This window comes from Flavobacterium aquidurense (assembly GCF_031458035.1).
GTDB classification, from domain to species: Bacteria; Bacteroidota; Bacteroidia; order Flavobacteriales; family Flavobacteriaceae; genus Flavobacterium; species Flavobacterium aquidurense_C.
Genome location: NZ_JAVDXR010000007.1, coordinates 230,687 through 272,583, shown reverse-complemented (window position 1 = coordinate 272,583; position 41,897 = coordinate 230,687). Strand labels below are relative to the sequence as shown.

37 protein-coding genes (1 of these 37 cut by a window edge) are annotated in these 41,897 nt (G+C 33.5%); 28 read left to right on the top strand and 9 right to left on the bottom strand.

What is annotated here, in order from left to right; genetic code table 11:
• The 18 genes from J2X17_RS13400 to J2X17_RS13315 all read left to right on the top strand — a co-directional run.
• Nucleotides 1-2,655, top strand: a 2,655-nt coding sequence (locus tag J2X17_RS13400) for a T9SS type B sorting domain-containing protein (RefSeq protein WP_310298855.1), incomplete at its 5' end; no start/stop codon positions are given.
• A gap of 50 nt (nucleotides 2,656-2,705) precedes the next feature.
• Complete coding sequence (locus J2X17_RS13395; RefSeq protein WP_310298852.1) at nucleotides 2,706-3,611, top strand: PorP/SprF family type IX secretion system membrane protein; 906 nt, start codon at nucleotides 2,706-2,708, stop codon at nucleotides 3,609-3,611.
• 365 nt (nucleotides 3,612-3,976) lie between these two features.
• Nucleotides 3,977-4,402 (top strand): CBS domain-containing protein, encoded by a 426-nt coding sequence (locus tag J2X17_RS13390; protein WP_074659705.1) that lies wholly within the window; start codon nucleotides 3,977-3,979, stop codon nucleotides 4,400-4,402.
• 159 nt (nucleotides 4,403-4,561) lie between these two features.
• Nucleotides 4,562-6,853 carry an NADP-dependent malic enzyme gene (locus J2X17_RS13385; protein ID WP_310298864.1) on the top strand — a complete coding sequence of 764 codons (2,292 nt, stop codon included), beginning with the start codon at nucleotides 4,562-4,564 and terminating at the stop codon, nucleotides 6,851-6,853.
• A 66-nt stretch (nucleotides 6,854-6,919) separates the two neighbouring features.
• Entirely contained in the window at nucleotides 6,920-7,501 is a 582-nt protein-coding gene (gene ruvA / locus J2X17_RS13380; protein ID WP_053471666.1) for a Holliday junction branch migration protein RuvA, read from the top strand.
• Between the two features lie 23 nt (nucleotides 7,502-7,524).
• Nucleotides 7,525-14,733, top strand: a complete 7,209-nt coding sequence (gene sov / locus J2X17_RS13375; RefSeq protein WP_310298847.1) for a T9SS outer membrane translocon Sov/SprA — start codon at nucleotides 7,525-7,527, stop codon at nucleotides 14,731-14,733.
• A gap of 86 nt (nucleotides 14,734-14,819) precedes the next feature.
• Entirely contained in the window at nucleotides 14,820-15,200 is a 381-nt protein-coding gene (gene gcvH, locus J2X17_RS13370; RefSeq protein WP_310298843.1) for a glycine cleavage system protein GcvH, read from the top strand.
• Complete coding sequence (locus J2X17_RS13365; protein ID WP_310298840.1) at nucleotides 15,193-15,576, top strand: VanZ family protein; 384 nt, start codon at nucleotides 15,193-15,195, stop codon at nucleotides 15,574-15,576. Before gcvH ends, J2X17_RS13365 begins: the two co-directional genes overlap by 8 nt.
• 119 nt (nucleotides 15,577-15,695) lie before the next feature.
• Entirely contained in the window at nucleotides 15,696-16,439 is a 744-nt protein-coding gene (gene deoC, locus J2X17_RS13360) for a deoxyribose-phosphate aldolase (protein WP_310298838.1), read from the top strand.
• Nucleotides 16,440-18,581, top strand: a complete 2,142-nt coding sequence (locus J2X17_RS13355; protein WP_310298835.1) for an energy transducer TonB — start codon at nucleotides 16,440-16,442, stop codon at nucleotides 18,579-18,581.
• A gap of 155 nt (nucleotides 18,582-18,736) precedes the next feature.
• Nucleotides 18,737-19,639: a heme o synthase gene (gene cyoE, locus J2X17_RS13350; protein WP_310298832.1), complete on the top strand. Its 903-nt coding sequence runs from the start codon at nucleotides 18,737-18,739 to the stop codon at nucleotides 19,637-19,639.
• Nucleotides 19,640-19,641: 2 nt separating this feature from the next.
• Nucleotides 19,642-20,229: a cytochrome c oxidase subunit 3 gene (locus J2X17_RS13345; protein ID WP_310298829.1), complete on the top strand. Its 588-nt coding sequence runs from the start codon at nucleotides 19,642-19,644 to the stop codon at nucleotides 20,227-20,229.
• Nucleotides 20,230-20,271: 42 nt separating this feature from the next.
• Nucleotides 20,272-21,255 (top strand): cytochrome c oxidase subunit 3, encoded by a 984-nt coding sequence (locus J2X17_RS13340; protein ID WP_310298827.1) that lies wholly within the window; start codon nucleotides 20,272-20,274, stop codon nucleotides 21,253-21,255.
• Between the two features lie 18 nt (nucleotides 21,256-21,273).
• Nucleotides 21,274-21,630, top strand: coding sequence for a cytochrome C oxidase subunit IV family protein (locus J2X17_RS13335; RefSeq protein ID WP_310298824.1), 357 nt, complete (start codon nucleotides 21,274-21,276; stop codon nucleotides 21,628-21,630).
• A gap of 78 nt (nucleotides 21,631-21,708) precedes the next feature.
• The gene (locus J2X17_RS13330) at nucleotides 21,709-22,365 is read left to right on the top strand and encodes a hypothetical protein (protein WP_310298821.1); all 657 of its coding nucleotides are present in this window, start codon (nucleotides 21,709-21,711) and stop codon (nucleotides 22,363-22,365) included.
• Nucleotides 22,366-22,375: 10 nt separating this feature from the next.
• A complete protein-coding gene (locus J2X17_RS13325; protein WP_310298818.1) occupies nucleotides 22,376-23,065 on the top strand; it encodes an SCO family protein in 690 nt (229 codons plus the stop codon).
• Nucleotides 23,066-23,067: 2 nt separating this feature from the next.
• Nucleotides 23,068-23,652: a DUF420 domain-containing protein gene (locus J2X17_RS13320; RefSeq protein ID WP_310298815.1), complete on the top strand. Its 585-nt coding sequence runs from the start codon at nucleotides 23,068-23,070 to the stop codon at nucleotides 23,650-23,652.
• A gap of 85 nt (nucleotides 23,653-23,737) precedes the next feature.
• On the top strand, nucleotides 23,738-23,914 hold the full coding sequence (locus tag J2X17_RS13315; RefSeq protein ID WP_310298812.1) for a hypothetical protein: 177 nt from the start codon (nucleotides 23,738-23,740) through the stop codon (nucleotides 23,912-23,914).
• Between the two features lie 29 nt (nucleotides 23,915-23,943).
• Here J2X17_RS13315 and J2X17_RS13310 read toward each other — a convergent pair whose 3' ends face one another.
• The gene (locus tag J2X17_RS13310; protein ID WP_310298862.1) at nucleotides 23,944-25,350 is read right to left on the bottom strand and encodes a DUF4403 family protein; all 1,407 of its coding nucleotides are present in this window, start codon (nucleotides 25,348-25,350) and stop codon (nucleotides 23,944-23,946) included.
• Nucleotides 25,351-25,526: 176 nt separating this feature from the next.
• On the opposite strand from J2X17_RS13310, the gene J2X17_RS13305 reads away from it, so the two are divergent.
• The 7 genes from J2X17_RS13305 to tsaB all read left to right on the top strand — a co-directional run bounded on the left by J2X17_RS13305 (nucleotide 25,527) and on the right by tsaB (nucleotide 33,363).
• Nucleotides 25,527-26,228 carry an ABC transporter ATP-binding protein gene (locus tag J2X17_RS13305; protein WP_310298809.1) on the top strand — a complete coding sequence of 234 codons (702 nt, stop codon included), beginning with the start codon at nucleotides 25,527-25,529 and terminating at the stop codon, nucleotides 26,226-26,228.
• Nucleotides 26,221-27,465 (top strand): ABC transporter permease, encoded by a 1,245-nt coding sequence (locus J2X17_RS13300; RefSeq protein WP_310298807.1) that lies wholly within the window; start codon nucleotides 26,221-26,223, stop codon nucleotides 27,463-27,465. Before J2X17_RS13305 ends, J2X17_RS13300 begins: the two co-directional genes overlap by 8 nt.
• A gap of 2 nt (nucleotides 27,466-27,467) precedes the next feature.
• Entirely contained in the window at nucleotides 27,468-28,733 is a 1,266-nt protein-coding gene (locus J2X17_RS13295; protein ID WP_310298803.1) for an ABC transporter permease, read from the top strand.
• 37 nt (nucleotides 28,734-28,770) lie between these two features.
• Complete coding sequence (locus J2X17_RS13290) at nucleotides 28,771-29,886, top strand: efflux RND transporter periplasmic adaptor subunit (RefSeq protein WP_310298801.1); 1,116 nt, start codon at nucleotides 28,771-28,773, stop codon at nucleotides 29,884-29,886.
• A 78-nt stretch (nucleotides 29,887-29,964) separates the two neighbouring features.
• A complete protein-coding gene (locus J2X17_RS13285; RefSeq protein WP_310298799.1) occupies nucleotides 29,965-31,356 on the top strand; it encodes a TolC family protein in 1,392 nt (463 codons plus the stop codon).
• Between the two features lie 6 nt (nucleotides 31,357-31,362).
• Nucleotides 31,363-32,652, top strand: a complete 1,290-nt coding sequence (locus J2X17_RS13280) for an efflux RND transporter periplasmic adaptor subunit (RefSeq protein ID WP_310298796.1) — start codon at nucleotides 31,363-31,365, stop codon at nucleotides 32,650-32,652.
• Between the two features lie 36 nt (nucleotides 32,653-32,688).
• Nucleotides 32,689-33,363 carry a tRNA (adenosine(37)-N6)-threonylcarbamoyltransferase complex dimerization subunit type 1 TsaB gene (tsaB, locus tag J2X17_RS13275; protein ID WP_310298793.1) on the top strand — a complete coding sequence of 225 codons (675 nt, stop codon included), beginning with the start codon at nucleotides 32,689-32,691 and terminating at the stop codon, nucleotides 33,361-33,363.
• A 9-nt stretch (nucleotides 33,364-33,372) separates the two neighbouring features.
• On the opposite strand, the gene J2X17_RS13270 is transcribed toward tsaB, so the two are convergent.
• The 3 genes from J2X17_RS13270 to J2X17_RS13260 form a co-directional block, all read right to left on the bottom strand.
• A complete protein-coding gene (locus J2X17_RS13270) occupies nucleotides 33,373-34,182 on the bottom strand; it encodes a mechanosensitive ion channel family protein (protein ID WP_310298791.1) in 810 nt (269 codons plus the stop codon).
• Nucleotides 34,183-34,270: 88 nt separating this feature from the next.
• A complete protein-coding gene (locus J2X17_RS13265; protein ID WP_310298789.1) occupies nucleotides 34,271-34,690 on the bottom strand; it encodes a YtxH domain-containing protein in 420 nt (139 codons plus the stop codon).
• 157 nt (nucleotides 34,691-34,847) lie between these two features.
• Nucleotides 34,848-35,747 (bottom strand): NifU family protein, encoded by a 900-nt coding sequence (locus J2X17_RS13260; protein ID WP_310298787.1) that lies wholly within the window; start codon nucleotides 35,745-35,747, stop codon nucleotides 34,848-34,850.
• A 141-nt stretch (nucleotides 35,748-35,888) separates the two neighbouring features.
• Between J2X17_RS13260 and J2X17_RS13255 the strand changes: the two genes are divergently transcribed.
• Together J2X17_RS13255 and J2X17_RS13250 are read left to right on the top strand one after the other, a co-directional pair.
• On the top strand, nucleotides 35,889-36,878 hold the full coding sequence (locus J2X17_RS13255) for a PorP/SprF family type IX secretion system membrane protein (RefSeq protein WP_310298786.1): 990 nt from the start codon (nucleotides 35,889-35,891) through the stop codon (nucleotides 36,876-36,878).
• A gap of 6 nt (nucleotides 36,879-36,884) precedes the next feature.
• Nucleotides 36,885-37,403 (top strand): gamma carbonic anhydrase family protein, encoded by a 519-nt coding sequence (locus J2X17_RS13250; RefSeq protein WP_310298784.1) that lies wholly within the window; start codon nucleotides 36,885-36,887, stop codon nucleotides 37,401-37,403.
• A 91-nt stretch (nucleotides 37,404-37,494) separates the two neighbouring features.
• Here J2X17_RS13250 and J2X17_RS13245 read toward each other — a convergent pair whose 3' ends face one another.
• The 5 genes from J2X17_RS13245 to J2X17_RS13225 form a co-directional block, all read right to left on the bottom strand.
• A complete protein-coding gene (locus tag J2X17_RS13245) occupies nucleotides 37,495-38,211 on the bottom strand; it encodes a LytR/AlgR family response regulator transcription factor (protein ID WP_310298781.1) in 717 nt (238 codons plus the stop codon).
• 77 nt (nucleotides 38,212-38,288) lie between these two features.
• Nucleotides 38,289-39,404: a sensor histidine kinase gene (locus J2X17_RS13240; RefSeq protein ID WP_310298778.1), complete on the bottom strand. Its 1,116-nt coding sequence runs from the start codon at nucleotides 39,402-39,404 to the stop codon at nucleotides 38,289-38,291.
• Nucleotides 39,405-39,737: a DUF4907 domain-containing protein gene (locus J2X17_RS13235; RefSeq protein WP_310298776.1), complete on the bottom strand. Its 333-nt coding sequence runs from the start codon at nucleotides 39,735-39,737 to the stop codon at nucleotides 39,405-39,407.
• On the bottom strand, nucleotides 39,727-40,734 hold the full coding sequence (locus J2X17_RS13230; RefSeq protein WP_310298773.1) for a Kelch repeat-containing protein: 1,008 nt from the start codon (nucleotides 40,732-40,734) through the stop codon (nucleotides 39,727-39,729). The genes J2X17_RS13235 and J2X17_RS13230 overlap by 11 nt, the downstream gene beginning before the upstream one ends.
• Before the next feature lie 16 nt (nucleotides 40,735-40,750).
• The gene (locus tag J2X17_RS13225; RefSeq protein ID WP_310298770.1) at nucleotides 40,751-41,593 is read right to left on the bottom strand and encodes a DUF6268 family outer membrane beta-barrel protein; all 843 of its coding nucleotides are present in this window, start codon (nucleotides 41,591-41,593) and stop codon (nucleotides 40,751-40,753) included.
• Nucleotides 41,594-41,822: 229 nt separating this feature from the next.
• On the opposite strand from J2X17_RS13225, the gene J2X17_RS13220 reads away from it, so the two are divergent.
• Nucleotides 41,823-41,897: the 5' portion of a DUF4270 family protein gene (locus J2X17_RS13220; RefSeq protein WP_310298768.1), read on the top strand. The gene runs 1,254 nt beyond the window's last position; only the first 75 of its 1,329 coding nucleotides appear in the window; the start codon lies at nucleotides 41,823-41,825; the stop codon falls past the right edge of the window.

Genomic DNA, 41,897 nt, shown 5'->3' with positions numbered 1-41,897 from the left:
GTAATAGTTACCAATAATGCACCGTCAAGTTTTCCAATAGGAAACACAATTGTAACCTGGACTGCTACAGATGCAGCGGGAAATACACAAACCTGTACCCAAACCGTTAAAGTAGTAGGTCCAATTAAAGCTAATGATGATATTGTATTATCATTAAATGGATATACAGGCGGAACCGCTGTTTCAAACGTATTAAGTAATGATTTTTTAAATTGTAGTAATGTAATTACAGATGATGTAAATCTTACTTTGTCAAATACTTTACCATCGGTTTTAAATTTCAATACTACTACTGGATCAGTAACGGTTAATCCTCAAACTCCTGCAGGTACTTATTCATTTGATTATACAATCTGTGAAAAATCAAATCCTACTAATTGCAGTATAGCCTCAGTTACAATAACAGTTTTTGCTCCAATAATCGACGCCGTTACAGAAACGACATCTCCAATAAACGGAACGATCGGTGGAACAACACCTTCATTGGTATTAAATGATACCTTAAATGGAGCTGCGGTTGTCATCGGAACAAATCCAGGAGAAGTGATTCTTAGCCCGGTATCATTTCCGACAGGACTAATTCTTAATGCTGACGGAACCGTAAAAGTTGGAGCAGGAACTCCGGCAGGAATGTACAGTGTTGAATACAAAATTTGCGAGGTAAACAATCCAACAAATTGCGATGGAGTTATTTCAGCAGTTGTGGTAACAGGAGGTGTTTTACAAGCAAATAGTGACACCATTGGATCAGTAGTTGGAGTAAACCAGCCGACAATACTTATAAATGTTTTTGCGAACGATACAAATAACAATTTACCAGTTGTTTTAGCTGATATGAATCTTTCAGTATTGACAGCAGATCCAACAGGGTTTGTTACATTAAATCCAGATGGAACTGCAATTTTAGGAGCGAATACACCAGCGGGAACTTACGAATTAATATACCAAATTTGTGAAAAATTGAATCCGACAAATTGTAGTTCTGCTTCAATAAAGGTTACGGTAATTGCGCCAACGATGACGGTAACAGCAAATAGTTACTGCTCAAATGATGTTCCGTATGTATCTTATAATGTAACGGCAGATAATTTTACACCAAATAATCTTTTGACTATAAAATGGATTGATAGTGCAAATAATGTTGTTGCAACTCAAACCAACTTACCATTGAGTGGAAATATTTTATGGCCGGGAGCAGTTGTAGATAATAACGGAATCGGTATTGATTGGCCGGGTTGGTTATTAGCAAATGGTCAGTGGATTGAAGGAGCTGATGGATTTGAAAAAACAAGAACTGGTGTTACAATGCAGTTTTCATTAAACCCTACCGTAGATGTTGTTGTGAATTATCCTCCGGCTACACCACAATGTAATGCGAGACCAACATTTGTAATACAGGCAAATAATGATACTGCAGGAACAAATAAAACCATAAATGTTTTTAATAATGACACCTTAAACGGTTCAGTCGTGAATCCTTCAAGTGTCGTTTTAAGCACTGTGACTGCAAATCCATATTTGATTTTAAACGCGGATGGCTCGGTGCAAGTAAAAATGGGCGCACCGTCAGGTAATTATCAACTAACATATCAAATTTGCGATGCTTTAAATTTATCTAATTGCAGTCAGGCAACTGTAAGTGTTGATGTGTCGAACGTTAGTCCTCCGCCTCCTCCAGCACCTACAAAACAAATCATCGCTACAGATGATACAGCAACAAGTGTTGACGGAATAAATGGATCACTTGAGTTTATCAATGTTTTGGAAAATGATTTATTGAATGGATTAGTAATTAATCCGGCAAATATTGTAATTAAAAATATTCCGCAAAGTCCTTATTTTGAATTTAATACTGATGGGACTGTAAATGTGAAACCAAATACGCCGGGAGGAAATTATGCATTAATCTACCAGATTTGCGAGAAAGCGAATTCATCGAATTGCATTACTGCAACATTAAATGTTTTTGTTGAAGTACCAGCTATTGCAATTATTAAAACAGCAATATTTAATGACGAAAATGCCAGCGGATTTGCGAATGCAGGCGAAACGATTACTTATAAATTTAAAGTAACCAATACCGGAAATGTTCCGTTGAAAGGAATTACGGTTTCAGATCCTTTAACAGGAATTGTACTTTCTGGAAATGCAATTGATTTAGATGTAAACGAATCTGATGATAGCAATTTTACGGCGAAGTATAAAATCACCCAAAAAGATATCAACTTCGGAAGCGTGAGCAATCAGGCAATTGTACAAGGTAAGAGTGAAAGAGGTGTTATTGTTGATGATAAGTCAGATGATTCGACTAACGCAGAAGATAAGCCTACCATTTTAACCTTAAATGGATGTGAAATTAAAGTTCTTAATGCTTTTTCTCCAAATGGAGATTCAAAAAATGAAAGATTCTATATTCAGGGACTCGAATGTTATCCTGATAATACAGTTGAAATTTATAACCGTTGGGGAGTTTTAGTATTTGATACTGATCATTATAATAACGAAGACAGAGCTTTCATAGGAATCTCAGCAGGACGCTCAACCATAAAACAAGCTGACGGACTTCCGGTCGGAACTTATTTCTACATCCTGAAATATAAGGACAGTGATTCAAATCTTCACGAGTTATCCGGTTACTTATATATCACTAAATAAAAAATGATAAACGGTTTAGTTTTTACTAAGCCGTTTTTAAAGTTTACTAAATGAAAAGATTAATTTTTGTTTTAATGTTTTTTTCAGTTGTGTGTTCAGCACAGCAAGATGCCCAGTTTACACAATATATGTATAATACAATTTCAGTAAATCCAGCTTATGCTGGTTCCCGGGGTGTATTAAGTGTTTTCGGATTATACCGTACACAGTGGGTTGGCCTTGATGGCGCGCCGGAAACAAGCTCTTTTTCAATGAATACGCCTTTAAATAATAGTAAATTAGGTTTGGGAATTTCTTTGGTAAATGACAAAATCGGACCTACGAATGAAAATACACTTTCGGCTGATTTATCGTATAGTGTTCCAACTTCTGAAACCTTTAAACTTTCCTTCGGAATAAAAGCTACCGCCAATATTTTTAATTTGGATGTAAGTAAGTTAAGTTTTGAAGATCAGGGCGATCCGCAGTTTCAAGACTTGGATAATAAATTTACCCCTAATATTGGAGCTGGTGTTTACTGGCATTCTGATAAAGCTTATTTAGGATTTTCTGTTCCGAATTTTATCGAAACCAATCGTTATGATGATAACGATACCGCCATTTTCAAGGATAAAATAAACTATTATTTCATGGCAGGTTATGTTTTTGATCTTAATTATGATGTCAGATTCAAGCCGGCATTGCTTACAAAAATGGTTCAGGGCGCACCGTTACAAGTTGATGTTTCGGGCAATTTTATGTTTTACGATAAATTTGTTCTTGGTCTTGCGTATCGCTGGAGTGCATCAATAAGTGCTATGGCTGGTTTTCAGGTTTCGGATGGGTTATATATTGGTTATGGATATGATCATGAAACGACCAATTTAAGACGATACAGTTCAGGATCACACGAAATTTTCCTTCGCTATGAGTTTTTTAAAAATTATGGTAAAATGACTTCCCCAAGATTCTTTTAAATTAGACCGATTATTAGAATTAAAATTAACTTGTTCACTTTTTTTTTTAATTTAAACGAACAAAACACTCAATACAAGACAAGCAGATAAAAAGCGTGATTATGTTTATTTAGATGTCATAAAAAGAGCCCATTTTTCCTAATCTTAAGAAAAGGGCTTTTATTGGTTAAACTATTGAAAATCAAAAGCAATGTATTTTTCACAAAAAAACTTAACAATATGTCGTTTTCTTTATTGGAAAGTTTTTCAAAATGTTAAATTACATGTATTATGTTTAAAATGAATTTGTTACGTCTTAAAAAACTAGAATCGCTGTTATTTATCTGCAATTTTTTTTAACTTTATAGTCCTAAAATTTTTCAGATATGACTGTAAATCAAATACTAAACGCAAAAGGGAAAAATGTTTATTCAGTACTTTCAACAACGACGGTTTACGAAGCGTTGAAAGTTATGGGAGAAAAAAACATAGGGGCTATCCTTGTGATTGACGGAACCGACCTAAAAGGAATATTGTCTGAAAGGGATTATGCCCGAAAAATTGTTCTGAAAGACAAGTCGTCAAAAGAGACTTTTGTGCATGAAATTATGGAAAGTAATGTTTTTTCTGTAAATCTTTCCAATAATATCGAGGATTGTATGGAGCTGATGAGTACAAAAAGAATCAGACATTTACCGGTTTTAGAAGACGGAATTGTGGTTGGAATTATCTCGATCAGTGATGTTGTAAAAGCTATTATTGAAATTCAGAAAGACACAATTAATCATTTAAATTCTTATATTTCACAGTAAATAGAATTCAAAAATAAAGTTTGATAAATAGTCCAAATTCCATTGGACTATTTTTTTTTGACCTGCCAAAATGTTATTTTAACAAAAGAAAGCTATAAAATGACGCCGTTTTAAGCCAAGACTTATATCTTTGTACGCTAGAATAAAAGCTAAAAAATGATGAACAAAGAGAGTAAAAGAAGAGAAGCGTTACTGTACCATTCAGAGCCAACTCCAGGAAAAATTCAGGTAGTTCCAACAAAAAAATACGCAACCCAGAGAGATCTTTCGTTGGCCTATTCGCCAGGTGTTGCAGAGCCATGTTTAGAGATTGCAGCAAACGTAGATGACGTTTATAAATATACAGCAAAAGGAAATTTAGTTGCCGTTATTTCAAACGGGACAGCTGTTTTAGGGTTAGGAAATATTGGTCCTGAAGCATCTAAACCAGTAATGGAAGGAAAAGGATTACTCTTTAAAATATTTTCTGATATTGACGTTTTTGATATTGAAGTTAATACTGAAAATATAGAAGAATTTATTCAGACTGTAAAAAATATTGCTCCAACTTTTGGAGGAATTAATCTGGAAGATATTAAAGCACCTGAATCTTTTGAAATAGAAAGAAGACTGGTAGAAGAATTGGATATTCCTGTAATGCATGATGACCAACACGGAACAGCAATTATATCATCGGCAGCTTTAATCAACGCACTTGAATTAGCAGGAAAAAAAGCAGAAGATGTAAAAGTAGTAGTTTCAGGTGCAGGATCTGCAGCGATAGCTTGTACGGATTTATATGTTCTTTTAGGCGTAAAGGTTGAGAATATATTAATGTTTAACAGTAAAGGACTTTTGACAAAAGATAATCCTGCATTGTCAGAATTGCAATTGAAGTATGCTTTTGACGGTGCTAAAATTGAGTTAGCAGAAGCCATAAAAGGAGCTGATGTTTTCATAGGACTGTCTTCAGGAGGTATCTTGTCGCCAGAAATGTTATTGACAATGAAAGATAATCCGATTGTTTTTGCAATGGCAAATCCAAATCCGGAAATCGATTATAATTTAGCTGTAGAAACACGAAAAGATGTTATAATGGCTACAGGACGTTCAGATTTCCCTAATCAGGTAAATAACGTTTTAGGTTTTCCATATATTTTTAGAGGGGCTTTAGATGTTAGAGCCACTAAAATTAATGAAGCTATGAAGATGGCTGCGGTTAAAGCGTTGGCAATTTTAGCAAAAGAACCAGTTCCTGAACAAGTAAATGTAGCTTACGGAGCAACCAAATTAGGTTTTGGTCAGGACTATATTATTCCTAAACCATTTGACCCAAGATTAATTACAGTAGTAGCACCAGCCGTTGCAAAGGCAGCAATGGAATCTGGAGTCGCCAAAAATCCGATCACAGACTGGGCAGCTTATGAAGATGTGCTCCGCGAACGTATGGGTAATGATAATAAAATGGTTCGCTTGATGACAAACCGTGCTAAAATGGATCCGAAACGAATTGTTTTTGCAGAAGCAGATCAATTAAACGTTTTAAAAGCGGCACAAATTGTTTATGAGGACGGAATTGGTTTTCCTATTTTACTAGGAAATAAAGAAGTTATCTTAGAACTAAAAGCAGAGTTAGGTTTTGATGCTGAACTTGAAATCATTGATCCAAAAACCAACGAAGAGGAAGCAAGACGAAATAGATTTGCTAAATCATATTGGGAAACAAGAGAGAGAAGAGGTGTTTCGCTATTAGATGCTCAAAAAATCATGCGTGAAAGAAATTATTTCGCTGCGATGATGGTTAATGAGGGTGAAGCAGATGCTTTAGTTACAGGTCATACAAGAAGTTATCCAAGTGTTGTAAAACCAATGTTACAATTAATTCAAAAAGCACATAATGCGTCATTGGTTGCGACTGCAAATATGATGTTGACATCTCGCGGGCCAATGTTCTTGTCAGATACAGCAATTAATATAAATCCTTCTGCTGAAGATTTGATTAATATTGCAATTATGACTGCCAAAACTGCAAAAATGTTTGGAGTTGAGCCAGTTATTGCGATGGTTTCTTATTCGAATTTTGGATCTTCAACAAGTCAAAGTGCTTCAAAAGTTAGAGAAGCGGTTGCTTATCTGCATAAAAATCATCCAGACTTAATTGTTGATGGAGAAATTCAGGCAGATTTTGCTTTGAATCAGGAAATGCTTGCAGAGAAATTCCCATTTTCTAAATTGGCTGGAAAAAAAGTAAATACTTTAATATTTCCTAACTTAGAGTCAGCTAATATTACTTATAAATTATTGAAAGAATTATATAAAGTAAATTCAATTGGTCCAATCATGATGGGTATGGGTAAACCGGTTCACATTTTTCAATTAGGTGCCAGTGTTGAGGAAATGGTTAATATGGCTGCAATTGCAGTTATTGACGCTCAGGAAAAAGAGAATAAAAAAAATAAATTAGCTAAATAGCCGATATATTAATGGGCAAATATTTATTGTCTTATTTTTATTATATTTGGGACTATAAATTATATTATGATAGCACATTTGCAAGGGAAATTAGTGGAAAAAAATCCAACAGAAGTTGTAATTGATTGTGGAGGGGTAGGATACCATGTAAACATATCTTTACATACCTTTTCATTAATTCCTAATGCTGACTTTATAAAATTGTATACGCATCTTCAAATCAAAGAAGATGCGCATACTTTATTTGGTTTTGTTGAAAAATCGGAGCGTGAAATATTTAGAATGCTGTTGTCTGTTTCGGGTATCGGAGCTAATATTGCAAGAACTATGCTGTCTTCGATTGAACCCAGACAAATTATAAATGCAATTGCCTCCGGAGATGTTGGACTTATTCAGTCAATTAAAGGGATTGGGAACAAAACTGCACAAAGAGTTATACTTGATTTAAAAGAAAAAGTGTTAAAATTGTACGATTTAGATGAAGTTTCTGTTGTGCAAAACAATACAAATCGTGATGAAGCGTTATCTGCTTTGGAAGTTTTAGGGTTCGTCCGAAAAACTTCAGAAAAAGTAGTCGAAAAGATAGTCAAAGAAGATCCTGAAGCGACCGTTGAAACCATCATCAAAAAAGCCTTGAAAAGCTTGTAAACCAATTAAGACCAAATATCTGTATGCGTAAAATTTGTATTTTATTACTGTTTTTATTTTGCGGTAATTTTTTACGCGCCCAGGTAAATCAGTCAGTTCAAGATACAACAAAAACTCAGTTTTCAGTTGGTAAGGTAGAACTACAAAATCCACCTAGTATTTTGTCTGCTTATAAATACGATCCTGTAACTGATCGATATATTTATACGAGTTCTGTAGATGGAATTTCAATTGATTATCCCATTATTTTAACGCCAAAAGAGTACGAAGATTTAGTTTTGAAAGAATCCAGAAGAGATTATTTCAGAAAAAAAATGGATGCAATCGATGGTAAAAAAACAGGAAGTGAAACTGCCAAAAAAGATTTACTACCAAGATATTATATCAATTCAAGTCTTTTTGAAAGCATTTTCGGTAGTAATACAATCGACGTGAAACCAACAGGTTCTGTCGAAATGGACTTAGGAATCCGATATACCAAACAAGATAATCCTGCATTTTCTCCAAGAAACAGATCTAGCCTGACTTTTGATTTTGATCAGAGAATCAGCATGAGTTTAATGGGAAAGGTTGGAACGCGTCTGGAAGTAAATGCAAATTATGACACGCAGTCTACATTTGCTTTTCAAAACCTGTTTAAACTGGCATATACTCCATCAGAAGATGATATTATTCAAAAAGTAGAAGTTGGTAATGTAAGCATGCCGCTGAATAGTACTTTAATTCGTGGTGCACAAAGTTTATTCGGAGTTAAAACGCAATTGCAATTTGGTAAAACTACAGTAACAGGTGTTTTTTCAGAACAAAAATCACAAACTAAGAGTGTGGTAGCCGAAGGAGGTGGGACCGTTCAGAATTTTGATCTTTATGCTTTAGATTATGATAATGACAGGCACTTTTTTCTTTCACAATATTTTAGAAATTTATACGACACTTCTTTAGAAAAATATCCATTTATTGATAGCCGTGTACAGATCACAAGATTAGAAGTTTGGGTTACCAATAAACAAAACAGGGTTAGCACAACCAGTAATAACTTACGAAATATTATTGCACTCCAGGATTTAGGAGAGGGGCAAATTTCCGGAATTCCGGACAATGAAGTCGTTGTTATAAGTTCTCCGACGGGATTTTTTAATAATCAACCCGATTCTCCAACAGATAATGATAACAATAAATATGATCCGGCCACAATTGGGCAGCCGGGGTCTTATTTAAATTCAAATATTAGAGAAATTGTAACGGCAAAATCTGGATTCAATAACACAAATGTTAGTGAAGGAACAGATTATTCCGTGTTAGAAAATGCCAGAAAATTAACGGCAAACGAATATACTTTTAACCCACAACTCGGATATATTTCTTTGCAGCAGCGTTTGGCAAATGATGAGATTTTGGCGGTTGCTTTCGAGTATACTGTTGGAGGTAAAATCTATCAGGTTGGTGAATTTGGCAGCGATGGTGTGGATGCAACAGTCGTTACTGGAAATAATAATTCGAATCAGGCCATTATCTCACAAAGTTTGATTTTAAAAATGCTGAAAAGTAATTTGACTAACGTTCAGAATCCGGTTTGGAATTTGATGATGAAAAACGTTTATCAAATTCCACAAGCTTATCAAATAAAACAAGATGATTTCAGGTTAAATATTCTTTATACTGATCCTTCGCCAATAAATTATATTACTCCGGTTGCAGGAACAGACTTTCCTTCGAATCCTCCTCCAAAACCTGACATGCTATTAAAGGATACTCCGTTATTAAATGTTTTTGACTTAGACCGATTAAATTACAATAATGATCCTCAAACCGGTGGGGATGGATTCTTTGATTATATCCCGGGAATTACAGTCGATGTTCAAAATGGCCGAATTATTTTTACAAGAAAAGAACCTTTTGGAGAACGTTTATTTGAGAAGTTAAAGAATCAAAATTCTGTAGAAAATTATAATGATCCATCAACCTATAATCCAAACCAGCAAAAATATGTATTTAGGAATATGTATAGAAATACGCAATCTGCTGCGTTACAGGACAGTGATAAAAATAAATTCTTATTAAGAGGAAAATATAAATCATCTGGAAGTAATGGTATTCCGATTGGGGCATTTAATGTACCACAGGGCTCTGTAGTTGTTATGGCGGCGGGTAGAAGACTGGTAGAAGGGATTGATTACAGTGTCGATTATCAGTTAGGTAGAGTTCAGATTCTAGATCCGTCACTTCAGGCATCCAATACACCTATTGAAGTTTCATTAGAAAACAACTCAATTTTTGGGCAGCAAACCCGAAGATTTATGGGTTTCAATGTTGAACATAAAATCTCGGAGAATTTTGTAGTTGGAGGAACTTATCTGAAAATGTCTGAGCGTCCTTTTACACAAAAATCAAGTTATGGTCAGGAATCTGTAAACAATACGATTTTTGGTTTCAACGGAAATTACGCAACAGAAGTTCCATTTTTTACCAGATTGGTCAATAAATTACCAAATATTGATACTGATGTTCCTTCGAATCTTTCGATAAGAGGAGAAGTTGCTTTCCTGAAACCAGATGCACCAAAAGCAAGTGATTTTGAAGGGGAAGCTACTATATATGTTGATGATTTTGAAGGTTCACAATCTACAATCGATATGCGATCTGCGTATGCGTGGAGTCTGGCATCAACACCTTATTTGAATTCGATCAATGATAATACTTTTAATGCCAATTCAAATACTTTAGAATACGGTTATAAGCGTTCAAAATTAGCATGGTACACTATTGATCCTGTTTTCTATACTTCAAAACCATCTGGTATTTCAAACGACGATTTGTCTTTAAATACAACAAGGAGAATTTACAGTAAAGAGTTGTATCCAAACACAGATATTGCCCAGGGACAAATACAGGTTATTAATACGCTCGATTTAACTTATTTTCCTTCTGAGCGCGGACCGTATAATAACAGTCCAAGCTTTAATACAGATCCTAAAACTTCAAATTTTGGAGGGATTATGCGTTCGCTAAATTCGACCAATTTTGAGCAGGGAAATGTCGAGTATATTCAGTTTTGGGTACTTGATCCGTATGTTGGAAACGGTGAAGCACCATTGACAAATACCGGTAAAATTTATTTTAATTTAGGTGAAATATCTGAAGACGTTTTAAAAGACGGAAGAAAACAATATGAAAACGGACTTGGACCTGATCAGGTAATGGTAAATCCGCAACCGCTTTGGGGAGATGTTCCGGCTTCACAGTCTTTAATTTATGCATTTGATACCAACGCAGGAAATCGTCAGAATCAAGATGTTGGTTTAGATGGTTTGCCGGATTCTAAAGAAGCTTCAATTTACAACAATGGAGTGCAAGAAGACCCTGCAGGGGATAACTATACGTATTATCTAAATACTGATGGCGGAGTTTTAGATCGCTATAAAAAATACAATGGTGTTGAAGGAAACTCAGCTGTAAGCATTGATGATCCAAATCGTGGAGCAACAACATTGCCTGACGTTGAGGATATTAATCGTGACAATACAATGAGTACGATTAATGCGTATTACGAATATAGTATTGACTTAAAACCAGGAATGCAGGTCGGACAAAATTACATTACGGATATTCGTGAAGTAAGTAATGTTGAGCTGCCAAACGGAGGAACAACAAATGCAAGATGGATTCAGTTTAAAATTCCTGTTTCTAAGCCTCAAAATACAATTGGAAATATTACCGATTTTAGATCTATTCGTTTCATGCGTATGTTTATGACCGGTTTTAACGATCAGATGACAGTGCGTTTTGGTGCCTTAGATTTAGTAAGAGGAGAGTGGAGAAGATATACTGGAACTTTAGATGGTAACGATACAAATCCTGATGATGATGGTACTGAATTTGATGTTGCTGCAGTTAATATTCAGGAAAACAGTACAAAATGTCCTGTAAATTATGTTATTCCACCAGGTGTTCAAAGAGAACAATTGTATAATAATAATACAGTTATAAATCAAAATGAGCAGTCTTTAGCATTGCGCGTTGGAGGAACAGGTTTACAATATCAGGACTCAAGAGCGGTTTTTAAAAATGTTAGTGTTGATATGCGTCAGTATAAAAAACTTAAAATGTTTTTGCATGCTGAATCTTTACCTAATGAAAATACATTACAAGATGACGAAATGGTTGGATTCATCCGTTTTGGAAATGATTTTACGCAAAACTTCTATCAGGTCGAAATTCCTTTAAAGGTAACAAGAACAGGTGGATCATGTTCTATCAGCCCGGACCAGGTTTGGATTGAAGATAATGATATTGATTTAGCATTAGAATTATTGACAAGCATGAAAATTAAGGCGATGTCTCTAGATATAAATTCACCAAAAAGAGATATAAATGGCGTTTATTATCCAGACGATGACCCGGATGCTCGCGGGGGCGATGGAGATGGCCGATTAAAGTTAGGGATAAAAGGAAATCCTAACTTTGGTTTGGTGCGAAATTTAATGGTTGGGGTAAAAAGTAAGGCTGATCATAAAGACATCAAAGGTGAGGTTTGGTTTAACGAACTTCGTATGGCTGATTTGGAGAATAAAGGCGGAATGGCAGCAATATTAAGTGTTGATACCAATATGGCTGATTTTGCTACAATTTCTGCTACAGGTCGAAAAAGTACAATTGGTTTTGGGTCTTTAGAGCAAGGTGCGAATGAAAGAGATCGCGAAGATATTCAACAATATAACATCGTAACAAATCTAAATTTAGGAAAATTATTGCCTCAAAAATGGGGGATAAATGTGCCTTTTAATTATGCTATTGGAGAAGAGGTAATTACACCGGAATATGATCCTTTTAATCAGGATATAAAACTTGATCAATTGTTAAAAGAAACTACTAATGAAGATGAAAAGGAAAATATCAGGACTCGTGCTATTGATTATACGAAAAGAAAAAGCATCAATTTTATTGGGGTAAGAAAAGACAGAGCAGCAGAGCAGAAACCGCATGTTTATGATGTAGAAAACTTTACATTTTCACAATCATACAATCAGGTGGAACGTCATGATTATGAAGTTGAAGATTATGAAGATGAGCAGTCAAATACAGCCATAAATTATGCCTATACTTTTCAGCCAAAAGAAGTAGTTCCTTTCAAACAGACTGCCTTCATGAAGAAAAGCGAGTATTGGAAATTATTAAGTGATTTTAATTTTAATTATTTGCCAGCTAATATAACTTTCAATACAAATATTTTAAGACAAAGTAATCGCCAGCAATATAGAGAAGTTGAGAATCTAGGACTTGGACTGGATCCGCTTTACAGACGAAATTTTGCTTTTAATTATCAATATGGTTTTGGATACAATCTGACAAAATCTCTAAAAATAAATTATAATGCAGCTTCAAATAATATTGTAAAAAATTATTTAAACGAGGATAATACTCCAAAAGAAGATTTTAATATCTGGGATAGTTATTGGGATATAGGAACACCAAATCAACATTTACAGCAATTAATTTTGAATTATGATATTCCAATTAATAAAATTCCACTTTTTAGTTTTGTAAAAGCGGGTTATTCTTATACTGCTGATTATAGCTGGCAGCGATCTTCAACGGCATTGTCTCAATATGTAGATCCAAATGGTAATGAATTTGATTTAGGGAACACAATTCAAAACGCGAACTCAAATACGCTTACAACAACATTCAATATGAATATGTTGTATAAGTATTTAGGTTTGACTCCAGGGGCAAAATCTGCAAAACCTAAAGCAACTGCGCCACCAAAACCAGGAGAAAAAGTAGTGAATACACCTAGACCAATAACAGGTAGCAGCCCTTTTTATGATGGTCTGATTGGGGTTTTGACAAGTATAAAAAATATTCAGGTTAATTATACTAAAAACAACGGAACCGTTTTACCGGGTTATACGCCAAGTATTGGTTTCTTAGGTACATCAAAACCATCATTAGGATTTATTTTTGGAAGTCAGGATGATGTTCGTTACGAAGCAGCTAAAAATGGTTGGTTGACTACGTATGATAATTTCAACCAAAATTTCACGCAGGTTACGAATAAGCTTTTGAAAGTAACAGCCAATGTTGATTTATTGCCTGATTTAAGGATTGACCTGTCAATGGACCGTGCTTATTCTGAAAATTCATCTGAGCAATATTTTGTAGACGAGACGAAAGATAATTTATATACGCCTCTTTCACCTTATACTTATGGAATGTTTTCTATTTCTACCGTCTTAATTAAAACATCTTTTTCGACTAGTGATGAAATACAGTCGGCAGCATTTGATGATTTCAGGAATAACCGTTTAGTTATTGCAAATCGTCTTGCCGAAGAGCATTATGGTGGAGCTGAAATTCCGAGATATGGAGATGCAAACAATCCAATTCCGGCAGATACAGATCCGAATTATAAAATATATGTTGCTAATCAAGGCTATCCAATAGGGTTTACAAAAAGCAATCAGGCTGTTTTATTGCCTTCGTTTTTGGCAGCCTATTCTGGAGGAAATGCTTCTAGTTCTTCAACAGATATTTTCAGGAGTTTTCCTATTCCAAACTGGAGTATAAAGTATAATGGTTTAATGCGTTATAAATATTTTAAAGATAAGTTTAAGCGTTTTTCGTTACAACATAATTATAGAGCATCTTATACCATCAATCAGTTTAGATCAAACTTCGACTATAATGAGAATCCGGGAGGACAGGATGTAAACACCAATTTCTATAACCAGACAATCATGTCAAATGTCAATTTAGTGGAGCAATTTAGTCCACTTATTCGAATGGATTTTGAGTTAAAAAGTTCATTACGAGTATTGACTGAAGTTAAAAAAGCTAGGGCATTATCAATGAGTTTTGACAATAATTTATTGACAGAAGTTAAAGATTTGGAGTATGTTGTTGGTTTGGGTTACCGTTTTAAAGATGTTATTATTTCATCAAGACTTGCTGATAATCCAACAGGAATCATTAAAAGTGATATCAATATAAAAGCTGATTTCTCTTATAGAAATAGTCAGACTTTAGTTCGCTATTTAGATTATGATAACAATCAGCTTGCAGCTGGTCAGAATATTTGGGCAATAAAATTAACAGCTGATTATGCGTTTAGCAAAAACCTGACTGCCATATTTTATTATGATCATTCGTTCTCAAAAGCTGTAATATCAACTTCGTTTCCGTTAACTAACATTCGATCAGGATTTACACTTCGATATAATTTCGGAAATTAATTTTTTTAGTTTCTAAACTAGATTTCATTAGAAGATTGTTACATTTGTGGCTTAAAAATTCAATTATCAATTTCAAACATAGTATTATGAGCATACCAGCAAATTTAAAGTACACAAAGGATCACGAATGGGTTAGCATCGAAGGAGATGTTGCAACTGTAGGAATTACTCATTTTGCTCAAAAAGAGTTAGGAGATATCGTGTATGTTGAAGTAGAAACTTTAGACCAGACACTTGATAAAGATGAGGTTTTTGGTACAGTTGAAGCTGTGAAAACAGTTTCTGATTTGTTTTTGCCATTAACAGGAGAAATTATTGCTTTTAATGATAGTTTAGAAAGCGCACCAGAAACAGTAAATTCAGATCCTTACGGAGCTGGATGGATGATTAAAATAAAAATTGCTGATGCATCAGAGATCGATTCTTTATTGTCTGATTCAGCTTATAAGCAGCTTATAGGTGCCTAAACAGTTACTGCTAATCTGGGCAATTATTTGTTCAGGAATCATAGCTTATTTTTGTCTGACAGATGCAAGTAATATTCCTGCGGTAAATTTCCCCAGCATAGATAAAATTGTACATTTTTGTTTTCATTTTGGATTTACAATTTCATGGATTTTGTTTTTCAAAAAAGAACTTAAAGGAAGACATGCTGATGATTATAAAGCCTATCTTGTTTCGTTTATATTTTCTGTTTTTTTTGGAATTACAATCGAAATTTTACAAGGCGTTTTTACAGTCACAAGAGCTGCAGATGTAACAGATGTTTTGGCAAATACGCTTGGCGCCACGATTGCTGTATTTACAGCAATAGCCTTCAAAAAGCAAATAGACAAAATATGATCTTATAAAAAAATCCCACTTCGGTGGGTTTTTTATTGCCAAAAAATCAGGTTTTTTAAAGTGTTTTTTTTAAGGATTTAAAATGTATTTTTGTCAAAATCCGATGTAACATCAAAATCATGAATATTAAGCAATATTTAGATTCAACTTATTTAAAAACTGCTTCTCAGGCTGGACTTTCAGAGGCAGAAAATAATGATGTTGTAAAAAAAGCCATAACCGAAGCAATTGTTGAAGGCTTTAAATTGATAATGATTCGACCAGAGTATGTTGTTTTAGCTAAAGAAATGATTCAAAAAGCTAGTTCAACTTTGCTTATTGGTACTGTTATAGATTTTCCGGAAGGCAAATCTTCTATTGAAGATAAAGTTAAAGAAGCAAATCAGGCGATTGACGATGGTGCTGATGATTTGGATTTTGTCTGCAATTATGAAGCTTTTAAAAACGGAGAAATTGCTTTATTGAAACAAGAAATTGTGTATGGTACCCAAATTGGACTGGCGCATAATAAAACTGTAAAATGGATAATTGAAGTTGCCGCATTGAGTGATAAAGAAATTATACAGCTTTCGGCATTGATAAAAAATATTGTCATATCCAATTTTAAAGAAGAAGATTATGCTTCTGTTTTTGTGAAGTCATCAACAGGTTTTTATAGAACTGAAAATGATTTGCCAAACGGAGCTACAATTCCTGCAATTATAATGATGTTAGAAAACGCATCGCCTTTGCCTGTAAAAGCAGCTGGCGGAGTAAGATCATATGAAGATGCAGTTGAGATGATTCGCTTAGGTGTAAAACGAATCGGAACTTCGGCAGCAAAAGAAATTGCAAACGGAGAGAATACCACAAATCAATATTAAATGAAAACCAAAAATTACGTGAATAAGATTTTTTTATCCTTTACTTTAACATTATGTACCTTATTTGCCTTTTCGCAAGAAACGAATAATTCTTCCGTAAAGCCAGGTTTTGTAGCAGAACAATTTCCTGTTTTTCCAAATTGCGAAAATTTAGACTCTAAAAAACTGGAGAATTGTTTTTATAAAGAAGTTCAGGATTTTGTATTCCATAATTTTGAAGTTCCTGAAAATTTAAAACAATCTAATTACAAAGGTGAAGTAAAAGTTCTTTTTGAAGTTGATGCGAACGGAGATTTTAAAGTGATTTATATTAATACAACTGTTGATGCATTATCTGAAGAAGCGAAAAGAGTTTTTGGTAAATTTCCTAAGATCAAACCATCAACCTATAACGGTAAACCAACATATTCTAAATACACAATTTCAATTGGGATTCCGTTAAAAACTGCTGATGAAATTGCTTCTGAAGCATTGGCCGCCGCCCAAATTTTAAAACCAGTCGAAAAACCATTAACTGAACTGGATAGTATTGTTTATAAAAAATACAATAATCCAGAGTTCGAAAGTCATTTAAATATTCCATTTTCTCATAGTTATTACGCTCAGTTTGATGGCGCAATGAATCAGGTGGGAAGCAATAATCATACAGCCTCAAAGCCATATACTTATGCTGAGGTTTCAAAATATTACAATTTAAAAGCGGTTAATGAATCGCTTCAAAAAAATGTTTCTACGTGGTTAGGAAGAAAATGGTGGAATGAGAATTTGGTTCAGATTCAGGGTGAAGATTATTGGCTGGCATTAAATCCTATTGTCGATTTGCAGTTAGGGAAAGCCTCAGATCTTGATGCTTCCTATACTTATGTAAATACTCGTGCCTTAAATTTTAGAGGTGGTTTAGGGAAAATGATCAATTTTACGACAACTATTTTTGAAAGTCAGGGAAGATTTGCGGGTTATTTTAATGATTACGCCGAAACATTAAAACCTTCGGGAGGAAATCCGGCAATTATTCCCGGAATTGGTATTGCAAAAAGATTTAAAACTGATGCTTACGATTTTCCGATGGCTGAAGCCAATATTACGTTTGTACCAAGTAAGTTTTTTGATTTTCAGTTAGGTTACGGCCGAAATTTTATTGGAGATGGATATCGTTCCTTACTTGAAAGTGATGGAGCAAGTCCTTATCCTTATTTTAAAATCAATACAACTTTTTGGAAAATAAAATATACGAATACATACATGTGGCTAAAAGATGTTCGCCCTGAAGTTACGCTTGAGAAAACGTACGCAACAAAATTTATGGCGAATCATTACTTGAGCTGGAATGTTTCGAATAGAGTCAATTTAGGTTTTTTTGAATCTGTCGTTTGGACAGATACCAATAATAGAGGATTTGATGCTAATTTTGTAAATCCAATTATTTTTTATCGTGCTGTTGAGTTTGGTTCTTCTTCTAAAAGTGGAAATGCCCTTTTAGGATTTACGGCTAAATATAAATGGAATAACAGTGTTAATTTATATGGCCAGTTTTTAATTGATGAGTTTTCTGTAGGAGATATGGGTGCTGGGGAGCAAAGTTGGAAAAATAAATTTGGCTATCAATTGGGAGGTAAATATTTCAATGCTTTTGAGGTGAAAGATTTATTAGTGCAGTTAGAATATAATCATGTACGTCCTTATGTGTATTCGCATAGTGCTGTAATTACTAATTATGGGCATAATAATCAAAGTGTCGGGCATCAATGGGGAGGAAATTTTAATGAACTTTTAATTATTGGAAGATATCATAAAGGGCGTTATTTTGGGGATGCTAAATTTACAATTGGTACAAGAGGTCTTGATTTTGACACTGCGGAAGATAGTTACAATTATGGAGGCAATATTTATAAAAGTTACGATGTGAAACGACCATATGACACAGGTGTAAAGGTGGGTCAGGGTAATAAAACAAGTGTTTTTATAGCCGATATTCAAGGTGGGTATTTAATTAACCCGATGACAAACCTGAAGTTATTCGGTAGCTTTATATATAGAAGCTTTGATCCGACCAAAGATACTGCTACAACATTCGGGCAAAGTACGACATGGTTTAGTATCGGATTGCGATCTGATGTCTTTAATTGGTATTTTGATTACTAGTATTTAATAAGATTTTTCGAAATAATTGTGTTAAAGATTTGCAAGTCCTTATTTTATAAAGGTTTTATTGAAAAAATCTAAATTTATAGTTCAGGATTCTACAATCTAATTTGTACATTTGCACCACTCAAAAAAAAAATACAAACAAGAAAGGTTTGAACACTACTAAAAATACAATTTCACTAAAATCAATATTTCTGGATTTCAAAGAGATTACTAAGGCTGGTTTGGCTATTAGTGTTTTGTTCTCTTCAATTGCAGGTTATTTATTAGGTGTAAATGATGAACATCCCTTTAAATGGAGTGTTTTAGCTGTTTTATCTATTGGAGGTTACTGTATGGTTGGAGCTTCAAATGCTTTTAATCAGGTAATTGAAAAGGATATCGATGCTCTCATGGACCGCACAAAAAATCGTCCTGTACCATCAGGCCGGATGTCTCCAAAAATGGCTTTGTTTGTTGCAAGTTTACTGACGGTTATAGGAATCAGTTTGTTATATACAATCAATGCAAAGTCGGCAATGTTTGCTGCCATCTCAATATTTTTATATACTAGCATATATACACCATTAAAAACGGTAACTTCGTTATCAGTTTTTGTTGGTGCATTTCCGGGCGCAATTCCGTTTATGTTAGGATGGGTTGCTGCAACTGGAGAATTTGGTATCGAAGCAGGAACTTTGTTTCTGATTCAGTTTTTCTGGCAGTTTCCTCATTTTTGGTCCATCGGATGGTTTTTATATGAAGATTATGAGAAAGCAGGAATCTTTATGCTTCCCACAGGAAAAAAAGATAAAGGTACCGCTTTGCAGGTTATTTTATATACAGTTTGGTTGATTATAGCGTCTTTATTACCTGTTTTAGGATACACAGGACAGCTTTTTATAACGCCGATTGCGGCAGTTTTGGTGTTTTTATTAGGGTTATGGATGCTTTTTTACGCTGTAAAACTGTATCAATTGCGAACTGCAAAAGCTGCGAGAACCTTAATGTTAGTGAGTGTTTCGTATATTTCACTATTGCAAATCGTATTTATTGTAGATAAATTTTTAAGATAATTATGGAAATGACAATGACAACAAGCGAGGAACAGGTAACCAAATCAAAATCAGCAAAACTGATTTTGTTATTCGCCATGGTAAGTATGACCATGATGTTTGCCGGACTTACAAGTGCATTTGTGGTAAGTAAGTCAAGAGCTGACTGGTTGAAGAATTTTGAACTGCCAACAGCGTTTTATTATAGCACAGCCGTTATTATTGGTTGCAGTGTTACATTTTACCTGGCTAAAAAAGCGATTCAAAAAGATAATAGAGGTGCAACAACTTCATTCCTTTTAGGAACATTGGCGTTAGGAATTCTATTTGTAGTTTTGCAATTTGAAGGATTTGGGCAAATCGTAGAAAGCGGGTATTATTTTACCGGAGAAGGTAGCTCAATTACTACAACTTTTCTATACGTAGTAACCGTTACTCACTTATTACACTTGGCTGGAGGATTAATTTCACTTTTAATTATAATTTATAATCATTTTAAACAAAAATACAATTCGACTCAAACTCTTGGTATAGAACTAGGTGCGATGTATTGGCACTTTTTGGATTTATTATGGGTATATTTATTTTTATTTTTATATTTCTTTAAATAAGAAAAAAACGTAAATTTGGGAACTTTTTAACGAATATCTTTTATGGAAGCGACAGTTACTACTGCAAATAACGACGAAAAAACTTGGGGAGGCGGAGACATCCAGCCATTAGGAGCAAGTTATGGTAAAATGATGATGTGGTTTTTTATCGTATCAGATGCCTTGACATTCTCTGGATTCCTTGCTGCTTACGGTTTTTCTAGATTTAAATTTATTGAAACATGGCCTTTGGCTGATGAAGTGTTTACTCACTTCCCATTTATGCATGGTGTTTCGGCACCTATGTATTATGTAGCCTTAATGACTTTTATTTTGATTTTCTCATCTGTAACAATGGTTTTGGCTGTTGATGCAGGTCACCAATTGAAAAAGACAAAGGTTGCTATTTATATGTTCTTAACTATTATTGGAGGTTTGATCTTCGTTGGTTCTCAAGCCTGGGAGTGGAAGAACTTCATTAAGGGAGAATATGGTGCAGTTGAAACTGCAGGTGGTAGTTTGTTGCAGTTTGTTGATGCAAATGGAAACAGAGTAGCTCTTGAAAAATTTGCCGTGAAATTACCGGAACAACCAGAAGCCCTTACAAGAGCTAAAGGGAAATGGTTCATGGAAAGTGCCGAAACTGTATCCACTTATTCAGTTGCTGAAATACAGGCTGGTTTTAAAGCGCATCCGGAATTATTGATAAGAACTGAAAAGCTTAACGATAAAAAGAAAAAAACAGTATTGACAAGAGCTGAATCTGAGGCTCGTTTAGGTACTGCAAAATATGTAGTTGAAGGAGCTAACTTAACCAGAAACGAATACGGTAGTAAATTATTTGCTGATTTCTTCTTCTTCATTACAGGATTCCACGGATTCCACGTATTTTCTGGAGTAATTATTAATATCATTATTTTCTTTAATGTATTATTGGGTACTTACGAGAAAAGAAGAAGCTACGAAATGGTAGAGAAAGTTGGTTTATACTGGCACTTTGTCGATTTAGTTTGGGTATTTGTATTTACAGTTTTCTACTTAGTTTAATTTTTAAGATTTATCATTATGTCACACGGTCACGAGTACGTATCAAATACAAAAAGAATCTGGTTTGTTTTTGGATTACTTTCATTAGTAACTACAGTAGAAGTTATTTTAGGTATTGTAAAGCCAGGAGTGTTAGAGTTTAATCATTTTGTAGGTTTGAATTTGTTGAATTGGGTTTTCTATATCCTGACAATTTTCAAAGCTTATTATATAGTATGGGCATTTATGCACATGGAAGGTGAAAAAAGCAGCCTTAGATGGTCTGTGGTTTCTCCAGTTATTTTCCTAGTTTTATATTTATTGTTTATTCTGTTGACAGAAGGACATTATATTTATGGGGTTTTTAAAGATTCTACTATTAAATGGAATTTTTAACATGATATTAATTCGAAAAGAAGCTCCGTTTAACGGAGCTTTTTTTATTTTTGTACTTCAATAACTTCCGTTAAAATAATGAAAAAAAATATAGTTCTTTTTGTACTTTTCGTTCTGCCGATTGTAGCCTACTTGTTTTTTGCTTCCGGAGTAAACAGTTTTACAAAACTTCCGACAATAACTCCAAAAATTGCTGACTTTGGTAATTGGAAATCGCTAAAAGGCGAAAAAGTAACTCTAAATAATAAAATAACTATTCTTGGTTTTTCAGGTACTGAAATTTTAAAAAACAGAGGAAACTTTTTTAATCTGAACGAAAAAATTTATCAGCGTTACAATGGTTTCAAAGATTTACAATTTGTTGTTATTTGTCCATTGGGAACTGAAAAGGACGCAAAAAAAATCGAAGAATCCTTAGGTGCTTTTACTGATGTATCAGGTTGGCATTTTGTTTTTGCTTCTCCAGAGGAAATCAACACTTTTTATGATCAATTAAAGCTGAAAGGAAAATTGGATCAGAATCTTGGAACAGCGAATGTTTATATTGTAGATAAAGAAAGAAATCTAAGAGGCAGAAAAGGAGTTTCTAAAGATAAAAAAGACGAATACAAGGAAGGTTATGATACTTTTCATCCTTCAGAGCTGAGTAATGAAATGTTAGATGATTTTAAAATCATTTTATACGAATATCGTGCTGCTCTTAAGAAAAATCACAATGCTACAAAAGAACTTTAATCTTTAGAATATGTTTAAAAATAAATCATATATCGGAATTTCGTTTATCATTTTAATCTTCGGAATTTATGCTGTTCCAAAAATTGTTGACAGAATAAAAAATGGAGAAGTCGTAAAAGGAAACCGTTTGGATAATGTCGGTTTAAAAACTTCGAAAGCTGATGCTAAATTATTGACTATTGGTCCGGCTCCTAAATTTGAACTAACCAATCAGGATAATGCCAAAGTTTCAAATGAAACTTATAAAGGAAAAGTATATGTTTTAGAATTCTTCTTTACGACTTGTCCTTCAATTTGTCCAAAGATGAATTTGAGTATGCTTGAAATTGAGAAAACATTTTTTGGGAATCCTAATTTCGGAATAGTTTCTATTACAATTGATCCGGTTCATGATACTCCAAAGGTTTTAAAAGATCACGCAAAATTATTAGGTGCCAAATCATCAAACTGGAATTTTTTAACGGGTGACAGAGCAACAATAATGGATTTGTCTAACAAAGGATTCAATTTGTATGCTGGTGAAAATTCAAAAGTCAATGGAGGCTTTGAACATTCAGGTTTATTTGCTTTGGTAGATAAAGACGGAAATATTCGTTGTAGAAAAGATGATTTTGGAAATCCAATTTTGTATTACGACGGTTTAGATAAAAAAGGAGTTAGAGAGATTCAGGAAGACATTAAAATATTATTAGAAGAATAAAAATGGAAGATCATTCATTAGAAAAAAAATACAATAAATATATTATTGCGGTTTCAATTGTAGTGCCAACTTTAGTTGCAATACTATTCGCAATTAAATTAAAAGATTTTGGGGTTAATGTAGAGCCTCTTTCATTTTTGCCACCAATTTATGCTACAATAAACGGAATTTGCGCTATCGTTTTGGTTTGGGCGGTAATTGCTATAAAAAATGGAAAGCGAAAATTACATGAGCGTTTAATGACTTTAGCTATTGCATTGGGACTTGCTTTTTTGGCAATGTATGTCGCCTATCATATGACAGCTGATTCTACTAAATTTGGAGATCAAAATCATGATGGAATTCTGGATTTGGCGGAGACAGCTAAAATTGGAGCATTGCGTTATGTTTATTTCTTTATTCTTATTACTCACATTTTATTGTCTATCACAATTATACCTTTAGTATTGATTAGTTACGTTAGGGCTCTTGCGCAACGTTTCGACAGACATAAAAAAATAGCTAAAATAACTTTTCCACTATGGTTATATGTTGCCGTGACTGGTGTGGTTGTTTACTTAATGATTTCTCCATACTATGTACACTAAAAATAAAATTACAAAATCTAAAATTCCAAATTCTAAATTCCAAACTCTGATTTTTGGAATTTGTTTTTTCTTTATTGGAATTTCAATGAATGCTCAATGCGCAATGTGTCGTGCGGCTCTTGCGGGAGATTCAAATACAAAAAAGGCTGCAGCTGTAAATGACGGAATCGTTTATTTAATGGTAATTCCGTATTTGCTTGTGGCAGTTATAGGCATCCTGATTTATAGAATGTATCAATCAAAAAAGAAAAAAGCAGTATAAAATTTTATACTGCTTTTTCGTTTAAGTTTCTATTTCAATCCATCAACAGAAACATTTACAGTACCGTTTATTTTTATAAATGCTATGATTGCCTGATTGGTTAGCTGAATTTTATCAAACTGAATATCTTCCATTTTTCCGTTTATAAAAACACCGGGCATCGGTGAGTAATTTTTAAGATAAGCCGCCATATTTTTTTTGCCTTCTTCTAAATTGGGTTGGATGGAATATCGACAACTTTCTTCCATTTTTCTTAAAATGTACCCTTGTCCTAACCAACTTGCTGTACGCATTAACTTACTTTTAGTGTCCAGAACATAATCTAATTTGTCAAAGTAGATTTCTTTAGTTTGCGGATTGTACTGCGGAAATCCATTTAAGTAAAGTGTTCCGTTTATAGAACCTAAAACATCAAGTGCAATAACCATTTTTCCGTCTTTATGCCAAATTGAAACATTTTTTACGGTTACTTTTTTACTTCCGGAACCAAATTCCTGACCTGCAAAATTTTTGGTCATAATTTTAGAAGCATCAATATAGCTTGAAATTGCTGCAATATTAGCCGAAATCTGATTTGGAATTTTGGCAACTGGTTTCAGAACAATTTTACTGGCATTAAATTTAGATTCCGGTTGTTTGCCCACAATGGTTTCCATGTTGCATTTCATTCCCATATCTAATAAAAATAAATCATTTTTTAGTTTAGCGTTTGTCGAATAAACTTCAACAGGAACAATTCTTAACCAGCTTTCGTAAGTATCACTCATCTGGAAAGGTGTGCAGATTTTTTCTAAAGCCGATAGGACATTTGGTTTAAAATCCATTGACTTTTCGATTGCTTCGTCTATTTTCTTTTCAATTTTTGATTTGAAAATAGAAATCGCAGGATTAACTAAATAAGTTATTGGCATATTTTTTCCAAAAACAAGCATTGTCGGACTTTCATTCCAATCAAGAGATTTGAATTCGGTTTTAGTATTCAGTTTCCAGTTTGTTAATGCCACTTCACTTGATAAAGTAATGACTCCGTTTAAATTGAATTCACGCGTATCATAGAGCTCGACACCAAGTTTTTTTGTTCCGATTCTATATCTGATTGTCGCCTTTAAAGGCAAAATGGTCTTGATTTTTTTATCAGGATTTGCAGGATCGTTTTGAATTTTTATTGGAGCCTGTTTCCAGATTTTCATTTCAATATCATCATCTTCGATATTGTTATCGTCATAAATCAAACCATTCAAAATGCTATTTGTTTGATTTTCGATATCATGAAGTTTTACCGTTATGGGCAAGTTGATAAATGATGGACTGGCATCATACACTAATGGACTAGCGTCATCCGGTTCGGGTTTTAAGGTATCTAATTTTTGTGATGTTGAACAGCTCGCTATTAGTGTAAGCGCCGTAAATAAAGGAAGAATTGAGGAAAACTTCATCATTAAGATTTTTTTAAGTGATGCAAAATTAAGAAAACAATTATATTAACTTAAAAAAGTGTAACATTTCATACAGAATTGAGTCTTATTCAAAGAAGATAACGAAATTATTAACGTTTTCTTACCATAATTTACTTAATAAAAATGTTATTATTGTTTTAAAATTTAACAATATCATGATCGAAATCAAAGATTTGCATAAGTCCTATAAGATGGGAAATTCCGAGTTACATGTGTTAAAGGGGATTAATTTCAATATTGCTGAAGGGGAATTAGTCGCTATTATGGGATCTTCTGGATCCGGTAAATCTACACTTCTGAATATTTTAGGAATCTTAGATGAGGCTGATTCTGGTAGTTATATTTTAGATCATACACCAATTAAGAAACTAAATGAAACGATTGCTTCCAGATATCGAAATAAGTTTTTAGGATTTGTGTTTCAGTCTTTCAACCTGATCAATTATAAAACGGCACTTGATAACGTTGCTATGCCATTGTATTACCAAGGCGTAAAAAGAAAAGAGCGTTATGAAATTGCCATGAAATATTTAGAAAAAGTTGGTTTGGGTTCACACTCACATCACTTACCAAGTGAGTTGTCCGGAGGTCAAAAACAACGTGTCGCTATTGCAAGAGCATTAGCTTCAAATCCAAAAGTTTTACTTGCAGATGAGCCGACAGGAGCTTTAGATACCAAAACTTCATATGAGGTAATGGAGCTTATTCAAGGAATTAACGATGAAGGGAAAACCATTTTAATCGTTACACACGAACCTGATATTGCAGCAATGTGCAAAAGAAATGTGGTCCTGAAAGATGGATTAATTATCGATGATAAAATGGTAGAACAAGTTAGAGCTTCATCTTATGTTTAATATTGAGCGTTGGCAGGAAATATTTGAAGCAATCTCTAAAAATCGTTTAAGAACATTCTTAACCGGGATTTCTGTGGCTTCAGGTATTTTTATTTTAGTGATTTTGCTTGGTGCAGGCAGGGGGCTCCAGAATGGTATCGAAAAACAGTTTGAACGTGATGCTACTGGTATTATTGTGGCATGGTCAGGTACAACAACTAAGGAATATAAAGGTCTGAACCCAGGCAGACAAGTGCAATTTAGAAATAGTGATTATACAGAATCGGTTCGGAAATTTGATGATAAATTAGAATTAAGAGCTTCTTCTTATGATTTTTGGGGTGGAGCATTTGCATATGGTAAAGAATCCGGAAGTTATCAGTATAGAGGAGTTGATCCCGATTATTCAGGAGTTGAAAATGTTACGGTTGTGCAAGGTAGATTTATAAATGCTAATGATTTGGCTCACAACGAAAAAGTTGCCTGTATTGGGATGAAAGTAAAAACAGATTTGTTCAAGGACAAAGATGCTTTAGGAAAAGAATTCTCAATCAATAAAATTAATTTCAAGGTGGTAGGTGTTTTTACAGATCCGGGAGGTGAGCGAGAAGAAGCAAGGGCGTATTTGCCTAAAACCACTGTCCAAAGAACTTTTGGGGGAGGAGATAAAATCAGTAATATGTTTTTTACAATTAAGAAAACGAAGGATTACGATGAAGCTTTAGCCCAATCTGAAAAATTCACTCAAGATTTGAAAGACTTGTTGAAAAGCAAAAACATAGTTGCACCAGATGATGAAAGTGGAGTTGGTGTCTATAATTCTGTTAAAGATGTTAAACAGTTTTATGATTTAAATTTATATATCAGATTATTCTTTTGGTGGGTTGGTATTTGTACCATTATTGCCGGAGTTGTTGGTGTAAGTAATATTATGTTGATTATTGTAAAAGAAAGAACGAAAGAAATTGGAATTAGAAAAGCACTTGGAGCATCTCCGTTTTCAATTATTTCCATGATACTTCACGAATCCATTTTCATTACCACTATTGCTGGTTTTGTTGGATTATTAGCTAGTTTGTTATTACTGGAATTTGTTGGTCCGATGGTGCAGAGTGAATATTTTCAGCATCCTGAAGTTGATTTCAGTGTAGCATTGACAACACTTGCTTTGCTTGTATTTGCGGGCGCAATGGCGGGATTTTTTCCAGCTTACAGAGCAGCCAAAATTAAACCTATTGTAGCACTTAGAGACGAATAATTATGTTTAAGAAAGATAATTGGGATGAGATTTTACAAGCTTTAACAGCCAATGTTTTCAGAACAACATTAACTGCGTTTGGTGTGTTTTGGGGGATATTTATTTTGGTAATATTGTTGGCAGCTGGTAACGGATTGGAAAATGGTATCAAAAAGGGTTTTGATGGAATCGCGACGAACACCATGTTTATGTGGAGCCAAACGACATCAAAAGCATACAAAGGTTTGCCTAAAACGCGTCGATACGATTTTAGAAATAGTGATGTTGCGGCTTTAAAAGCGGCTCTTCCTGATTTATTGTATGTATCACCAAGAAATCAACTGGGAGATTTTAATGGATCAAATAATGTGGTTCGTGGTACCAAAACGTCAGCGTTTACTATTTATGGTGATTATCCGGAGTTGATTAAACAACAGCCAATGGATATTATAAAAGGACGTTTTATAAATCAGCAGGATATTAATGAAAGAAGAAAAATCGCTGTAATTGGAAAAGGGGTTATCACGGAGCTTTATGGAAAGGAAGAAGAAGCAATTGGAACTTACGTAAAAATAAATGGAATTAATTTCATGGTTGTAGGTGTTTATAATTCTAAGCAACAGGGAGGGAATGCCGAACAGGAACAAAAAAATATTTTCGTTCCGTTTACCACTTTCCAGCAATCTTTTAATTATGGAGACAAGGTAGGCTGGATGGCACTTACGGCTAAAGATGAAACTTCAATAACCGATTTAAAGCCAAAAATTCTTGAATTAATCAAAGCACTTCATTCGATAAATCCTGCAGATGATCGGGCGGTTGGGAATTTCGATTTATATGAACAATTTAATAAGGTACAGAGTCTTTTTAATATTTTAAAAATAATTGCCTATTTCGTAGGAACACTTGTTTTGATTTCAGGTGTTATCGGAATTTCAAATATTATGCTTATTGTAGTTAAAGAACGTACTAAAGAAATTGGAATCAGAAGAGCTTTAGGTGCTACACCAGCGGCTATTCGAGGACAAATTTTATCAGAATCTATTTTCTTAACTATTATTTCGGGTATGTTAGGAATTGCAGTGGCGACAGGAATTATTGCGCTATTAAATTTGGCCTTAGATTCGATGCCGCCAGACAGTAATACCATGTTTGCAAATCCAAGTGTAGACTTGGGAGTTGTATTTGTAGCATTATTAATATTAGTAGGGTCAGGTTTGCTGGCAGGGTTTATTCCGGCTCAAACTGCAATAAATGTAAAGCCGGTGGATGCTTTACGAACTGAATAATTATCAATCAAAATATAATCGATTAAACCAAAACAAAATGAAAAAAGGAGTAACCGTAACCATTTTAATCTTTATTGCTGTAGTTTTCTTTGGCGCACTATATTATTTGTATGCTAAAAATCAAGAATCTCCAATTGTATTTAAAACTGAAAAAGCAGAGATTAAAACAATCGTAAAAAACACCATTGCGACAGGTAATATTCAACCTGATGAAGAGGTTTTAATCAAGCCAAACATCTCAGGTATTATTGAAGAAGTATACATCAAAGCTGGAGAAAAAATCAAAGCTGGCGACATGATTGCCAAGATTAGAGTTGTTGCAAACGTTTCAAATGTCAGCAGCACACAAAATCAGGTACAAACTGCTAAAATCGCATTAGATAATCAGGAGAAAATCTTTAAAAGACAAAAAACATTGTTCGATAAAGACGTTATATCTGCGAATGATTTTGATGCAGCGCAATTAGCGTATACACAGGCGAAACAAAATTATGTTGCTGCGAAACAAAGTTTAGATATTGTAAAAACAGGAACAACAACGTCTTTAGGAAGTTATGCTAATACATTGATTCGTTCAACAGTAAACGGGATGGTTTTACAGGTTCCTGTAAAAGTTGGAAATCAGGTTATTGAAAGTAATAATTTTAATGAAGGAACTACAATTGCCAGCGTTGCAGATGTTGGAAGAATGATTTTTATTGGGAAAATTGATGAGTCTGAAGTTGGAAAAATCAAAGTTCAAATGCCAATTGAAATTACTGTTGGTGCGATCGAAAATAAAAAATTTAATGCTGTTTTGACTGATATAGCGCCTAAAGGTGTAGTAGAAAATGGTGCAATTCAGTTTGAGATCAAAGCTTCTTTAGAAAATAGAGATGCTACTTTCATCAGAGCAGGATTAAGTGCAAATGCTTCTATTATTTTAGAAAAAGCAGATAAAGTTTTAACAATAAAAGAATCACTAGTTCAATTTGACAAAAAAACACAAAAACCTTATGTTGAAGTTGAAACGACTCCTCAAAAATTCGAAAGAAAAGATTTAGTTCTGGGCGTGAGCGACGGAATTTATGTTCAGGTTAAAAGTGGCGTTAAAGCTACTGATAAAATTAAAATCTGGAATCAGGGTTTAATCAGTGAAGGGGAGAAAAAATAATTTGAAAGTATAAAGAGTTTTTTGGTTTTAAAAAATGTTAAATTTGCGTAGTTTTTGCTATGCTTTCATTCAAAATATATGAAAATAAATAAATATAATAGTCTTGTTTTTGCCATGCTTTTTGGGTTTGCATTATCAGGCCAGGCGCAAACAAAACAATGGACACTAGAAGAATGTGTAAGATATGCATTAGACAATAATATTACGATAAAATTATCGGAATTAGACGTGCAAAATGCTGATATAGACAAGAAGGATGCTTTTGGTAATTACCTTCCATCGGTAAATGGTAATGCTTCTCATTCCTGGAATATTGGTTTGAATCAAGACGTTACGACAGGACTTTTGCGTAATCAGACTACTCAATACTCATCAGTAGGTTTAAATGCCGGAGTTGATATTTACAGAGGACTGCAAATTCAAAATACATACAGAAGAACGAAGCTTGCTATTGTAGCATCACAATATCAATTGTTGAAAATGCAGGAAGATATTTCGCTAAATGTTGCGAATGCGTTTCTTCAGATTTTATCTTACAAAGAAGATTTAAAAGTAAAAAAGGAGCAACTTTCTATTGATGAAAAACGATTGAAACGTTCTGAAGAAATGGTAAATGCCGGAACAATTCCTAGAGGAGATTTGTATGATCTGAAAGCTAATCTTGCAACAGACCAACAAGCAATTACTGTTTCAGAAAATAATTTATTGATTTCGAAATTAAGTTTAGCACAGCTTTTACAATTAAAAGAATTTGCAGATTTTGATGTCATTGATGATACAAATGCAAAAGATGAAAATAATATCATGGCGCAAAGTCCGATTGATATTTATAACAAAGCAAAAGAAACAAGAACAGAATTAAAACTGGCGCAAACTAATCTGGAAATTGCAGAGAAGAATGTAGCTATTGCAAAAGGCGCATACCAACCTACACTTTCAGGTTTTTATGGCTTTAATACCAGAGCCAGTTATAGTGATAAAGTTGTAGGAGTAGACGGTAGTGGTAATCCAATTTTGGCTGGTCCGGATCCTGTTTTTCAACAGTTTAGTGATAATAAAGGGCATAATTTTGGATTTCAGTTAAATGTTCCAATTTTCAACGGTTTTGCTGTTCGAAATAATGTAGAGCGTAATAAAGTAAGTTTAGAAAAATCTAAAATAGATTTAGAGCAAAAAAGTTTAGATTTGCAACGTAATGTTTATACTGCTTTTACAAATGCAAAAGGAGCTTTAAACACTTATGAATCGGCAACTGTAACTTTAGAAGCAAGGCAACAGGCTTACAATTATGCTAAAGAAAAATATGATGTCGGTTTAATGAATTCATTTGATTTCACACAGGCTCAAACATTGTTAACAAATGCGCAGTCTGATGTTATCAGAACTAAATACGATTATATTTTTAAAATAAAAATACTTGAATTCTATTTTGGAATTCCAATTGTCCCAATTCCAACGATTACAAAATAATTTATTATGTCAAAAAAAACAATTTATTTCTTAGTAGGTGGTGCGCTAGTACTTATTGCAGTTTTAATAGGACTTTCGAAATCAGGAGTAATAGGAAATAAGGATGAAGGAAAAGAGGTTGAGATTTCAAAAGTAGTAGCATCAACTATTATTGAAACCGTTTCAGCTACAGGTAAAATCCAACCAGAAATTGAAGTGAAGCTCTCTTCGATGGTTTCAGGTGAAATTATTGCATTAAATGTAAAAGAAGGTCAGGTCGTTAAAAAAGGAGATTTATTAGTAAAGATAAATCCTGATTTATATACCTCTGGTTTGGAGAGGTCTCAGGCAAATTTGTCTGGTACTAAAGCCAGTTTAACGCAATCTGAAGCTAACTTTAAAGAAGCAAAAGCCAGTTACGAGCGAAATAAAACCTTGTATGACAAAGGCGTAATATCAAAGTCTGACTGGGATAAATCAATTGCTACTTTTGAAGTTGCTAAAGCGACTAAACAAAGTTCTTATTACAATGTGCAAAGTGCATCGGCGACTGTAACAGAAGCTAAAGATAATTTAGGACGTACACTAATTTATGCTCCTGCAGACGGAACAATTTCAGTATTAAATGTTGAATTGGGAGAACGCGTTTTAGGAACACAGCAAATGGCGGGTACAGAACTTATGCGAGTGGCCAACTTAAACAACATGGAAGTTGAAGTTGATGTCAACGAAAATGACATTGTTAAAGTAAAAATTGGTGATGAAGCCAATGTTGAAGTTGATGCTTATCTGAAAAAGAAATTTAAAGGAATTGTAACGAGTATTTCTAACTCTGCAAGCAGCACGCTAACTTCAGATCAGGTTACTAATTTTAAAGTTAAAGTTCGTATTCTAAAAGAATCGTATCAAGATTTATTAGCTGGAAAACCAGATACTTATTCGCCGTTCAGACCGGGAATGACTGCGACAGTTGATATTTTAACAACAACTAAGGCTAATGTTTTGGCAGTGCCTATCAGTTCAGTTGTTGTAAAATCAGATACTGCTGCTGTTAAAAATTTTACAGTTGAAGATCCTAATGAGAAAAAAGTTGCGCCGAAAAGCGATAAAAAATTCGAATGTGTTTTTGTAAAAGTAGGTGATAAGGCTAAAATCAGAATCATTAAAACAGGTATTCAGGATGACACCAATATTGAAGTGATGTCAGGACTAAAATCTGGAGATGTTGTTATAACAGGGCCTTATACGACAGTTTCTAAAGAATTGAATTCTGGTGATAAGGTGAAGCTTAAAAAAGCTGATACTCCAAAGAAATAAATTTTGCATATAATAATCCTTTAAATAATTAGTACTTTGTCTTTTATTCTCAATATCGAAACGGCCACAAAAAACTGTTCTGTAGCAATTGCAAAAAATGGTGAAACAATTTTATGTAAAGAAATTGCAGAAGAAGGATATTCGCATGCCGAAAAACTCCATGTTTTTATCGAAGAGGTAATTGCTGAAGCCGGAATTAGTGTTCAGGATTTGGATGCCATTGCAGTTAGTCCGGGGCCGGGTTCTTACACTGGTTTGCGAATTGGTGTTTCGGCGGCTAAAGGATTATGTTTTGCGTTAAATATTCCCTTAATTGCTGTCGATACTCTACAGACTTTAGCAGCACAGGCAAAAGTTTCTGAAGGCAAAATAATCCCAATGCTAGATGCCAGAAGAATGGAAGTTTACAGCGCTATTTTTAATGCTGATTTAGAAAAAGAAAGACCAATTCAGGCTGAAATTATTACTGAGGATTCGTTTAAAGATTTTACAGAAACATTATATTTTGTTGGCGATTGCGCTGATAAGTGCAAATCCGTTCTGACCAAAGACAACTTCGTTTTTCTGGAAGAAATTAAATACCCATCGGCGAAGGAAATGAGTAAAATCAGTTTTGATAAATACAAAATAAGCGACACGGTAGATGTCGCTTATTTTGAACCTTATTATCTAAAAGATTTTATGATGGCACCTCCATCAAAAAAACAATAAAAAATTATTTTATTTTTGAAGCGTAAAGGGCTGAACAGAGATACCTGCTTCATCTAAAGCTGCTTTGCAATTTTCTAAAGTTTGAGAAAAAACAGCGCCATAATTTTCGTTTTTTGCCCATGGGCGAACGGCAAATTCAACAGAACTGGCACTCAGATTTTTTACGAACACTTCCGGGGCAGGTTTTTTCAACACTTTAGGATTTTTATTTAAAACGTCTAGTAATATATCTTTTGCTTTTTTAATATCTGACTCATAAGATACTGCAAAAGTCAAATCGGCTCTTCTTTCGCCCTGCATAGAATAATTAATAATCGTTCCGTTTGATAAAGCACCGTTTGGTACAAAAACAGTCTGATTGTTGGCATTAATCATTTTAGTTACAAAAATCTGAATTTCACTTACAGTTGCGATGATTCCTTGTGCTTCGATGGTATCTCCAACTTTAAAAGGTTTAAAAAGAATAATCAGCATTCCGCCTGCAAAATTAGAAAGTGAACCCTGCAATGATAAACCAACTGCAAGTCCCATAGATGCCAAAATAGCAACAAAAGAAGTGGTTGGTATCCCAAGTTTGGAAATAAAGGTCACAAAAAGTAAAACACGTAAAGCCCATAATAATATGTCAGCGAGAAATTTAGTTAAAGTAGGATCTAAATTTCTTTGAATCATTACTCGTCTTATGATTCTGTTGATTAATCTTATGGCATATAATCCAATAAATAGAATTATAATTGCTGAAATTAAATTTGGTGCATAACCTACTAATTTGTCAATGAATTGCACGCTATAATTACTAAGTTGTTCAGGACTCATCATGTTTATTGAAAAAAAAACCTTCTCAAAAATGAGAAGGCGTATTAGTGCAGCAAATATAAAGATATTTTTTTATAAGAAAAACAAGTATCTATTCCTTATCTGTAGTTCCGTCAATAATTTCATCTTCAACTTTCTCTTCGATTGTTGCTGCTGTTTCACTTGCATCAACAACAGTTTCCGATGTGTTTTTTTTTGTATCGCTGGTTAAATCGCTTGCTTTTTCTTTTACAGAATCGATAACATCACTTATAGAATCAGTAGCTTTTTCAACATATTCACTTACAATATCTTTTGCCTGATCTGCATATTCAACAGCGCTATCAATTATTGGTTCTGAAGCTTCTTTCGCTTTTGCGATTGTTTCTTCTGCAAAAGTTTCTGCTTTTTCGATATAAGGATTAGCAGCTTCTTTTGCTTGCTCAAAAGTACTTTCAGCATGATTAGCTAAGTCTGTTGCAGATTCTTTGGCCGAGCCAAATAAATTCTTGAAAAATGAAGATAATCCCATAGTTTTAATTGTTGATTGGTTAAGATTACAATATTAAACTTTTTTACAGAATTATAGTGTTATAGTTGGAATAATTTATTGAAAATTAAGTAGATACAATCTATAAAAATAGCGTTCACCAGTGGCGAACGCTTTTCAAATTTCGTGAAATTATTATTTATGCATTCAAAGCTTCAACTTTAATGCCTTCATCGTTCAACATGCTTTTTAACATGTTTTCGATACCGCTTTTCAAAGTAAAAGTAGATGACGGGCAACCACTGCAAGCACCCTGTAAAATTACTTTAACTGTCTTGTCATCTTCATTGTAAGAATCAAAAGCAATATTTCCTCCGTCAGCGGCAACCGCCGGCTTTACATATTCTTCTAATATATTGATGATTTGTTGTGAAGTTACATCGAGCTTATCAAAAGCCTCATCTTTAGTGATGTCATTTTTTGCCGCAACTTCAATTAAGCTCTCATCCAAAACAGTTCCTCCGTTTTCGATAAATTGTTTGATAAATGTTCTTACTTCTAAAGTAATTTCATCCCAATCGTTAATTTCATATTTGGTTACAGAAATATAATTTTCATCGATAAAAACTTCTTTCACGTAAGGAAATTTGAATAATTCTTTTGCTAAAGGAGAAGAAGCAGTCTGATCGATATTTTTATATTCTACAGGATTCTTTGTCAACATTCTGCTAACCACGAATTTTAAAGCTGATGGATTTGGAGTTGTTTCTCCATAAACCGTAATAGGTTGTTTTTTGCTTTTGTTTTCATCAATTTTAATGATGATGCCGCCTTTGTCTACAAATGCAGCAATTTGCTCAGCAACCGCATCTTGTACATCTTCCCATTCTACAATGCTGTATCTTTCGATAGCAATAAAATTTCCTGAAATATAAACTGTTTTTACAAACGGAAGATAGAATAATTGCTGTGCTATTGGTGATTCTTGTGCTTCATCGATATTCTTGAACTCAAAGTTTTGATTTTGAGTGATGAAATCTTCAAATTCAAACTTTAATATAGTCGGATTTTGAGTTTCTTTTATGGTGATTTTTGTCATGATTGTAATTTTTTACAAATTTAGTAAAGTTATTTTCTACTATTGGCTATATTTGATTATTTAATAAAATAATTAAGATTCTTATTATAACTAATCGGATTAAATTAAGGGTCTATAATTTTTTCAAACAAAGTTGCCTTTATGGAATTTAGAATAAGAGTTTTATTTGTTTTTTTATTAACTTCATTTTACTCTTTTTCTCAGGAGGGTCTGCCTGTTTATTCTGATTATCTATCTGACAACTACTATTTAATCCATCCCTCAATGGCTGGTGCAGCTAATTGTGCAAAAATTAGATTAACTGCAAGAAAACAATGGTTTGGTCAGGACGATGCTCCCGAACTTCAAACACTAAGTTTTAACGGAAGAATCGGCGAAAGATCTGGTGCCGGAATTATTGTTTTTAATGATAAAAACGGATATCATTCTCAAAAGGGAGTGAAACTTACCTATGCACATCATATTATGTTTTCGAGAGATGAAATCGATTTAAACCAGCTTTCTTTTGGTATAAGCGCTGGAATGATTGAAAATCAATTAGATGAAACAACATTTGGGACAACTTTTGACCCGCTTATTTCTGGTCAGATTCAAAAAGATTCTTATTTTAATGTTGATGTTGGTGCTTCTTATAATTATTTGAATTTTTATGCTCACGCCACTGTTCAGGGATTGCTGGAGACCAGAAGAGAATTATACTCTGATTATGAGAGTGATAATATTAGAAAGTTTCTTTTAAGTGCCGGATATGTTTTTGGGAAAAGCGAAAATATTACGTGGGAACCATCAGTTTTGTTCCAATTATATGATCAGACTAAAGAAAAGTCTATCGATCTAAATATGAAAGCTTACAAAAATATGAATTTTGGAAGTTTATGGGCGGCCTTATCATACAGACGAAGTTTTGATGGTGCAGAGTATCTCACAGGGGGTGGAGTTTCATCTCAAAAATTGCAATATTTTACGCCAATTGTCGGAATAAATTATAAGAACTTTATGTTTGCTTACACCTACTCACAGGTGATGGGAGATGTGAAATTTGATACTGGCGGATATCATCAAATTACTTTAGGAATCAATTTATTTTGTAAAAGGGAACGTTACGATTGTAATTGTCCTGCGATTAATTAATTTTTTATGCTGATTAAATCTGTAAACGGAAAATCGCCTCAAATTCCAGAGGATTGTTATGTTGCCGAAAATGCTACTATTGTTGGAGATGTCACTTTTGGCGATTCTTGCAGTGTGTGGTTTAATGCTGTTATTCGTGGTGATGTTCACTTTATTAAAATCGGAAATAAAGTGAATATTCAGGATGGAGCGATTATACACTGTACATATCAAAAACATCCTACTATTATAGGCAATAATGTTTCAATTGGACATAATGCAATTGTTCACGGTTGTACAATTCACGACAATGTTTTGATTGGAATGGGAGCAATTGTAATGGATAATTGTGTTGTCGAAAGCAATGCAATTGTTGCTGCCGGTGCTGTTGTAACGCAAAATACAGTTGTAACTTCAGGAAGTATTTATGCGGGTGTTCCTGGTAAAAAAGTAAAAGACATTGATCAATCTGACTTTGCAGGCGAAATCGAAAGAATTTCAAATAACTACGTAATGTATTCTGGTTGGTTTAAAAACGAAGAATAAACTTCAAATAATTGAAAAAAAGAAATTCCAAATCCCATTAATGTAAACACTATATTGGGATTTGGAATTTCTTTTTTTGGAATTTTTAAAATTATAAATTGATCTTTTCAAAGAAGGTATTTTTATAGCTTTCACTAATAGGAATTCTTTTGTCACTAATCAAAACCTTATTCTTCTGAATAGATTTTACATGCTTAATATTGATGATATAAGACCTGTGAATTCTTGAAAATCCTTTGCTCGAAAGCAAATTTTCCAGTTTTATTAAACTAATTAATGTCAGGGTATATTTATTATCTGTTGTATAGATTTTTACATAATCTTTCAGTCCTTCGATAAATAGAATATCAGAAAAATTCATTTTTACATTCTCATATTCAGCTCTCACAAACATAAAATCTTGCTCTAATTCGGGAGCTGTGGTATTTTCAGAAATGGCCTGAACCGCTGTTGCAGGATTTATAATTTGTTGCGCACGTACGACCGATTTTAAGAAGCGATGGAAAGGAATTGGCTTTACTAAATAATCGACAGCACCAAGATTAAATCCTTCTACAGCGTAATCAGAATAAGCAGTTGTAAAAATGATTAAAGGTTTTTTTTCAATAGTATTTAAAAATTCAATTCCTGAAAAATGAGGCATGTGAATATCTAAAAAAATCAAATCTACATTTGTCTGATTGATAAATGAAACGGCATCAATAGCATTGTTAAAAGTGCTTACTAATTCAAGCGAATCTACTTTTCGGACAAAATCTTCTAATAATTCAACCGCTAAAGGTTCATCGTCTATAATTACACATTTCATCTGTTCAGGATTAGATTGTTAAATTGTTTTTGGCAGTCAAAAGTAGTTTGAAACCAGTAAATTAAGTTTTAAAGTTTTCATAAATTAGTGGTTTGAATTTCATCTAATTTTAAATTTAAATGCACACGGTAATATTGATTATCGTGAGTTATGTATAGTTGATGGGCGTTTGGGTAAAGCAAATCAAGTCGATTTTGAATATTAACTAATCCGATTCCTGAATTTTCGGGATCTTTTTTATAATTCTCAATTGTATTTTCTATCCAGAAATCAAGGCTGTTTTCCAGAATGAAAATTTTGATTTTTACGTGAGCAGCGCCTTTATAATCGGTACCATATTTAAACGCATTTTCAACAAAAGAAATCAGTAATAACGGCTCAATGAATTTGTTTCTGGTGTCACCGTGCACATTTATCACAATATCCTCGATATCATTAAGCCTAAGTTTTTGCAACTCAATATAATTCTGGATATAATTAATTTCTTTTTCTAAAGCCACCGTTTTATTATCAGTTTCATATAGCATATAGCGCATTAGTTCAGATAAGGTCACGATGGCATCAGGAACCAAATCAGATTTTTTGTGTGCCAAAGAATAGATACTGTTTAAAGAATTAAATAAAAAATGCGGATTAGTCTGTTTACGCAAATAAATTAATTCCGTATTCGTTCGATGCGTTTCGGCAATTAATTTGTTTTGTTGATTGTTGTAAAATTCTGTAAGAGTTCTAATTATAGCGCTTATTGTTAGTATTAAAATATAAAAAAAAGAGGGGCCAATTTTAAAAAATAAAGGCTGGGTTCTAGCCATCGCTATTACAGTACCACTTTTAACAAACCCATTTGGACTACGTCGCGTTATTATTTTAAGGGGCAACATATTTGGAGGTCGTACATGATTGAATTCAGGTATGAAATAATTAATCCTGATAGCCATAAAAAGAAGAATAATCATAAAAACAAAAACAAAATAAAGCCAGTATTTTTTTTCTAAAAGTAAGGCTGGTACCAAGTAAAAATAGTTCAGGTAAAACAAGATAATTCCTGTGAGCCATTGTATATAAAAATCATTATTGATTCTGAACGGGCTTTCGTAAAATTGAATTAATGAAGTCAAAATAAAGAAAGTCCATATTATACTATGGAATAAAATTTTGTTGGAACTGGTATTTTTAATGGTATCTAGATTCATTTAGAATTTTATTTTTAATAAAATTAAATCATTTTTTGTTACCGTTGGTGATAAGTCCTGCTTGAGTTTTCCAACTACTAAGTTCCCAACTCTTAATGCGTCTTCCTCAGTTGAAAAACTTTTGGTGTCGTTGATTACAGGTATAATTGATTGTTTGATTATAACTTTTTCCTTACTTGCAATAGAATAACCCCAGCCTGATTTTGTTTTAAATGATTTAATTTTTAAGGATTCTTTTCTACTACAAGAAATCAACACCAAAATAAGTATAAGAAAAGATAAATTCTTCTGGATTTTATTCCAGAAGAATCGTTTTTTGATATTAGTTATCATTATCATTTTGCTCGTCTAAAGGTTTAAATTCCCAGGCATCATCAAAATAAGTTGTGCCAACTCTTCCAAGCATATAGAAACCACGATTATTAATGCTAAACCCAACGGCATCTGTTCTGGTTGCACCTTCCATTGGAGTTCTTTCGGTCCATAAATCGGTAGACGGATTGTATTCCCAAATTGTTTTAATACTTTCGCCACCAACCACGTAGCCTAATCCATTGATGGTAAAACTTGACGCATTGGAACGAACAATTGCATAATCATCATTATAATCACTATCGTCATCTGTATCCTTATCGATGTCACGTTTTCTTGTCCAGACATCTGTTGCGGGATCAAATTCCCAGAAATCCTCCTGATAAACTCCATTGTTAATTCCGGTTGCTAAGTAAGCTTTGTTACCAATTACAAAAACAGTAGCATTGCGTCTTTTGTTTCCGCTAAATCCGTTTACAAGTCTCCATGTATTGGAAAGATCATCATATTGATAAAAATCTTTCAGGTAATTTCCATCATATCCAGTTCCAAAATAAGCTTTTCCACCTACCTGAAATCCTAAGGCAGCGTAACGTCCTGTTCCGGCAAAATCGGCCTTTTGAGCCCAAGTATTACTGATAGGATCATATTGGTAAAAATCTTTTAATTTGTTAGTTCCGTCATAACCAAGACCGATATAGCCTTTTTCATTGAGTGCGAAACTTGAAGCAGAACTTCTTCCTGGTCCGGTAAAATCAGCTTTTTGTTCCCAATAATCCCCATTAGAATTGTAAGCCCATAAGTCTTTCAAGTACTCATCTCCTGTATAGCCCGTCGAAACGTACGCATAATCTCCAATAACAAAACTAGTTGCACTAGATCTGGCAGGACCATCAAATGCTGATTTTTTAATCCAATTTCCAATTAAATCATCATCAGAATCATCGTTGCTGCAACCTATAAAAATAAGAGTCGAAAAGAGCGCCACGATTAATATTCCTTTTTTTAAAGTATTCATAGTGTATTAAATTTATTTATTGTTTGTATTTGATGCCAATGCTTAAAATGTACCCGTTACCAGTATTAAAATCATAGATTTTATGATTGTCATTATCTAATAGATTGTATTTCTTATTGAAATCATAACCTGCTTTAAAATTGAGGAACCAATTGGTATCTACATTTCTTTCATACTCAAAAGCCGAAGTCATTTGCGATAAACTAGTTCTTGAAGCCTTTTCATTTAAATTGATTTTAGAATCTAGATTATAAAACTCCCCGTTAAAGCTATTTGTCAAGTTGAATTTGTTTCGAATATTGTTTGAATATGAAATTTTAGAATCGGGAAAACCAATTACTAAACTACTCGCATTATTAATTTTATAGGTTAAAGCCAGAACAGGCATGAACTTGGGAGATCCAAAAGCCGTTGTTCTGGCCGCTCCAATACTTAAATTTGTATTTGAATTTAATTTCTGACGAACCTCAAAATTTCCTAAAACTGTTACATCAGAAATACCAAAGTTTTCTTGAAAATTCGCAATTGGTGTAAGCTCAAAATTCAAAATTGTTGCGTTTGAAATAGTATGTGAAAATTCAAATTTGTTTTCCAAATGATTAAACTGATCTAAGTCTTCAAATGATTCGGGATTTCCTAATTCGTAATTCACTTTCAAATGAGAATATTCAATAGTATTCGTTAATTTACTTTGGGTGTTTATTTCTTTATTGATTTTGAAATCAATATGGCTCTCGTTATAATTAATTTTATCCGCCGGCTCTGTTTTTAAATTCATACTTGCTGAAAAATTTCCCTGAGCTTTTACATTATAAAATGAAATTGTAAAAAGCGAACATATTAAAATCCTTATTTTCATTACTTATTTATTGGTTCAAAAGTAGGTGGCTAATGTTCCTAAAAAAAAGAAGATATATGTATGGTAGTTTTTGATAGACAAAAGCGGTCTTTTTATAGCTGAATGAAATATTTTGAGCTATTATCCTATTGTAGATGTTTTTTTACTATTTATAGTGAAAAAATGCTGTACTGTATATGTTATAGTGTGGTCCAGAACTGTGCATTTTATATTTGTGAAAAAAATTATTATGCACAAGTTTATATTGATGTTGTTTTTCGCTTTCACGATACTTTCATGTGGTACAGATACTGATGCGGGAGAA

Excerpts from the sequence above, each read along its gene's own strand:
- J2X17_RS13355 (WP_310298835.1), top strand. The coding sequence starts at position 16,440 with ATGAAAACCAAAAATTACGTGAATAAGATTTTTTTATCCTTTACTTTA.
- J2X17_RS13315 (WP_310298812.1), top strand. The coding sequence starts at position 23,738 with ATGAATGCTCAATGCGCAATGTGTCGTGCGGCTCTTGCGGGAGATTCA.
- J2X17_RS13300 (WP_310298807.1), top strand. The coding sequence starts at position 26,221 with ATGTTTAATATTGAGCGTTGGCAGGAAATATTTGAAGCAATCTCTAAA.
- J2X17_RS13345 (WP_310298829.1), top strand. The coding sequence starts at position 19,642 with ATGGAAATGACAATGACAACAAGCGAGGAACAGGTAACCAAATCAAAA.
- J2X17_RS13310 (WP_310298862.1), bottom strand. The coding sequence starts at position 25,350 with ATGAAGTTTTCCTCAATTCTTCCTTTATTTACGGCGCTTACACTAATA.
- J2X17_RS13255 (WP_310298786.1), top strand. The coding sequence starts at position 35,889 with ATGGAATTTAGAATAAGAGTTTTATTTGTTTTTTTATTAACTTCATTT.
- J2X17_RS13240 (WP_310298778.1), bottom strand. The coding sequence starts at position 39,404 with ATGAATCTAGATACCATTAAAAATACCAGTTCCAACAAAATTTTATTC.
- J2X17_RS13320 (WP_310298815.1), top strand. The coding sequence starts at position 23,068 with ATGGAAGATCATTCATTAGAAAAAAAATACAATAAATATATTATTGCG.
- J2X17_RS13250 (WP_310298784.1), top strand. The coding sequence starts at position 36,885 with ATGCTGATTAAATCTGTAAACGGAAAATCGCCTCAAATTCCAGAGGAT.
- J2X17_RS13280 (WP_310298796.1), top strand. The coding sequence starts at position 31,363 with ATGTCAAAAAAAACAATTTATTTCTTAGTAGGTGGTGCGCTAGTACTT.
- J2X17_RS13285 (WP_310298799.1), top strand. The coding sequence starts at position 29,965 with ATGAAAATAAATAAATATAATAGTCTTGTTTTTGCCATGCTTTTTGGG.
- J2X17_RS13340 (WP_310298827.1), top strand. The coding sequence starts at position 20,272 with ATGGAAGCGACAGTTACTACTGCAAATAACGACGAAAAAACTTGGGGA.
- J2X17_RS13325 (WP_310298818.1), top strand. The coding sequence starts at position 22,376 with ATGTTTAAAAATAAATCATATATCGGAATTTCGTTTATCATTTTAATC.
- deoC (WP_310298838.1), top strand. The coding sequence starts at position 15,696 with ATGAATATTAAGCAATATTTAGATTCAACTTATTTAAAAACTGCTTCT.
- J2X17_RS13395 (WP_310298852.1), top strand. The coding sequence starts at position 2,706 with ATGAAAAGATTAATTTTTGTTTTAATGTTTTTTTCAGTTGTGTGTTCA.
- ruvA (WP_053471666.1), top strand. The coding sequence starts at position 6,920 with ATGATAGCACATTTGCAAGGGAAATTAGTGGAAAAAAATCCAACAGAA.
- J2X17_RS13265 (WP_310298789.1), bottom strand. The coding sequence starts at position 34,690 with ATGGGATTATCTTCATTTTTCAAGAATTTATTTGGCTCGGCCAAAGAA.
- J2X17_RS13270 (WP_310298791.1), bottom strand. The coding sequence starts at position 34,182 with ATGATGAGTCCTGAACAACTTAGTAATTATAGCGTGCAATTCATTGAC.
- J2X17_RS13390 (WP_074659705.1), top strand. The coding sequence starts at position 3,977 with ATGACTGTAAATCAAATACTAAACGCAAAAGGGAAAAATGTTTATTCA.
- J2X17_RS13290 (WP_310298801.1), top strand. The coding sequence starts at position 28,771 with ATGAAAAAAGGAGTAACCGTAACCATTTTAATCTTTATTGCTGTAGTT.
- J2X17_RS13305 (WP_310298809.1), top strand. The coding sequence starts at position 25,527 with ATGATCGAAATCAAAGATTTGCATAAGTCCTATAAGATGGGAAATTCC.
- J2X17_RS13245 (WP_310298781.1), bottom strand. The coding sequence starts at position 38,211 with ATGAAATGTGTAATTATAGACGATGAACCTTTAGCGGTTGAATTATTA.
- J2X17_RS13330 (WP_310298821.1), top strand. The coding sequence starts at position 21,709 with ATGAAAAAAAATATAGTTCTTTTTGTACTTTTCGTTCTGCCGATTGTA.
- J2X17_RS13225 (WP_310298770.1), bottom strand. The coding sequence starts at position 41,593 with ATGAAAATAAGGATTTTAATATGTTCGCTTTTTACAATTTCATTTTAT.
- J2X17_RS13295 (WP_310298803.1), top strand. The coding sequence starts at position 27,468 with ATGTTTAAGAAAGATAATTGGGATGAGATTTTACAAGCTTTAACAGCC.
- gcvH (WP_310298843.1), top strand. The coding sequence starts at position 14,820 with ATGAGCATACCAGCAAATTTAAAGTACACAAAGGATCACGAATGGGTT.
- J2X17_RS13235 (WP_310298776.1), bottom strand. The coding sequence starts at position 39,737 with ATGATAACTAATATCAAAAAACGATTCTTCTGGAATAAAATCCAGAAG.
- sov (WP_310298847.1), top strand. The coding sequence starts at position 7,525 with ATGCGTAAAATTTGTATTTTATTACTGTTTTTATTTTGCGGTAATTTT.
- J2X17_RS13230 (WP_310298773.1), bottom strand. The coding sequence starts at position 40,734 with ATGAATACTTTAAAAAAAGGAATATTAATCGTGGCGCTCTTTTCGACT.
- J2X17_RS13260 (WP_310298787.1), bottom strand. The coding sequence starts at position 35,747 with ATGACAAAAATCACCATAAAAGAAACTCAAAATCCGACTATATTAAAG.
- J2X17_RS13385 (WP_310298864.1), top strand. The coding sequence starts at position 4,562 with ATGAACAAAGAGAGTAAAAGAAGAGAAGCGTTACTGTACCATTCAGAG.
- J2X17_RS13335 (WP_310298824.1), top strand. The coding sequence starts at position 21,274 with ATGTCACACGGTCACGAGTACGTATCAAATACAAAAAGAATCTGGTTT.